This is a genomic window from Pseudomonas sp. SB113 (assembly GCF_040754745.1).
GTDB classification, from domain to species: Bacteria; Pseudomonadota; Gammaproteobacteria; order Pseudomonadales; family Pseudomonadaceae; genus Aquipseudomonas; species Aquipseudomonas grimontii.
In genome coordinates, this window is record NZ_JBFMHW010000005.1 from 284,653 (window position 1) to 337,109 (window position 52,457).

Consider the following 52,457-nt stretch of genomic DNA (forward strand, 5'->3'; position numbering starts at 1 on the left):
ACCTTGGGCGCCGGCTTCTTCGTAACCGGTGGTGCCGTTGATTTGGCCAGCGAAGAACAGACCGCCGATCACTTTGGTTTCCAGGCTGTACTTCAGGTCACGCGGATCGAAGTAGTCGTATTCGATGGCGTAGCCAGGACGCACGATGTGTGCGTTTTCCATGCCGCGAATCGATTGCACGATCTGGATCTGCACGTCGAACGGCAGGGAGGTGGAAATCCCATTCGGGTAAAGCTCGTGGGTGGTCAGGCCTTCGGGCTCGATGAAGACCTGGTGGCTTTCCTTGTCGGCAAAGCGGTGGATCTTGTCTTCGATCGACGGGCAGTAACGCGGGCCAATCCCTTCGATCACCCCGGAGTACATCGGCGAACGGTCGAGGTTCGCGGCAATGATTTCGTGAGTGCGGGCGTTGGTGTGTGTAATCCAGCAGCTCACCTGTTTGGGGTGTTGCTCCTTGGAACCCATGAACGACATCACCGGAATCGGCGTATCGCCGGCTTGTTCGGTCATCACTGAAAAATCCACAGAACGCCCGTCGATGCGCGGCGGGGTCCCGGTTTTCAGGCGACCGACGCGCAGCGGCAATTCACGCAGGCGTTTTGCCAAGGCAATCGACGGCGGATCACCGGCACGACCACCCGAATAGTTCTGCATACCGATGTGGATAAGTCCGCCGAGGAAAGTACCGGTGGTCAACACTACGGATTCTGCGAAGAAACGCAGGCCCATTTGCGTAACAACACCGCGAACGACGTCCTGTTCGACGATCAAGTCATCGGCAGCTTGTTGAAATATCCACAGGTTGGGTTGGTTTTCCAGGGTTTCGCGGACCGCAGCTTTGTACAGGATGCGGTCTGCCTGGGCCCGAGTGGCGCGCACGGCCGGGCCTTTGCGGCTGTTGAGCACGCGAAATTGAATACCACCCTTGTCGGTAGCCATGGCCATCACGCCACCCAGGGCATCGATTTCCTTGACCAGATGGCTTTTGCCGATCCCACCAATGGCGGGGTTGCAACTCATGGCACCGAGGGTTTCCACGTTATGCGTCAACAACAGGGTTTTTACACCCATGCGTGCTGACGCCAGTGCTGCCTCGGTACCGGCATGACCGCCGCCGATGACGATCACTTCAAAACGGGAAGGGAAATCCACCACGCACCTCGTGCCTGCTTATGTAGGTAATTAGGAATTGATTGGTTGAGCTGGTTTTAAAGCTTTGGCGGCAAGTATAGGGACTTCGCCCTTCCTAAAGAACCCTTTGCACAAAATTTAACCAGCTGTGGATGAATCACAGACAATAGAAATTAAAAGAGAGAAAGTTATTAAATCTTTGTTTTTATGTTTATTTCTACTGAGCATGATTTCTGTGGATAGATCTCTACAGGCCTTTATTTACAATGTGTACAGCGATTCAAAAGTCTGTGGTCATGTAGCCATGAGGCCCTTGGATAAGTGCTTTAAGCCTGTGGATTAAACAGGTGGTTATCCACAGATGGGTTTTTGCTCAGGTTCCAAGCCCTGTTATCAACTGGGCACAGGGGCGGTTATTCACAGGGCTTAATCCACAGAAAAGGGGCCGCCGGGGCAAATAGCGCCCACGGGAAAGCCGCCACTGTCTCGGTGGTTATTCAGAAAAGGGAATGTGGTGCCTTGAAACGGGCAGGGCAGACAGGCACGAATGGCCTGTCTGTAAATATCAGAGGTCTATTTACCGATACAGAAGCTGGAGAATATCCGTCCCAGCAGATCATCCGAGCTGAATGCACCGGTGATTTCTCCCAACAGCTGCTGCGCCTGACGCAAGTCCTCAGCCAACAGCTCACCAGCCCCCGCCAAGGTCAATTGAGCCCGACCGTGCTCCAACGCCGCACTGGCGTGACGCAGCGCCTCCAGGTGCCTGCGACGTGCACTGAAGCTGCTTTCCGACGTCTGCTCGTAACCCATGCAGGCCTTGAGGTGGTCGCGCAGCAACTCCAGCCCATCACCAGCCGATTTCGCACTCAGGCTGATGGTGACATGGCCATCCTCGCTGGTTTCCATGGCAATGGCTTCACCGGTCAGGTCAGCCTTATTCCGGATCAAGGTGACTTTCGAGGGGTCTGGCCGCTGTTCAAGGAATTCCGGCCACAGTGCAAATGGATCTACGGCTTCCGGCGCCGTGGCATCTACCACCAGCAACACGCGGTCCGCCTCACTGATAGCCTTGAGCGCCCGCTCGACGCCGATCTTTTCCACCTGGTCGTCGGTGTCGCGTAAACCCGCGGTGTCGACCACGTGCAACGGCATGCCATCAATGTGGATATGTTCGCGCAAAATATCCCGGGTAGTACCGGCAATCTCGGTGACGATGGCCGCTTCTCGACCCGCCAGGGCGTTGAGCAGGCTGGATTTGCCGGCATTGGGCCGCCCAGCGATCACCACCGTCATGCCGTCGCGCAGCAACGCGCCCTGCCCCGCTTCACGCAGGACTGTGGATAATTCATCGCGGACTTTATCCAGCATCGCCAATACATGGCCATCGGCAAGGAAGTCGATTTCCTCTTCAGGAAAATCAATCGCTGCCTCGACATAGATGCGCAGGCTGATCAACTGTTCGGTCAAGTTATGCACACGCAGGGAAAAAGCGCCTTGCAAAGAGCGCAATGCATTACGCGCAGCTTGTGCCGAACTCGCCTCGATCAAGTCGGCAATCGCTTCAGCCTGTGCCAGGTCGAGCTTGTCGTTAAGGAATGCCCGCTCACTGAATTCTCCAGGACGGGCCAGGCGGCAACCCAGTTGCAGGCAGCGCTGCAGCAACATATCCAGAACGATTGGGCCACCATGACCCTGCAATTCCAGCACGTCTTCACCCGTGAAGGAGTTTGGTCCAGGGAAATACAGGGCGAGGCCTTCGTCCAATACTTCTTCATCAGAGCCCAGGAATGGGCCGTAGTGGGCATAGCGCGGCTTCAACTCCCGCCCGCTGATGGCCTTCGCGGCAATGCCGGCGAGCGGCCCGGAAATACGAACGATACCGACACCGCCGCGACCCTGAGCGGTGGCGACAGCAGCGATGGTTTCACGAGGAGCGCTCATCAGCAGGTTCCAGAATAAAGTGACGGAAAGCAAAACGCCCCACTAGGGGGCGTCTTGAGTGGTTATCCACAGAGTAAATTACGCCTCGGCTTTTTTGGTAGCCGCTTCGATTTTACGTGTGATGTACCACTGTTGAGAGATCGACAACACGTTGTTGACCACCCAGTACAGAACCAGTCCAGCTGGGAACCACAGGAAGAAGAAGGTGAAGATGATTGGCATCATTTTCATCACTTTGGCCTGCATCGGATCCGGCGGTGTCGGGTTCAGGCGCTGCTGGATAAACATGGTCGCGCCCATGATGATCGGCAGGATAAAGAACGGGTCCTTGATCGACAGGTCAGTTATCCACAGCATGAACGGTGCCTGGCGCATTTCCACGCTTTCCAGGAGTACCCAGTAAAGCGACAGGAATACCGGCATCTGCACCAGAATCGGCAAGCATCCACCCAGCGGGTTGATCTTCTCTTTCTTGTACAGCTCCATCATGGCCTGCGACATTTTCTGCCGGTCATCGCCATGTTGTTCTTTCAGCGCGGCCAGTTTAGGGGCCACCGCACGCATGCGCGCCATCGACTTGTAGCTGGCGGCCGACAGTGGGAAGAAGATCCCCTTGATCAGCATCGTCAGGAAGATGATCGAGAAGCCCCAGTTGCCGACGATGCTGTGGATATGTTGCAGCAGCCAGAAGATCGGCTGGGCAATGAACCACAGGATGCCGTAATCCACAGTCAGTTCCAGACCTGGGGATAACTCTTTCAGCACGGCTTGGCTTTTCGGGCCGGCGTACAGGGTAGCGCTGGTTTCAGCCTTGGCACCTGGAGCGACGGTCAATGCCGGGCCGGTGTAGCCAATGATGTAGTTGCCTTTGCTGTCCTTGCGCGCCAGGACTGCATTGTTCTGGCCAGGCTGAGGAATCCATGCGGTCACAAAGTAGTGTTGCAGCCAGGCTACCCAACCACCGTTCACGTTGTAGGTGATTGGTGCCTTGGTTTTGTCTTCGGCCACTTTATCCATGTCTTTCATGGATACTTTTTTATACGGTTCCGAACTTGTCCACAGGGCCGCGCCCAGGTAAGTCGCGGTACCGGTCGCAGTGCTGGACGATGGATCGGAGCTGGCGTCACGCTTGAGCTGTGCAAACATTGCACCGGTCCAAGGCTGAGCACTCTGGTTGTCGATCAGATAGGTAACAACGATGTCGTACAGGCCGCGCTTGAGTGTGAAGCGCTTGATGTAGTTGACGCCGTCCTTGCTGAACTTCAAGTCCACGACCAGTTGGTCTTGGCCATCTGCCAGCTGATAGCTCTTCTTCTCCGCAGAGAAAATCGGACGACCGGTAGCGCTCGCATCAGGGCCGTTGGTGCCGATCAGGCCACTTTGTGCCTGGTAGACACGTTCACCACCGTTATCGAACAACTGGAATGGAATTTCCGGGTGATCCTGACGACGCGGATACAGCGGAAGTGTCAGTTTGGCAACATCGCCACCTTGCGGGTCGATAGCCAGGTCCAATACATCCGTCTTGATCTGGATGAGGTCGGTGCTTGCGGCAACTGCAACTTCGGCAGGTGCTTTTGTTTCGCCCGCTGCGCGTGGAATGTCATCACTGGCGGCAGTATTGGTGCCACTTACTGTATCGGGAAGTCCCGCTGGAACAGCATTGGCAGCAACATTCTGAGTCGGCAGGGCAGCTTGACCATAGTCCTGGTTCCATTTAAGGACCATGACGTAGGACACGATTGCCAGGGCGACGATCAGGATCGTGCGTTTAATATCCATGATTACTCGGCCATCGAAGAAGAACGGGAGGTAGGGATAGGTGGAACCGGGTCATAACCACCGGGATTCCACGGATGACAGCGACCTAAACGACGAAAGGTCAGCCAGCCACCGCGCAGAAGACCATGATTTTCTATGGCCTCTAACGCGTAGCAGGAACAACTGGGGTAGAAACGACAGTGGCTGGCCATCAGAGGACTAATGGCATAGCGATAAAACTGGATCGGAACGAGTGCCAGTTTACGCATCGGTGCTGTCTACCCCTACAGTTTCGGTGCTGACTGCTGGTGCTGGTTTGTTGGTACGCGCCAGACGTTTCCAGAGCTTGCTGAAATGCTGAATCAATTCGGGGTTTTCTACATCCCCCAAGCCTTTGCGCGCGACGATAACAATATCCCAACCAACCAGAGTGTCCTGGTGGAGGCGAAACGATTCGCGCATCAGACGCTTGAGGCGATTGCGCTCAACGGAGAGCTTTACGCTCTTCTTGCCGATCACCAACCCGAGACGGGGGTGATCAAGATCGTTGTTACGCGCAAGGAGCAGGAGATTTTTCCCCGGAACCTTGCCGGTGGGGGAGTCAAAGACTGCCTTGAAGTGCCGGGGGGTTAGCAGACGCTTTTCCCGACTGAAGTCCTGACTCACCACCAGTACCGGATTATCAAACTGCCAGACGCGCACGACCTTTGGCGCGGCGACGCGACAGGACAGCACGGCCGTTCTTGGTAGCCATGCGAGCACGGAAGCCGTGGGTACGGGCGCGTTTGATGGTGCTTGGTTGGAAAGTACGTTTCATGGCGTTGTTACCTGGTTCGTCCACAACGGGCCGGAATGGCCCCCGTTTTAAGAGACCGGCGATTCTAGAGAAAGCAAGCCTCTAGGTCAATTTCCAACCAGCTTTTCCTTCAATTAGATCTTTACGGGCCTCCAGACCTTTGCTTTCCGTTCTGCTTCCATGAGCAATGCCATAGATATAAAAATAAAGAAGGAAGTTATTTAAAGCTTTTCTGTAAAGCTTATAAAAGCTAGGCAGGCCATCCTCTGTGGATAACTGCATTAAGGCCATATTCCACGTGCTGTACAGAGGATGACAACACGGGGGAGAAACGGTGCTCTGCCTGTGCTGCGCTGTCGGATAAGCTGTGTGTGGAATGGCATGTTATACACAGGCCAGTTACCCACAGACTTTCGACCCCACTTGTACAACGAGCTCAGGCCCGCTTATCCACAGACCTTATGCACAGACCATCTGTCGCATTTTTTGCAGTTAAGGCATTGATTTTGGCTGGCCTGTGAGCAACCTACATGTGGATAAGTGGGCTGCTGGCCGCTACAATGGCGGCTGTTTTTGCCTCACCGGCTTTCAACTTAGGGGATATCCGTGTCAGTGGAACTTTGGCAGCAGTGCGTGGAGCTTTTGCGCGATGAGCTGCCTGCCCAGCAATTCAACACCTGGATCCGCCCGCTACAGGTCGAAGCCGAAGGCGACGAGTTGCGTGTCTATGCACCCAATCGTTTTGTTCTCGACTGGGTCAACGAGAAGTACCTGAGCCGCGTTCTCGAATTGCTCGATGAACACGGTAACGGCCTCGCGCCCGTGCTTTCCTTATTAATAGGCAGTAAACGCAGCTCGGCACCTCGGGCTGCACCGAATGCTCCGCTCGCTGCAAGTGCCTCGCAGGCTCAGGCCGCTGCGGCACCTGTTAATAACTCGCCAGCGCCGGTTGCCCAGACGCCTTCGAAATCCTCGTCGCAGAAAAGCGCGCCTGTAAATGAAGAGCCGTCCCGCGACAGCTTCGACCCGATGGCGGGTGCCAGTTCCCAGCAGGCTCCAGTCCGCGCCGAGCAGCGCACGGTTCAGGTTGAAGGTGCGCTCAAGCACACCAGCTACCTGAATCGCACGTTCACCTTTGAGAACTTCGTCGAAGGTAAATCCAACCAGCTGGCCCGCGCTGCCGCCTGGCAGGTCGCCGATAACCCCAAGCACGGTTACAACCCGCTCTTCCTTTATGGCGGCGTTGGCTTGGGTAAGACCCACTTGATGCACGCTGTGGGTAACCACCTATTAAAGAAGAACCCGAATGCCAAGGTTGTGTACCTGCACTCGGAGCGCTTCGTGGCTGACATGGTCAAGGCCCTTCAGCTCAATGCGATCAACGAGTTCAAGCGGTTCTACCGCTCCGTTGATGCATTGCTGATCGATGACATTCAATTCTTCGCGCGCAAGGAGCGTTCCCAGGAAGAGTTTTTCCACACCTTCAACGCCCTGCTCGAAGGCGGCCAGCAGGTCATCCTGACCAGTGACCGTTACCCGAAGGAAATCGAAGGCCTGGAAGAACGCCTGAAGTCGCGCTTTGGTTGGGGCCTTACCGTTGCGGTAGAGCCGCCGGAGCTGGAAACCCGCGTTGCGATCCTGATGAAAAAGGCCGATCAGGCGAAAGTCGATCTGCCCCATGATGCTGCGTTTTTCATCGCTCAACGCATTCGCTCCAACGTGCGCGAGTTGGAAGGTGCGCTCAAGCGTGTCATCGCTCACTCTCACTTCATGGGCCGCGATATCACCATCGAGCTGATTCGTGAATCCCTGAAAGACTTGCTGGCATTGCAGGACAAACTGGTGAGTGTGGATAACATCCAGCGCACCGTGGCCGAGTACTACAAGATCAAGATTTCCGACTTGCTGTCCAAGCGTCGTTCGCGCTCGGTGGCTCGTCCTCGCCAGGTCGCCATGGCACTCTCCAAGGAGTTGACCAACCATAGCCTGCCGGAAATCGGTGATGTGTTTGGCGGTCGCGACCACACCACGGTCTTGCACGCGTGCCGTAAGATCAACGAACTTAAGGAATCCGACGCGGATATTCGCGAGGACTACAAGAACCTGCTGCGTACACTGACTACTTGATGACACCAGCGCAGCTTATTAAGGCAAGGGACTAGACCATGCATTTCACCATTCAACGCGAAGCCCTGTTGAAACCCCTGCAACTGGTCGCAGGCGTCGTCGAGCGCCGACAGACCTTGCCGGTGCTCTCCAACGTATTGCTGGTGGTCGAAGGCCAGCAATTGTCCTTGACCGGTACCGACCTGGAAGTCGAGCTGGTCGGTCGCGTGCAACTGGAAGAGCCGGCTGAACCTGGCGAGATCACAGTGCCTGCGCGCAAGCTTATGGACATCTGCAAAAGCCTGCCTAACGACGCGCTGATCGACATTAAGGTTGATGAGCAGAAGTTGGTGGTCAAGGCGGGTCGCAGTCGTTTCACGCTGTCTACTTTGCCGGCCAATGATTTCCCGACTGTGGAAGAAGGCCCAGGCTCACTGACTTGCAGCCTTGAGCAAAGCAAACTGCGCCGTCTTATCGAGCGCACCAGCTTCGCCATGGCCCAGCAGGACGTGCGTTACTATCTCAATGGCATGTTGCTGGAAGTGTCGGAGGGCATCATCCGCGCCGTGGCCACCGACGGTCACCGTCTGGCGATGTGCTCGATGCGCGCCGATATCGGTCAACCTGACCGTCATCAGGTCATCGTGCCGCGTAAAGGTATTCTGGAATTGGCGCGCCTGCTCACCGAGCCAGATGGCAATGTCAGCATCGTGCTGGGTCAGCACCATATCCGCGCGACCACCGGCGAATTCACCTTCACCTCCAAGCTGGTTGACGGCAAGTTCCCGGATTACGAGCGTGTCCTGCCTAAAGGCGGCGACAAGTTGGTGATCGGTGATCGTCAGGCCCTGCGTGAAGCGTTCAGCCGTACTGCGATTCTGTCCAACGAGAAGTACCGTGGTATTCGTCTGCAACTGGCCAATGGTCAGTTGAAAATCCAGGCTAATAACCCGGAGCAGGAAGAAGCGGAAGAGGAAGTGGGCGTCGACTACAACGGCGGCACTTTGGAAATCGGCTTCAACGTGAGCTACTTGCTGGACGTGCTGGGTGTGATGACCACCGAACAAGTTCGCCTGATCTTGTCGGACTCCAACAGCAGCGCCCTGGTGCAGGAATCCGATAATGACGACTCGGCTTACGTTGTTATGCCGATGCGCCTGTAATCATGCTCAGCAGAAGCTAGATGTCCCTTAGTCGCGTCTCGGTCACCGCGGTGCGCAATCTGCACCCGGTGACCTTCTCTCCCTCCCCCCGCATCAATATCCTCCACGGCGCCAACGGCAGTGGCAAAACCAGCGTGCTGGAAGCCATCCACCTGCTAGGGCTTGCCCGTTCCTTTCGCAGTGCCCGCTTGTTGCCGGTGATTCAGTACGAACAACTGGCCTGCACAGTATTTGGCCAGGTCGAACTGGCAGAAGGTGGGCACAGCAGCCTGGGGATTTCTCGTGATCGCGGCGGTGAGTTCCAGATTCGCATCGACGGGCAAAATGCTCGCAGTGCTGCGCAACTGGCAGAGATCCTGCCATTGCAACTGATCAACCCTGACAGCTTCCGCTTGCTGGAAGGCGCGCCAAAAATCCGTAGGCAGTTCCTCGACTGGGGAGTGTTCCACGTGGAACCGCGATTCATGGCCACTTGGCAGCGCCTGCAGAAGGCCCTGCGGCAGCGGAACTCATGGCTGCGGCATGGTACACTTGACGCCGCTTCGCAAGCGGCCTGGGACCGGGAATTGTGCCTGGCCAGCGATGAAATAGATGAATACCGCCGCGCCTATATCAAAGCCCTGAAACCAGTCTTTGAGCAGACCTTGAGTGAGTTGTTGGATCTCGAGGGGCTGACGCTGAGTTACTACCGTGGTTGGGATAAAGAACGTGAGCTGAGTGCAGTGCTCGCGACGTCCCTGCAACGGGATCAGCAAATTGGCCACACCCAGGCCGGACCCCAACGGGCTGATTTGCGTCTTAGATTAGGCGCACACAATGCTGCGGATATCTTGTCCCGCGGCCAGCAGAAGTTGGTGGTGTGTGCACTGCGTATCGCCCAGGGGCATCTGGTTAGCCAAGCCCGACGTGGTCAGTGTATTTATCTGGTGGATGACTTGCCGTCCGAACTCGACGAGCAACACCGCCGTGCGTTATGCCGCTTGTTGGAAGACTTACGCTGCCAGGTGTTTATCACCTGTGTAGACCACGAATTATTGAGGGAAGGCTGGCAGATGGAAACGCCAGTCGCTTTGTTCCACGTGGAACAAGGCCGTATCACCCAGACCCACGACCATCGGGAGTGAAGGCATGAGCGAAGAAAACACGTACGACTCGACCAGCATTAAAGTGCTGAAAGGTTTGGATGCCGTACGCAAACGTCCCGGTATGTACATTGGCGACACTGATGACGGTAGCGGTCTGCACCACATGGTGTTCGAGGTGGTCGATAACTCCATCGACGAAGCTCTGGCCGGTCACTGCGACGACATCAGCATCATCATCCATCCGGACGAATCCATTACTGTGCGCGACAACGGTCGTGGCATCCCGGTAGATGTGCACAAAGAAGAAGGCGTTTCGGCGGCAGAGGTCATCATGACCGTGCTCCACGCCGGCGGTAAGTTCGACGATAACTCCTATAAAGTCTCCGGTGGTTTGCACGGTGTGGGTGTGTCGGTGGTGAACGCTCTGTCCGAAGAGTTGATCCTGACCGTTCGCCGCAGTGGCAAGATCTGGGAGCAGACCTACGTCCACGGTGTGCCACAGGAGCCGATGAAAATCGTTGGCGACAGTGAAAGCACCGGTACCCAGATCCATTTCAAGCCATCGGCTGATACCTTCAAGAACATCCACTTCAGCTGGGACATCCTGGCCAAGCGGATCCGTGAACTGTCCTTCCTCAACTCCGGTGTTGGCATCGTCCTCAAGGATGAGCGCAGCGGCAAGGAAGAACTGTTCAAATACGAAGGCGGCTTGCGTGCATTCGTTGAATACCTGAACACCAACAAGACTGCGGTCAACCAGGTATTCCACTTCAACATCCAGCGTGAAGACGGCATTGGCGTGGAAATCGCCCTGCAATGGAACGACAGCTTCAACGAGAACCTGTTGTGCTTCACCAACAACATTCCACAGCGTGACGGTGGTACTCACTTGGTGGGTTTCCGTTCCGCGCTGACGCGTAACCTGAACACCTACATCGAAGCCGAAGGCCTGGCGAAGAAGCATAAAGTCGCCACCACCGGCGATGATGCGCGTGAAGGTCTGACCGCGATTATTTCGGTGAAAGTGCCGGACCCAAAATTCAGCTCCCAGACCAAAGATAAGCTGGTGTCTTCCGAAGTGAAAACTGCGGTTGAACAGGAGATGGGTAAGTACTTCTCCGACTTCCTGCTGGAAAACCCGAACGAAGCCAAGTTGGTTGTCGGCAAGATGATCGACGCCGCGCGTGCCCGTGAAGCGGCGCGTAAGGCTCGTGAGATGACTCGCCGTAAAGGCGCGCTGGATATCGCCGGCTTACCAGGCAAACTGGCTGACTGCCAGGAGAAGGACCCTGCCCTCTCCGAACTGTACCTGGTGGAAGGTGACTCTGCTGGCGGTTCCGCCAAGCAGGGTCGTAACCGTCGCACCCAGGCCATCCTGCCGTTGAAGGGTAAGATCCTCAACGTCGAGAAGGCTCGCTTCGACAAGATGATTTCCTCCCAGGAAGTCGGCACCTTGATCACGGCGCTGGGCTGCGGTATTGGCCGTGACGAGTACAACATCGACAAGCTGCGCTATCACAACATCATCATCATGACCGATGCTGACGTCGACGGTTCGCACATCCGCACCCTGCTGCTGACCTTCTTCTTCCGTCAGTTGCCTGAGTTGATCGAGCGCGGCTACATCTACATCGCCCAGCCGCCGTTGTACAAAGTGAAGAAAGGCAAGCAAGAGCAATACATCAAAGACGACGACGCCATGGAAGAGTACATGACGCAGTCGGCCCTGGAAGATGCCAGCCTGCACTTGAATGATGAAGCACCGGGGATCTCCGGCGAGGCACTGGAGCGTCTGGTAAACGACTTCCGCATGGTGATGAAGACCCTCAAGCGCCTGTCGCGCCTGTACCCACAGGAGCTGACCGAGCACTTTATCTACCTGCCGTCCGTAAGCCTGGAGCAGTTGGGCGACCACGCACACATGCAGGAATGGCTGGCGCAGTACGAAGTACGCCTGCGTACTGTCGAAAAATCCGGCCTGGTGTACAAAGCCAGCCTGCGTGAAGACCGTGAGCGTAACGTCTGGCTGCCAGAGGTCGAACTGATCTCCCACGGCCTGTCGAACTACGTCACCTTCAACCGCGACTTCTTCGGCAGCAACGACTACAAGACCGTTGTGACCCTCGGCGCGCAACTGAGCACCCTGCTGGACGATGGTGCTTACATTCAACGTGGCGAGCGTAAGAAAGCGGTCAGGGAGTTCAAGGAAGCCCTGGACTGGTTGATGGCGGAAAGCACCAAGCGTCACACCATCCAGCGATACAAAGGTCTGGGCGAAATGAACCCGGATCAGCTGTGGGAAACCACCATGGACCCAGCGCAACGCCGTATGCTGCGCGTGACAATCGAAGACGCCATTGGCGCGGACCAGATCTTCAACACCCTGATGGGTGATGCGGTCGAACCTCGTCGTGACTTCATCGAGAGCAATGCCCTGGCTGTGTCGAACCTGGACTTCTGATCCAGACGCGACACCCCAAAAATAAAAAAGGCCAACGCTATGCGTTGGCCTTTTTTATTGCGCGGAAATCACCGTCTGCAAAATGCTCCACGTGGAACATCGTGGTTTTTATCCATGGGAAGCTGTAGCTGTAGCCACACTCTCCAATCGATACCCATACCCATAGATCGTCAACAACTGCCAACCCCTATCTGCGGTAAGCCCGAGCTTGTTGCGTAGCCGATAGATATGCGTATCCAGCGGCCGAGAGGACACCATTTCTTCATGGGTCCAGAATCGCTCATAAAGGTACTCGCGCGACAGCGGCCGAGCCAGGTTGGCGAACAAGCAGCTCGCCAGACGGTATTCGCGCTCGGTAAGGTTGATCGGTTTGCCTGCGCGTGTGACGGTCAACTCCGCGTCGTCGAAGGTCAGGTCATTGAAACTCTGCACTTCAGGGGTCGCCGATTTCTGCAGGCCATGCCGACGTAGAACGGCTGTCACTCTCGCCTTCAGTTCGTTAGGTCGAAAGGGTTTGCTGACGTAATCGTCGGCGCCACTGTTCAATGCGGTGACGATATCGCTTTCGGCGTCACGGCTGGTGAGCATGATGACAGCGGGTGGTGACTCCATGTGCTCACGGGTCCAGCGCAGCAAGGCAATACCGGTGATGTCGGGCAGTTGCCAGTCGAGTATCAGCAGGTCGAAGGTCTCCCGGCGCAATTGACGCAGCAGGTCTTCGCCGCGCTCGAAGCAATGCAGGGTCCAGGGTTGTTCGGCAGTGCTGGGGATTTGTCGCAGTGTCTGTTCTACCCGTCGCAATTCAGCGGGTTCGTCATCCAGTATTGCGACACGCATGGGTGGGTCCTTTCTTCTCGAAGAGTACGGCAGTCGTATTATTGAGGGCACGTACTGCACAGATGCCGGTCACTGAATCTGAATAATTGTGCTCAGGTTCGTTGACCCCTTGGATCTCTCGGTACGCTGGAATCAATAAGCGAATAGGCCATTGAACGTTCTCCATACCGATGTGGGAAAGATACCGGCTCCAGGCCTTAAGGAAAAGGATCAGCCGACGCGTGCGCTGTCGTAAACTTCTGTGTCCTGATAGTGGATAGCCTTTTGGACTCCCCGCCGTTATGAACATCAAGCAGGATTTTTTTCCACCGCGTCAAAAATGAGCTTCACTGGGCTCAGCGCGTCGTTCTATCACGTACGTGTGTCGGCTTACGACGTGCAACGTCTTGAGGGGGAATCCGGGGGCTATGCCATCTTCTACCGCACGCCAACAACACAGGCGCGTTGACCCGTGATGCTCTGGGGAAAGGCCGAAAAGCGTCAACCCACCCATGCCCAGCGCCTATTCCACGGTCTGGTACGTGAGTGGTTGTGGATTGGTTTGCTGTTATTGCCGATCACTGCCTATCTCTCGATGAGTCCAGGCCTGGCCTTGAACAACCCGCTATACGACAGCCTTCGCCGTCTGGCGCCACTGCCGGTGGACCCGCGCATCCTGCTGGTGACCATCGATGACCCTAGCCTGAAGAAACTCGGCCAGTGGCCCTGGCCGCGCAGTTTGCATGCCGACCTGATCGATCGTCTTAGCGCGGCGCAGCCGGCCGGTATCCTGTTTGATGTGATCTTCAGCGAGCCCGGTAACCCCATTAATGACAAACGCCTGGCCGACGCAGTGTGCAACGCCGGCAACGTATTGTTGCCCTTGGCCCGTGACGATGCCGCCAGCTACAGTCAGCCCGGGGCACAAATGCTGTCACTGCTCAAATGTGCCAAGGGCGTCGGGCATATCAATGTGGAGGCGGATAGCGATGGCGTGGTCCGCAGGCTGTATATGCGCGAGGGGCCAGCCGACGCCACGGCGCTTCAGTTAGCGTGGCTGGCCTTCGCAATGAGCGGGCAATCGGCCGAGATGCCTGGGGAGCCCCTGACATCGATCACCCAGGATTGGCACCGGGAGTATGCCGTCCGTATCCCGTTTATTGCTGCCGACACCCATTTCCCGAGCGTGTCTTATGTCAGCGTATTGCGCGGTGAGGTCCCTCCCGAGCGGTTGCGGGGCCGTCTGATTCTGGTGGGGGCGACAGCGTCGGGCATGGGCGATCGCTTTGTCACACCGCTCTCTCCTATGGCCGGCACCACCGCGGGTGTGGAGATCCAGGCCAATGTGCTCAATGGCTTGCTGCAAGGTCGAAGTATTGTGGACTTGCCCGCATGGCTGGCCGCACTGATTGCAACGTCCCTGGTGGCGATGCTGCTGGGCCTGCTGCTCTACTGTCCACGCTATGCGCTGTGGATGACCCTGGGGTGCATGTTCACGGCCTTGCTCGGTTCAGCGGGCTTGTTGCGCTTGGGCTATTGGTGGTCGCCTGCGGCCTGCTTGATCGGTTTGCTGTTGAGCTATCTGATCTGGAACTGGCGCCGTCTAAGTGTGATCCTGGCCTACTTCGGCTGGGAATTGGCGCGCCTGGATAACGAACCCAAAGTCTTGCCCGAACGCCGTCGTGCACCCGCCAACAAAGGTGACGTATTGCAGGGCCGCATCTTTGCCCTGGAGCAAGCGGTAAGTCGTACGCGGGACACCCGACGTTTTATGGCCGATGGGTTGGAATGCTTGCCGGTGGCGACACTGATCACAGACACCCAGGGCACTATCCTGTTGGCCAACCGGATTGCCCGGGAAGTGTTCGGCAATGACTTGATCAACCATAACCTTCTGGAGCAACTGGCTGACCTCGGTTATCCGCCGCTGCACAATGGCGTACGCCCCACCCTCTCAACGCTGGAACTCGTTGAGTTTCGTGATATTCACCAGCGTAGCCTGCGCATGGAACTTGCCCCGTTGCTGCCGGCCGAAGGGGATGTCGCGCTTGGCTGGCTGCTGAGCCTCACCGACCTGAGCCAGGAACGCGAGGCCCAGCAGCATCGGGAAACCATGTTGCGCTTCCTCTCCCACGACTTGCGTGCACCCCACTCGGCGATCCTCGCACTGTTGGATGTGCACAACAGTGAGTCGCCGATATTTGCCCAGATCGAGCAGCAAGTACGCCGTGCCTTGAGCCTGACCGAATCGTTTGTGCAACTGGCGAAAGCCGAGGCCGATGGCTACCAGTTCGAGCCTACGCTGTTCGCCATGTTGGTAATGGATGCCTTTGATCAGGTGGCAGTGATCGCCCAGCTCAAAGGTATTCACTTGGTCCACGATCTGGACGAGGCCGACGAAGGGATGGTGTCAGCCGATCAATCGCTGCTCACCCGCGCATTGTTCAACGTGTTGGAGAACGCGATCAAATACTCCCCGTCCGGTACCACTGTCCGGCTGCGACACAGCAGCGCGCAAGGCTGGTTGGAATGCCGCATCAGCGACCAGGGGCCGGGGATAGCCGCCGAGGATTTGCCTGAGCTGTTCAGCCAGTACAAGCGCTTTGACTCGGCCCAAGGCAGCGAAGGGTTGGGCTTGGGACTGAGCATGGTCAAGGCGGTCGTGGAGCGTCATGGGGGCCGTATCGAGTGTGAAAGCACCGTGGGCAAAGGCACTGCGTTCAGTCTGCAGCTGCCCTTGCTGGACGACGGCTAAAACGTACTTTTCTGCTGTGCATAAAAAACCGGTCTCAAGGACCGGTTTTTTAATGCGGAAAAAACTTATGCACGTTTTCCGCGATTTTATGATCTTTAGAAATATCTAAGTAAATCAACTTATTAGGATCAAAAAAAGCCAATTCGCCAACAAACCGTACACAGGTTATCCACAGATGCTCATACCACCGGCGTATCCACCACAACCGGCTCCGGCGGCAGGGAACCCATGGCCCGCTGCTGCGCTTCATTCCATGCCTGGGCACGGTCATTCAGCGCGGCAATGGCGCGTGGGCCTTCGCCTTCTGCGTACATTGGCTCGCCAATCACCACAGTGATGGTGCCCTCGCGTTTTGCCCAACCGGTCTTCGGCCAGAACTTGCCGGCGTTATGCGCAATCGGCAGCACCGGCAGGTTGGCATTGACCGCCAATGCCGTACCCCCTCGGGAGAACTTGCCCACGGTCCCAAAGGGGACCCGTGTGCCTTCCGGAAAGATCAGTACCCACACGCCATCCTTGAGCAGTTCATCGCCCTTCTTGGCGACATGCTTGAGCGCCGCCTTGGGGTTGTCACGGTCGATAGCGATCGGGCGCAACATGGCCATGGCCCAGCCGAAGAACGGCACGTACAGCAGTTCACGCTTGAGCACTTGGCTCAACGGCGAGAAGTAAGCCGAGAGGAAGAAGGTCTCCCAGGTGCTCTGGTGATTCGACAGAATCACGCAGGGCTGGTCCGGTACGTTTTCCGCGCCCTTGATCTCGAAACGAATGTTCAGGAACACCTTGGTCAGCCACAACGCGCAGCGGCACCAATAGACGTTGATAAAGCGATAGCGCGCCTTGAACGGGAGAAACGGCGCAATAAAAAAGCTCAGGGTGCACCAGAGAAACGAACTGGTGCCCAGCAGCAGGTAAAAGAAAAAGGTTCTGATGGCCTGCAAAATCGACATGGCGGCATTTACCGTTGCGGGACATGGCCCGCCTGTTAAAAGCGCACTCCCGAACAGTCCTTGGTCAGGAAGTCGAGGGCGGCTAGTTGTTGATAAGTTCTGCGGCAACCGCCGCCAGATCGTCAAAAATCAAGGTGCCTACCGGCAGGTTTTTCGCCTGGGTCTTTTCGCCTTTCCCGGTCTTTACCAAAACTGGCTGAGAGTCGACGGCTTTGGCCGCCTCCAGGTCACCGAGGCTGTCCCCGACGAACCATATCCCAGCCAAGGGCACCTTGTAATGTTCTGCAATGGTTTTCAACATGCCAGGCTTGGGTTTGCGGCAATCGCAGCCCTCATCCGGCCCGTGAGGGCAGTACACCACCAACCCCACCTCACCGCCCTGCTCCGCCACCAGCGTGCGCAAGCGCGCGTGCATGGCGTCCAGGGTAGCGATGTCGTAGTAGCCGCGGGCTATGCCGGACTGGTTGGTGGCGATGGCCACCGTCCAGCCGGCTTTGCTCAACTGCGTGATGGCCTCGATCGAACCGGGCAGTGGAATCCATTCCGCCACCGACTTGATGTAAGCGTCGGAGTCGTAGTTGATCACCCCGTCCCGATCGAGAATCAGCAGTTTCAACATGCTCAGCTCAGCGTCGAAATGTCAGCGATGTTGACGAACAAGCCACGCAGACGCGCCAGCATGGCGTAGCGGTTTTTCCGCACGCCGGCATCTTCGGCATTGATCATCACCGCTTCGAAGAACGCATCCACCGGCTCACGCAAGGTGGCCAGGCGTGCCAGGGCCTCGGCGTAATTGCGTTCGGCGATCAGCGGCTTCACCGCATTCTCTGCCTTGGCAATGGCCGAGTTCAGCGAGAACTCCTTGGCGTCGGCAAACAGGCCAGGGTCGACATCGGCGTTGCCCAGGCCTTCGGCCTTGCTCAGCAGGTTCGACACACGCTTGTTCACGGCGGCCAAGGCATCGGCTTCCGGCAGCTTGCGGAACGCCTGTACGGCTTGTACGCGTTGATCGAAGTCCAGCGCCGAACCCGGTTGCAGGGCACGTACCGACAGGTAGACGGAAACGTCCACGCCTTCATCTTCATAACGCGCACGTAGGCGGTCGAACACGAATTCCAGCACTTGCTCGGCCAGGCCGGCTTGCTTGACCTTGCCACCGAACTGGCCGACCGCGAACACCACGGCCTGGGTCAGGTCGAGGTCCAGCTTCTTGTCGATCAGGATACGCAGTACGCCCAGGGCCGCACGACGCAGGGCATACGGGTCTTTGCTACCGGTGGGCAGCATGCCGATACCGAAGATACCGACGAGGGTATCCAGCTTGTCGGCGATGGCCACGGCCGCACCGGTCAGGGTGGTCGGCAGCTCGGCACCGGCACCGCGCGGCATGTACTGCTCGTTCAGCGCCAGGGCGACATCGTTCGGCTCGCCATCGTTGAGGGCGTAGTAGTAACCGGCAACGCCTTGCATCTCCGGGAACTCGCCGACCATCTCGGTGGCCAGGTCGCACTTGGACAGCAAGCCTGCACGCGCAGCCCAGGCGGCATCACCGCCAATGCGTGGGGCAATGTAGGCCGCCAGCTTGGAAACGCGCACAGCCTTGTCGTAGACGCTGCCGAGTTTTTCCTGGAACACCACGTTTTGCAGGCGCAGGTTGAAGTCTTCGAGTTTCTGCTTCTTGTCTTGCTTGAAGAAGAACTCGGCGTCAGTCAGGCGCGGGCGAACGACTTTCTCGTTACCGGCGATGATCTGCTGGGGGTCCTTGCTTTCGATGTTGGCCACGGTGATAAAGCGCGGCAGCAACTTACCGTCCACGTCCAGCAGGCAGAAATACTTCTGGTTGTCCTGCATGGTGGTGATCAGCGCTTCCTGTGGCACCTCGAGGAAACGTTCTTCGAACGAGCACACCAGCGGAACCGGCCATTCAACCAGCGCGGTCACTTCGTCGAGCAGGCTTGGCGGCACGATGGCGGTGCCTTCCTGCAGGCGGGCGAGCTCTTCGGTGCGCTTGCTGATCAGCTCGCGACGCTCGTTGGCATCGGCCAGCACGTAAGCCGCGCGCAGATCGGCGGCATAGTTAGCCGGCGAAGTGATGCGCACCGCTTCTGGGTGGTGGAAGCGGTGACCACGGGAATCACGGCCAGCCTTCTGGGCGAGGATGGTGCAGTCGATGACCTGGTCACCGAGCAGCATCACCAGCCACTGGGTTGGGCGCACAAACTCTTCCTTGCGCGCGCCCCAGCGCATGCGCTTAGGGATCGGCAGGTCGTTCAGGGAGTCTTCGACGATGGTCGGCAACAGGCTGGCGGTCGGCTTGCCTTTGATGACCTGGCTGAACCGCAGTTTCGGGCCGCTCTGGTCGATCTCGCTCAGCTCCACGCCACATTTCTTGGCGAAGCCCAGCGCGGCTTGAGTCGGGTTGCCTTCGGCGTCGAAAGCCGCCTGGCGTGGCGGGCCGTCGAGGTTGATGCTGCGGTCCGGCTGCTGGGTTTCCAGCGCGGTCAGCAACACGGCCAGGCGGCGCGGCGCGGCGTAGACTTTTTTCGCTTCAAACTTCAGGCCGGCGCTCTGCAGGCCTTTTTCGATACCGGCCAGGAACGCATCGGCCAGGGTATTGAGTGCCTTGGGTGGCAGCTCTTCGGTGCCCAGTTCAACCAGGAAATCTTGAGCACTCATTGTGCAGCCTCCAGCTTAGCCAACACTTCATCACGCAGGTCCGGGGTGGCCATCGGGAAGCCCAGCTTGGCGCGAGCCAGCAGGTAGGCTTGGGCGACGGAACGTGCCAGGGTGCGTACACGCAGGATGTATTGCTGACGCGCGGTTACCGAGATGGCACGGCGGGCGTCCAGCAGGTTGAAGGTATGGGACGCCTTCAACACCATTTCATAGCTTGGCAACGGCAGCGGCTGGTCGAGTTCGATCAGGCGCTTGGCTTCGCTTTCATAGAAGTCGAACAGTTCGAACAGCTTCTCGACGTTGGCGTGTTCGAAGTTGTAGGTCGATTGCTCCACTTCGTTCTGGTGGAACACATCGCCATAGGTCACTTTGCCGAACGGGCCGTCAGCCCACACCAGGTCGTAGACCGAATCCACGCCCTGCAGGTACATGGCCAGGCGCTCAAGACCGTAGGTGATCTCGCCGGTCACTGGGTAGCATTCGATGCCACCGGCCTGCTGGAAGTAGGTGAACTGCGTGACTTCCATGCCATTGAGCCAGACTTCCCAGCCCAGGCCCCAGGCGCCGAGAGTTGGCGATTCCCAGTTGTCTTCGACGAAACGGATGTCGTGTACCAGAGGGTCCAGGCCCACGTGCTTGAGCGAGCCCAGGTACAGTTCCTGGAAGTTGTCCGGGTTCGGCTTCAGGACTACCTGGAACTGATAGTAGTGCTGCAGACGGTTCGGGTTTTCGCCGTAGCGGCCGTCAGTCGGTCGACGACTGGGCTGCACGTAAGCGGCGTTCCAGGTTTCCGGGCCGATGGCCCGCAGGAATGTAGCGGTGTGGAAAGTGCCGGCGCCTACTTCCATATCGTAGGGCTGAAGTACCACACAACCTTGCTCGGCCCAGTATTGCTGGAGGGCGAGGATCAAGTCTTGGAAGGTACGCACGGCTGGCGTAGGCTGGCTCACGAAATTCACCTGTTACTTGGGCTGCGATTTAAAGAGCGGGAGTATACCCGATTCGGCCGCGCCACCATCCCCTGGAGCCTTATGCCACGCTGCTTTTGGTGTTCTGAAGATCCGCTGTACATGGCTTATCACGATCAGGAGTGGGGAACGCCGCTGCGCGATGCGCAGGGTTTGTTCGAGTTGCTTTTACTGGAAGGGTTCCAGGCGGGCCTGTCCTGGATCACCGTTTTACGCAAACGCGAGCATTATCGAAAGGTCTTGTTTGGTTTTGATGCCCGGCGTCTGGCACAGCTGACCGACGCTGAGATCGAAGCACTGATGCTCGATCCAGGCATTGTGCGTAACCGCCTCAAGCTCAACGCGACCCGGCGCAACGCCGCGGCCTGGCTGGCGCTGGAGGACCCGGTGGGGTTGCTCTGGTCGTTTGTCGGCGGAGTGCCCAAGGTCAACCATTTCAAGGATCGCAGCGAAGTGCCGGCGATTACGCCGGAGGCTGAAGCCATGAGCAAAGCACTCAAGACAGCCGGCTTCACCTTTGTCGGCCCGACCATTTGTTACGCGTTCATGCAGGCCTCGGGCATGGTCATGGACCACACTCAGGACTGTGACCGTTACGCGGACTTGGCCAACGCCGGTTAGAATGGCGGCTTTGCGCACCACACACGATCAGGAGTGACCTGTGGAAAAGTTTAAAGGCGCCTTGCTGGTAGGTGCTCTTCGGTTGTTTGCCCTGCTGCCATGGCGCGCGGTGCAAGCCGTGGGTTCGGCCATCGGCTGGATCATGTGGAAAACCCCCAACCGCTCCCGTGACACGGTGCGGATCAACCTCTCAAAATGCTTCCCCGACATGGACCCCGCCGCGCGCGAGCGCCTGGTCGGCCAGAGCCTGAAGGACATCGGCAAGTCCCTGACCGAAAGCGCCTGCGCCTGGATCTGGCCGGCCCAGCGCTCCATCGACCTGGTGCGCGAAGTCGAAGGCCTTGAGGTGCTGCACGAAGCCCTGGCCTCGGGCAAAGGTGTGGTCGGCATCACCAGCCATCTGGGTAATTGGGAGGTGTTGAACCACTTCTATTGCAGCCAGTGCAAGCCGATCATTTTTTACCGCCCGCCCAAGCTCAAGGCAGTGGATGAATTGCTGCGCAAGCAGCGTGTGCAACTGGGCAACCGCGTGGCGGCGTCCACCAAGGAAGGCATCCTCAGTGTGATCAAGGAAGTACGCAAAGGCGGCCAGGTGGGCATTCCGGCGGACCCGGAGCCGGCCGAATCCGCCGGGATCTTCGTGCCGTTCTTCGCCACCCAGGCACTCACCAGCAAGTTCGTGCCAAACATGCTCGCCGGCCACAAGGCCGTGGGGGTGTTCCTGCACGCACTGCGGCTGCCGGACGGTTCGGGCTACAAAGTGATCCTGGAGGCGGCACCGGAAGACATGTACAGCACCGACACCGCCACCTCCTGCGCGGCAATGAGCAAGGTAGTGGAGCGCTATGTCGGCGCTTACCCGAGCCAGTACATGTGGAGCATGAAGCGCTTCAAGAAACGCCCGCCGGGTGAGGAGCGGTGGTATTGACCCACTGCTGACCCAAAAACAACGCAAAACCAAATGTGGGAGGGGGCTTGCTCCCGATAGCAGTGTGTCAGCCAATGCATATTTGACTGATCCACCGCTATCGGGAGCAAGCCCCCTCCCACATTTTCGATCTGCTTAGACCTGGCGGTCGAGTTTCTTCAGGAACACCGTCATCTCTTTCTCGGCCTGCTTGTCACCATGGGCCAAGGCCGCTTCGATGCCCTTCTCCCACGCCTGTCGCGCTGCGGCGTTATCACCCTGCCCCAATTGCGCCTTGCCCAACAACTTCCATGCCGCCGAATACTTCGGATCGAACTCGACGCATTTCTGCAAATGCTCCGCCGCCTTGGCGTTGTCCTTCAGGTCCAGGTAACCCTTGCCCAGCCCAAAGCGCAGCAGCGAGTTATCCACACCCTTGGCGAGCATTTTTTCCAGGGATTCGAGCATGTCGGTCACTCCGTTTGATCAGAAAAAGCTCAATCCCACGTGGAACAACTTCTCCACATCGCGGATATGTTTTTTATCCACCAGGAACAGGATCACGTGGTCACCCGTGGCGATCACCGTGTCGTCGTGGGCGATGATCACTTCCTCATCACGAATGATTGCGCCAATGGTGGTGCCCGGCGGCAGGCCTATATCGCGGATGGCCTTGCCGATCACTTTGCTCGACTTCGAATCACCGTGGGCAATTGCCTCGATGGCCTCCGCCGCACCCCGGCGCAGGGAGTGCACGCTGACTATGTCGCCACGGCGTACGTGGGCGAGCAAGGTACCGATGGTGGCCAGTTGCGGGCTGATAGCGATGTCGATATCGCCGCCCTGGATCAGGTCGACATAGGCCGGGTTGTTGATGATGGTCATCACCTTCTTCGCCCCCAGCCGCTTGGCCAGCAGCGACGACATGATGTTGGCCTCGTCATCGTTGGTCAGGGCCAGGAAGATGTCGGCGTCGGCGATGTTTTCTTCCATCAACAGGTCGCGGTCCGAGGCGCTGCCTTGCAGTACGACGGTGCTGTCCAGGGTGTCGGACAAATGCCGGCAGCGTGCCGGGCTCATCTCGATGATTTTCACCTGGTAGCGACTCTCGATCGCTTCGGCCAGGCGCTCGCCAATCTGCCCGCCGCCAGCGATGACGATGCGTTTGTAGTTCTCATCGAGCCGACGCATTTCACTCATGACTGCACGAATATTCGCTTTGGCAGCGATGAAGAATACTTCGTCGTCTGCCTCGATCACCGTATCGCCCTGGGGAAGGATCGGTCGGTCACGTCGGAAAATGGCGGCTACGCGGGTTTCCACATTCGGCATGTGTTCACGCAGTTGACGCAATTGCTGACCCACCAGCGGCCCACCGTAATAGGCCTTCACGGCGACCAATTGCGCCTTGCCGCCAGCGAAGTCGATCACTTGCAAGGCGCCCGGAATTTCAATCAGGCGCTTGATGTAGTGGGTCACCACTTGTTCCGGGCTGATCAGCACATCAACCGGAATAGCGTCGTTATCGAACAGACCGGCACGTGTCAGGTAGGCCGCTTCACGCACCCGGGCGATCTTGGTCGGGGTGTGGAACAGGGTGTGGGCGACCTGGCAGGCGACCATATTGGTCTCGTCACTGTTGGTGACCGCGACCAGCATGTCGGCATCGTCGGCACCCGCCTGACGCAGCACGGTAGGAAACGACGCACGACCTTGTACGGTGCGGATGTCCAGGCGGTCACCCAAGTTGCGCAGACGCTCGGCATCGGTGTCGACCACGGTGATGTCATTGGCTTCACTGGCCAAATGTTCGGCCAGTGTGCCGCCAACCTGCCCTGCTCCAAGGATGATGATTTTCATCCGGTCACTCCCTTAAACCCGTTCAGCCGCGCGCGGCGGCGATCTTGATCAGTTTGGCGTAGTAGAAACCATCATGCCCGCCTTCCTGCGCGATTAACTGGCGGCCATGGGGCTGCTTGATACCGGCTGCCGTGGCGAGGTCCAGTTCCCGGGCGCCGCTGGTGCGGGCAAGAAAGGCTTCGATCACCTCGGTGTTTTCGGTGGGCAAGGTGGAGCAGGTGGCGTAGAGCAGGATGCCGCCGACTTCCAGAGTCGGCCACATTGCATCGAGCAGTTCACCTTGCAGCACCGCCAGGGCCGCGATGTCGTCGGGTTGGCGAGTGAGCTTGATGTCCGGGTGGCGGCGGATCACACCGGTGGCCGAACACGGCGCGTCGAGCAGGATGCGTTGGAACGGTTTGCCGTCCCACCAAGTGGCGGTGTCGCGGCCGTCGGCGGCGATCAGTTCGGCGCTGAGGCCCAGGCGTGCGAGGTTTTCCCGCACACGCACCAAGCGCTTGGCTTCCAGATCGACAGCCACTACACCGGCGAGGTCCTTTTCGACTTCGAGGATGTGACATGTCTTACCGCCCGGAGCACAGCAGGCGTCCAGCACACGCTGGCCGGGAGCCAGGTCGAGCAGGTCGGCGGCCAGTTGCGCGGCTTCATCCTGCACACTGATCCAACCTTCGGCGAAGCCCGGCAGGCTGCGTACGTCGGCGGCCGCTTCCAGCACGATGCCGTCGGTGCTGTACACGCATGGCGTGGCGTCGATGCCTGCGTTCGTCAGCAATTGCAGGTACGCATCACGGCTGTGATGTCGACGGTTGACCCGCAGGATCATCGGCGGGTGCGCATTGTTGGCTGCGCAAATGGCTTCCCATTGCTCGGGCCAGAAGGCTTTCAGGGATTTTTGCAGCCAGCGCGGATGAGCGGTGCGCACCACCGGGTCATGTTCCAACTCGGCCAGCAGCGCTTCGCCTTCGCGCTGGGCGCGGCGTAGTACCGCGTTGAGCAGGGCCTTGGCCCAGGGCTTTTTCAGCTTGTCGGCGCAACCGACGGTCTCACCAATGGCGGCGTGGGCCGGTACGCGGGTGTAGAGCAACTGATAGAGCCCGACCAGCAGCAGCGCCTCGACATCCGCATCGGCCGCCTTGAACGGCTTTTGCAGCAGCTTGGCTGCCAGCGCCGACAACCGTGGTTGCCAGCGGGCGGTGCCGAAGGCCAGGTCCTGGGTGAAACCGCGATCGCGGTCTTCGACCTTGTCCAACTGCGTGGGCAGCGAACTGTTCAGCGAAGCCTTGCCGTTGAGTACGGCGGCGAGAGCCTTGGCGGCGGCCAGACGTGGGTTCATTGAGTTGCCACCCCGAGGATCGTGCCCTGGGAAAATTTCTCACGGCGACTGTTATACAAATCGCTGAAATTAAGCGCCTTGCCACCGGGCAATTGCAGACGGGTCAGGCACAGAGCCTGTTCGCCGCAAGCGACCAGCAGGCCGTCCTTGCTGGCGCCGATGATTTCACCGGGTGCGCCTTTGCCGTCGGCCAGGGTCGCGGCCAATACCTTCAAGGCTTCGCCATTGAGGGTGCTGTGGCAGATCGGCCATGGGTTGAACGCACGTACCAGACGTTCCAGCTCCACCGCCGGGCGGCTCCAGTCAATGCGGGCTTCATCCTTGTTCAGTTTGTGGGCGTAGGTGGCCAGGCTGTCGTCCTGCACCTCGCCTTCCAGGGTTCCGGCAGCGAGGCCGGCGATTGCCTGGATCACGGCGGGCGGGCCCATCTCGGCGAGACGGTCGTGCAGGCTGCCACCCGTGTCTGCGGCCGTGATCGGGGTGGTCACTTTGAGCAGCATCGGGCCGGTGTCCAAACCCGCCTCCATGCGCATCACGGTCACGCCGCTTTCGCTGTCGCCTGCCTCCACGGCACGCTGGATCGGCGCCGCACCGCGCCAGCGTGGCAGCAGTGAGGCGTGGCTGTTGATACACCCCAGGCGCGGAATATCCAGCACGACCTGGGGCAGGATCAAACCGTAGGCCACCACCACCAGCAAGTCCGGTTGCAGCGCCGCCAGTTCAGCCTGGGCCTCGGCGTTGCGCAGGGTCGGCGGTTGCAGCACGGGGATGTTGTGCTCAAGCGCCAACTGCTTGACCGGGCTCGGCATCAGTTTTTGCCCGCGACCGGCCGGGCGATCCGGCTGGGTGTACACCGCGACGATGTCATAAGGGCTGGCAAGCAGGGCCTTGAGGTGTTCGGCGGCAAATTCAGGAGTGCCGGCAAAAACAATGCGCAGTGGCTCGGTCATGGGAGTTCTCGGTTAAAAACAGTCACAAAAGAAAAAGGCTTGCCGCAGCAAGCCTTTGGAAGGAGGGCATCAAGCTTGCTGGCGATGCTTTTTTTCCAGCTTCTTCTTGATCCGGTCGCGTTTGAGCGTGGACAGGTAATCGACAAACAGCTTGCCGTTGAGGTGGTCGCATTCGTGCTGGATGCACACCGCCAACAGGCCTTCGGCGATCAGTTCGAACGGCTTGCCGTCGCGGTCCAGCGCCTTGATCTTCACACGTAGTGGGCGTTCGACGTTTTCGTAGAACTCCGGCACCGACAGGCAACCTTCCTGGTATTCGCCCATCTCGTCGGTCAGCGGTTCGAACTCGGGGTTGATGTACACCCGTGGTTCGCTGCGGTCTTCCGACAGGTCCATGACCACGACGCGCTGATGCACGTTGACCTGGGTGGCGGCGAGGCCAATACCCGGGGCTTCATACATTGTTTCAAACATGTCATCGACCAACTGACGAACCTTGTCGTCCACTACGGCCACCGGTTTGGCGATCGTGCGCAGGCGCGAGTCGGGGAATTCGAGGATGTTCAAAATAGCCATAAGCGTAATTGCTGCACATGTGAGGTAGAGGCAAATCGGCGGTGGGAATGGACCCATACGGCCGGTGTGAAACGCCCGAAAGCCGCGAAGGCTCTGGCATTTCACGCGAACGCACATAATAAAGGAGATTCACCCCATGAGGAAATCGCTACTCGTCTTGCTGCTATGGGCCCCGTTTGCCATGGCCCTGCTTCCCCAGCCCGGCCGGCACCTGGATCAACCGACGCAACAGGCCATCCAGCGCTTTTTACTGCATAACCGCATTCTCGATTCGCCCCTGGACCTGGACAACGCGCCGTACATTGTCGCCGCAGAGGCAGGGCGGGTGTTGGGTGCCCAAGGTGAGCGCGCATACGCCAGGGGCGTGTTGGACCCGGCCCAGCCAAGCTATGGGATCTTTCGCCGAGGCAAGGTCTACACCGACCCGCAAACCCAGGAGCTGTTGGGGATTAACGCCGACGACATCGGCACCGCACGGTTTGTGACAGCAGGCGACCTCAGCACCCTGGCCCTGCAGCGCGTTACCCAGGAGGTACGTCCCGGCGACCGTTTGCTCCGTGATCAACCGCCCGTTGCACTGGATCACCTGGAACGGGCGAAGCCCGCGCCTTTTATACAAGGACATATCATTGACGTCCCCAGGGGTGTTACCCAGATCGGCGTACTGGACGCCGTGACCCTGAATAAAGGTCGTCGCGATGGCCTGGTCGAAGGCCAGTTGCTGACCGTTATCAAAACCGGCGCCACCGTGCGCGATACCCTCGCCGGCAACCAGGTGAAGCTTCCCGATGAGCGTGCCGGCACCCTGCTGGTGTTTCGCACCTACGAAAAACTCAGCTACGGTCTGGTCCTGACTGCCTCGCGCCCACTGGCGGTAAAGGACCGTTTCGAGACTGTCCCTCAATCGCAATAAATAGCCTGCTAAATAAGTTACCAACAGAGTTATCCACAGCTTGTTCCGGTCAAGGATGATCAGATGTTTCCGATAAACAGCAATGAAATTTCCCCTTCAGAACTGGAAGCCCGCCTACGCTTGCACAGGCTGCCGGAAGTAGGCCCGAAGCGTTTTCGCTTGTTGATCGAAGCGTTCGGCAGTGCTTCAAAGGCCATCAGTGCCCCTGCCGGCGCGTGGCGCTCCTTGGGATTGTCACCGATCAGCGCCGATGCCCGCCGTAGCCATGAAATCCGCGACGGTGCCAGTGAGGCATTGGCTTGGTTGGAACGTCCGGCCCAGCATTTGCTGATGTGGGACCAACCTGAGTACCCGGCACTGCTCGCCCAGATAGATGACGCCCCGCCGCTTTTATTCGTCGCCGGTGACCCCGGGATCCTGGAAAAACCGCAACTGGCGATGGTCGGCAGCCGCCGTGCGTCCCGCCCGGGCATGGACACTGCGGCTGCATTTTCCCGCAGCCTGGCGAGCGCCGGTTTTGTCATCACCAGTGGCCTTGCGCTGGGTATTGACGGTGCGGCCCATCAAGCAGCGTTGGATGTTGGGGGGCATACAATCGGCGTGCTTGGCACGGGCCTGGAAAATCTTTATCCACAGCGTCATCGGCGGCTCGCAGCGGCGATGATTGCCCAAGGCAGCGCCGTGGTTTCCGAGTTCCCGCTGGACGCCGCGCCGCAGGCCGGTAACTTCCCGCGGCGCAACCGCATTATCAGCGGCCTGTCCCTGGGCGTGCTGGTGGTGGAAGCCAGCATGGCCAGCGGCTCGCTGATCACCGCCAAGCTCGCGGCCGAGCAAGGGCGCGAGGTGTATGCAATCCCGGGCTCCATCCATCATCCTGGGGCCAAGGGTTGTCACCAGTTGATCCGTGATGGCGCGATGCTGGTGGAGACCATTGAACACATCCTCGAAGGTTTGCGTGGCTGGCAGGCGTTGTCGCGCCCGGTGCCGACGCCCGTCATACATCCGTTGGTGGCGCTGTTGCACGCGGCCCCCCATACCAGCGAAGCCTTGGCGCTTGCCAGCGGGCGGTCGTTGGCCCAGGTGCTGGCGACCCTCACGGAGTTGGAGCTTGAAGGCCAGGTGATCTGCGAAAGCGGGCGCTGGCTTGCGCGCGGCCAGCTTTTGTAGCTGCCAGTTTTTTGGAACTAGGTTTTGTAAAGAAGATCGGTAAACTGCCCAGAGCTTTAGTCCGGAGAGTAAACAATGGTCAATAGGTGGCGTGTGCTGGAAGCCGCACGAGAAATTCGCGCAGGCGCGGTGATTGCCTATCCAACCGAAGCGGTCTGGGGCCTGGGCTGTGATCCTTGGAACGAAGAGGCGGTGGATCGGCTGCTGGCGATCAAGAACCGTTCGGTGGACAAGGGCCTGATCCTGGTGGCAGACAATATTCGCCAGTTCGACTTTCTGTTTGAAGACTTCCCGGATACCTGGATCGAACGCATGGCCAGCACCTGGCCTGGGCCGAATACGTGGCTGGTGCCGCATCAGGATTTGTTGCCGGAATGGGTCACCGGTGTGCACGACACGGTGGCGCTGCGGGTGAGCGATCATCCACTGGTGCGGGATTTGTGCGCGCTGGTGGGACCGTTGATTTCTACCTCAGCCAACCCTCAGGGCCGCCCGGCGGCACGCACGCGGATTCGTGTGGAGCAGTATTTCCGCGGGCAGGTGGATTTGGTTTTGGGTGGTGCCCTGGGTGGACGCAAGAACCCCAGCCTGATTCGCGATTTGGCAACGGGTGAGGTGGTGCGGCCTTCCTGAGACCGTGTCGCACCCATCGCGGGCAAGTCCCCTCCTACATTTGAACCGTGTCCGTCATGAAACAGGGTCAAATGTAAGAGGGGCTTGCCCCCGAAGAGGCCCTCAAGGCAACAGAATTGTCGACCCGGTGGTACGCCGCCCCGACAACTCCGTCTGTGCCTTCGCCGCGTCCGCCAGCGAATACCGCTGGTTGATATCAATGCGCACTTTGCCGCTCTTGATCATCGAAAACAGGTCATCCGCCATTACCTGCAAGTTCGCCGGATTGTTGGCGTAGGTCGCCAGGGTCGGCCGTGTCACGTACAGCGAGCCTTTGGCCGCGAGTATCCCCAGGTTCACCCCATCCACCGCGCCCGAAGCATTGCCAAAGCTCACCACCAGACCACGTGGCGCCACGCTGTCCAATGAGGTCAGCCACGTGTCCTTGCCGACGCCGTCGTACACCACGGACACCTTTTTGCCGTCGGTCAATTCCAGCACGCGTTGTGCGACGTTTTCCTTGCTGTAGTCGATGGTTTCCCACGCGCCGAGGGATTTGGCCAGGGCGGCTTTTTCTGGCGAGCTGACGGTACCGATCAGCTTCACACCCAATGCCTTGGCCCATTGGCAGGCCAGGGAGCCCACGCCGCCGGCGGCGGCGTGAAACAGGATGGTCTCGCCACCTTTCAACTCATAGGTCTGGCGCAGCAGGTATTGCACGGTCAGGCCCTTGAGCATGGCGCCGGCGGCTTGTTCGAAGCTGATGTCGTCCGGCAGGTGCACCAGGTTGGCGGCGGGCAGTACATGCAGTTCGCTGTATGCACCCAGTGGGCCACTGCCGTAGGCCACGCGGTCGCCAACTTTAAATTGCGTGACTTCGCTGCCCACCGCATCAACCACACCGGCGCCTTCTGCGCCCAGCCCCGATGGCAGGGCAGGCGGCGCGTAAAGGCCGCTGCGGAAATAGGTATCGATGAAGTTCAGGCCAATCGCCTCGTTACGCACTCGAACCTGCTGCGGGCCCGGCTCCGCCGGTGTGTAGTCCACATATTCAAGTACGTCGGGGCCGCCATGGGCGCTGAACTGGATACGTTTGGCCATCTGCACATCTCCTTGGGTCGATCTCGCGTAGCTCCCTATCGGACTCCTAAGCGTGATCTTCGTCAACTGTGGCGACATGGAGTGCAGTGGTATCCTGTGCGCCCATTTGCCGCCGACGCCCTGTGGCCTCGCGTAGCTTTGCCCGATTCAAGGTGATGTCATGACTACTCGCACCGAGGCTGTCAAAGCCTACCTGCTCGACCTGCAAGACCGCATTTGCAGCGCCCTGGAAACCTTCGAGACGGACACTCGCTTTATCGAAGACGCCTGGACCCGGCCTGCCGGCGGTGGCGGTCGTACCCGTGTGATCGAAAACGGCTCGGTCATCGAAAAGGGCGGCGTTAACTTTTCCCACGTGTTCGGCAGCGGCCTCCCACCGTCAGCCAGTGCGCATCGCCCCGAGCTGGCCGGTCGTGGGTTTGAAGCCCTGGGCGTGTCGCTGGTGATTCATCCGCACAACCCACATGTGCCGACGTCCCACGCCAACGTACGTTTTTTCATCGCCGAAAAAGAAGGCGAAGAGCCGGTGTGGTGGTTCGGTGGTGGCTTCGACCTCACGCCCTACTACGGCAACGCAGAAGACTGCATCCACTGGCACCGCGTGGCCGAGCAGGCCTGCGCGCCCTTCGGCCCGGACGTGTACTCGCGCTACAAGGCCTGGTGCGACACCTACTTCCACATCAAGCATCGCAACGAGCCCCGAGGTATCGGCGGCCTGTTCTTCGATGATTTGAACGAGTGGGACTTCGACACCTGCTTCGCGTTTATCCGCGCCATCGGCGATGCCTACATCGACGCCTACCTGCCGATTGTGCAGCGCCGCAAAGCCAGTGCTTACACCGAACAACAACGCCAGTTCCAGGAATTCCGTCGCGGCCGCTACGTTGAATTCAACCTGGTCTACGACCGTGGCACCCTGTTCGGCCTGCAATCGGGCGGGCGCACGGAGTCGATCCTGATGTCGCTGCCGCCCCAAGTGCGCTGGAGCTACGACTGGAAAGCCGAGGCCGGCAGCGAAGAAGCGCGCCTCACCGACTACTTCCTGCAAGACCGCGACTGGCTTGGCGTCGCCGCGCCCAAGGCGGCTGTCTGATGGATCGTTATGTGGTGTTCGGCAACCCCATCGGCCACAGCAAGTCGCCGCTGATTCACCGTATGTTCGCCGAGCAGACCGGCGAGCAACTGGACTACAGCACCTTGCTCGCGCCTCTGGAGGATTTCACCGGCTGTGCCCGTGAGTTTTTCCAACAGGGCCGAGGTGCCAACGTCACCGTGCCGTTCAAGGAAGACGCTTACCGCCTGGCCAACAGCCTCACCGAACGCGCCCAGCGTGCTGGGGCGGTGAACACCTTAAGCAAACTGGCTGACGGCACACTGCTCGGCGATAACACCGATGGTGCCGGCCTGGTACGCGACCTGACGGTAAACGCCGGCTTGAATCTGCAAGGCAAGCGCATCCTGTTGCTGGGCGCGGGTGGCGCGGTAAGGGGCGCGTTGGAGCCGTTGCTGGCTGAACGACCCGCCTCGTTGATCATCGCCAACCGCACCGTGGAAAAAGCCGAATTGCTCGCCGAGCTGTTCGACGACCTGGGCCCCGTGTCTGCCAGTGGTTTCGACTGGCTGCGTGAGCCGGTGGACGTGATCATCAATGCCACGTCCGCCAGCCTGTCAGGCGATTTACCGCCGATTGCCGGCAGCCTGATCGAGCCGGGCAAGACGTTTTGCTACGACATGATGTACGCCAAGGAACCGACTGCGTTCTGCCGTTGGGCCGCTGAACAAGGCGCTGCCGTGACGATGGACGGCCTGGGCATGCTGGTGGAGCAGGCGGCAGAGGCGTTCTTCCTGTGGCGCGGCGTGCGCCCGGATTCGGCGCCGGTGTTGGCTGAACTGCGCCGTCAGTTGGCCTGACACTAAACAAAATGTGGGAGGGGGCTTGCCCCCGATGGCGGCCTGGCAGCTATAAATATGCTGGCTGACACACCATTATCGGGGGCAAGCCCCCTGCCACATTTTGACCGTATTCAGTCTTCGAAATGAATGGGGCATTTGTCGGCCCCTTCCAGTTTTTTCAACTCTTCCACCACCTGCGGCCTGGCGCGGCGCAGTGTCAGGCTACGGCCCAGCCCCCTTAAGCGACGCGCCTCCTGGTGCAGCATCTCCACCCCGGAATAGTCGATAAAATTGATCTGCTGCGCCTCGATCACCACCCGCTCACCTTGCAAGCTTTGCAGGCGCACTTGCAGGTAGTGGCTGGCGCCAAAGAAGATCGACCCACCGACGCGCAGCACATCCTCTTCCCCATCACGCCATTGCTGTACCCGTGGCTGCGACGTGCGCTTGAGGTAGAAAAACAACGACGCCAACACGCCCGCATAAATCGCCGTTTGCAACTCCAGCAGCAAGGTGGCGATGCAGGTCAGGCTCATCACTACGAACTCTGCGCGGCTCACGCGGAACAACGCACGAATACCCCGGCGATCCACCAGGCCCCAGGAAATCAGCAAGATGCTGGCGGCCATGCTCGGGATCGGAATGTGCGCGATCAGTGCGGCGCCAAACAGCGCAAACAAGGCCACCCATACTGCGGAAAACACTCCTGCCAACGGTGAGCAGGCGCCCGCTTCATAGCTGAGGCCGGAGCGAGTAAACGAACCAGCTGACAAGTACCCGGAGAAAAATCCGCCAACGATATTGGATAAACCCTGTGCACGAACTTCCTGGTTGGCGTCGAGCAATTGTTGCGAGCGGGCTGATAGCGAGCGGGCAATCGACAGGCTGGTTACCAGCCCCAGCATGCCCACCGCAACAGCGCTGGGCAGCAGGCGCAGGATCATGTCCGGATCCAGCGGCAACGGGCTGAACGGCGGCAGTTTGCCGATAAACGAACTGACCAGGGCTACATGCCCGAACATCACCGGCCACAGCCACGCCGCCAGGCTACCCAAGGCGAGCGCGATCAGTAGCGTTGGCCAGCGAGGCACAAGGTATTTGAGCAACGCGCCCACCAGCAAAGTACCGAGCCCGAGGGTGAGGGAGGCGTGGTCCCACTCACCACTATGGTGGATCAGCGCCAGCAGACTATTGATCGCTGTGGCCTGGCTCGGTAAATCCAGGCCCAGCAGATTAGGCAACTGCCCCAGGGCAATCACCACGGCGGCGCCCAGGGTGAAACCCAGCACCACCGAATGTGAGACGAAGTTCACCAGCGCGCCAAAGCGCAGCATGCCCAGTAGCCACTGGAACACCCCGGCCAGGAATGTCAGCAATAGGATCAGGGTGATGTAGTCCTGAGACCCGGGCACGGCCAACGGACTGATGCTGGCGTACAGCACGATGGAAATCGCCGCCGTAGGGCCACAGATCAGGTGCCAGGATGAACCCCACAGGCACGCGATCAGCACCGGGAGGATCGCGGCGTACAGACCGTATTCCGGTGGGAGACCGGCGATCAGCGCGTAGGCAATCGACTGCGGCAAAGCAAGCACGGCGCCGCTGAGGCCGACCAGCGCGTCCCGGCCGACGCTGGCGCGCGTTTGGCGCGGGAGCCAACTGAGGAAGGGGAAGAGTGTATGGCGGTTGGGCCGGGGCATTTATAACTCGGCTGAAAAGGTTTGACTCAGGGTATCAGTACACACTGGTCCTTGTGGGAGGGGGCTTGCTCCCGATATAGGTGGACCCGTCTAAATCTCTCTGACTGGCACTCCGCTATCGGGAGCAAGCCCCCTCCCATATTGGAATAGCGCAAGGCCCTAGAGTTTGGCTTTTACTGCCGGCAACGCGTCCTTGCCATCCACGGTTTTCACACCGTCCAACCATTTATCCAGCACCGCCGGGTTCGCCTTGATCCACGCCTTCGCCGCCTCGGCATTGCTGACTTTTTTGTTGACCACCTCAGCCATGATGCTGTTCTCCATCTCCTGGGTAAAACTCAGGTTGGTCAGCAGTTTTCCTACGTTAGGGCAAGCCTGCGCATAACCCTTGCGGGTCAAGGTATACACGCTGCCGGTGTCACCAAAGTATTTCTCGCCGCCTTTGAGGTAGTGCATTTTCAACTGCACGTTCATTGGGTGCGGTGTCCAGCCGAGGAAGGTGACGAATTTCTGCTTCTTCACCGCCCGTGACACTTCCGCCAGCATCGCCTGTTCGCTGGACTCGATCAGCTTCCACTGGCCAAGGTCGAAGTCATTCTTCTTGATGATCTCCTGCAGCGAGATATTCGCCGGCGCGCCGGAGCCGATGCCGTAGATTTTCTTGTCGAACTTATCGGCGAATTTGTTCAAGTCGGCAAAGTCATGCACCCCCGCATCCCAGACATAATCCGGCACGGCGAGGGTGAACTCGGTGCCGTCGAGGTTCTTCGCCAGTTGCACCACATCGCCATTGGCGACGAACTTGTCGTAGAAGCCCTGCTGCGCCGGCATCCAGTTACCCAGGAACACATCCACCTGGCCGTCCTTGAGCCCGCCAAAAGTGATCGGCACCGCCAGGGTGTCGACCTTGGCCTTGTAGCCCATGCCGTTCAGCAGAAAACCGGTGATGGCATTGGTGGCGGCGATATCGCTCCAGCCTGGGTCAGCCATTTTCACCGTGTCACAGCGGGTGTCCGCATACGCATTGGCGCTACCCAGCACTAACAAGCCCACTACCGCAGTTAACTTTTGCATGGCCTTCCCTCAGTGTTATTGGTTTTGGCAGGGTTGTGGATAACGTGCCTTGCGCTCCAGGTCGTCGAGGTCGATATGGTTGCGCATGTATTGCTGACTGGCGTCTACCAGTGGCTGGTGATCCCAGCTCTTCAGCTTGCCTTCGGTCAGCGCCTCGAACACCAGGCGACGACGGCGTTGGCTGGCGAGCACCTGCTGGTGGATCGCCGGGATGTCCCATTTGGCCCGCGCTTCATTCAAAAACGCCTCGAACAGTGGCCGGTGTTCCGGTGACTGGCTGAGGTCTTCCCGCTCGTGCGGGTCGTTGTGCACATCGAACAGTAGACAAGGGTCGTCTTCGCTGTAGATGAATTTGCAGGCGCCACGGCGAATCATCATCAATGGGCTGATGGTGCCTTCGGCCATGTATTCACCAAAGACTTCGTCGTGCCCGCCCTGCCCCCGCAAGTGCGGGACCAGCGAGCGACCGTCCAGTGGCAGGCGCGGGTCCAGCTCGCCGCCGGCCAGTTCCACCAGGGTCGGCAGCAGGTCGGCGGTGGACACGGCCTTGGTCACGCGGGCCGGCGCAAATTGTCCCGGTGCGATGACCAGCAGCGGCACGCGGGCGGCCATTTCAAACCAGTGCATTTTGTACCAGAGGCCGCGTTCACCGAGCATGTCGCCGTGGTCGCCGGAGAAAACGATGATGGTGTCGTCGGCCAGGCCGGTGTCTTCCAGGGTTTGCAGCAGCTTGCCGACATTGCTGTCGATGTAGCTGCACGCGCCGAAGTAGGCGCGGCGGGCGTCGCGAATCTTATCCACCGGCAGCGGTTTGTCCCACAGGTCATAGACCTTGAGCAGGCGCTGGGAATGCGGGTCGAGGTCTTCCTGGTTCGGCGTTGCAGGCAAAGGGATGTCGTTGTCGTCGTACAGGTCCCAGAACGGCTTGGGAATGGTGTAAGGGTCGTGGGGATGGGTCATCGACACGGTCAGGCAGAACGGCTGGTCGCCGTCTTCGCGGATGTGGTCGAACAGATACTGCTGGGCCTTGAACACCACCTCTTCGTCGAAATCCAGCTGGTTGGTGCGCACGCACGGGCCGGCTTGCAGCACCGAGGACATGTTGTGGTACCAGGTGGGGCGTACGTCCGGCTCATCCCAGTTGACTGCCCAGCCGTAGTCGGCGGGGTAGATGTCGCTGGTCAGGCGTTCTTCATAGCCGTGCAGTTGGTCGGGGCCGCAGAAGTGCATCTTGCCCGACAGCGCGGTGCGATAACCGAGGCGCCGCAGGTAGTGGGCATAGGTCGGCACATCGGCGGGGAAATCTGCCGCGTTGTCGTAGGCGCCGATCTTGCTCGGCAGTTGGCCGCTGACCAGGGTGAAGCGTGAGGGTGCACACAGCGGGCTGTTGCAATAGGCGGCGTCGAACACCACGCCCTGTTCGGCGAGGCGGCTCAAATTCGGCAGCTTGATCGGGGAAGGTCCGTAGAACGGCAGCATCGGCGCGGCCATTTGATCGGCCATGATGAAAAGAATGTTCTTGCGCTTCATGGGTCTTCGGCATTCCATAGGCGGTGTTTATGCGAATGAGCATGCAGCCCATGGAAAATGGGGTAAAGCCCATCACCGGCAATGTCTAGGATAAGCACAGCTTATGTATGAAGCCCTTGGCGATGTATCCCTCGATTTGCTGCGTGCGTTTGAAGCCGCCGCCCGTCACCGCAGCTTTACCGCCGCTGCGATGGAGCTGGGCACCACTCAGCCGGCGATCAGCCAGCAGATCAAGCGTCTGGAAGAACAGTTGGCGATCCGCCTGTTTGATCGCATCTATCGCGGGATCGAGCTGACCGACGCCGGGGCCTTGCTGTTCGAGCATGTGCAGGGCGGTTTGCAAGCCATTAACCACGGCTTGAGCGTGATCACCCAGCAGGACCAGCATGAAGTGCTGCAAGTGGCCACCGACTTCGCGTTCGCCGCCTACTGGCTGATGCCGCGCTTGCATCGCTTCCACGCCGCCAACCCCCAGGTGGACGTGAGCCTGGTGACCAGCGAGCGCAACCACGCGACACTGCGCAGCGACATCGACGTGGCGGTGCTGTTTGGCGATGGCCGTTTCAAGCAGGGCGACAGCCTGTGGCTGTTCAACGAGGAAGTGTTCCCGGTGTGCAGCCCGCAGTGGCTCAAGGACCAGGCCAAGCCATTGACTGTGCAAACCTTGCACGACTGCCCGTTGCTGCACCTGCGCCAGGAACACAACAGCCAGTGGTTCGACTGGAGCGGCGTGTTTCGCGAGCTGGGTATCGCTGCCGCGCCCACCCCCGGCCAACTGCGCTTCGACAACTACACCCTGCTGATCCAGGCCGCGATTGCTGGCCAAGGTGTGGCGATCGGCTGGCGCCATCTGGTGGATAACCTGCTGCAACAGAACTGGTTGTGCCGGCCGATCAGCGACACCGTGATCTCGCGCTTCGGCTATTACGTGGTGCAGCCCCAGCGCAAACGCCGGGGCCAGCTGGTCGAGCGTTTTGTCGATTGGCTGGTGACCGAGCAGGCCAGCAGCGCGCAATCCCTGACCGGACTGGCCCTGCCGTCAATTGCGGTCTAGGATTTGCCGCACATTGGATCCGGAGTCCGTCATGCAGCGTATCAAGGGTTACCACGCCCATATTTACTTCGACGCCAGCACCCTCGAGCAGGCGCGTGCCTTGTGCGAAGACGGCGCGAAACTGTTTCCGTTGCGCATGGGCCGCGTGCATGAACGTCCTGTAGGCCCGCACCCGGACTGGAGCTGCCAGCTGGCATTCGACCCCGAATACATCGGGGTGGTGCTGCCGTGGCTGGCCTTGCATCGCAATGGGCTGGTGGTGTTCCTGCACCCCGAAACCGGTGACGACCTGAAAGATCACACCGACTATGCGATCTGGATGGGTGCGATGCGCGAACTGGACCTGTCTGCTTTTTAACCACCCTGTCTAATCCGCAATCCTCCACGGTCCTGAAACTTTGTAGGGATTTGCGCATTTCTCTCCCAATATATGGGACTGTTATTTATATATTGAGATATATCCGACCATAGGTTTATATTCGCCCATCTGCTTTTTTCAGCACCCACTCATTTCAGGTGAAGCGATGCAGGCGCAATTGATCGCGCTCGATTGGGGAACCAGCTCCCTTCGTGCTTACAAACTCGGCCCCGCAGGCGCAGTGCTGGAACAGCGTTCGCTGGCGTCGGGCATCATGCACTTGCCCTCTGAGCCCCGGGACATCGCCGGTGTGCGCTGCAGCGATGGCTTCGAGCTGGCGTTCGATGCGGCGTGCGGCGATTGGCTCGACGCCCAACCCGGTCTTCCGGTGATCGCCTGTGGCATGGTCGGCAGCGCCCAGGGCTGGAGCGAAGCGGCGTATCGCAGTACGCCGGTCGATGTCGCGAGCCTGGGCAAGGCGTTGCACACGGTGCGCAGCCTGCGCGGTGTCGATGTGCATATCGTGCCCGGCGTCATCGAGCAGGTCGGCTTGCCCAACGTGATGCGCGGTGAAGAAACCCAGGTGCTGGGTGTGCTGCAAAGCCTGTCGGCCAGCGGCGAATTGCTGATCGGCCTGCCCGGCAGCCATTCCAAATGGGTCGAGGTGGTGGAAGGTTGCATCACCCACTTCGATACCTTCATGACCGGTGAACTGTTCGCGGTGCTGAGCAAGCACAGCCTTCTGGGGCGTACGCAAAAGGTATCCGAGCTGTTCCAGGCCGAGGCCTTTGACCGCGGCGTTCAAGTGGCGCTGTCAAAAGATGGCCAGCGCGGCGTGCTCTCGACCTTGTTCAGTGCGCGCACCCTGGGCCTGACGGCCGAACTCACCCCTGAGCAGCAGCCTGATTACTTGTCCGGCCTGTTGATCGGCCATGAACTGGCTGGCTTGCCAGCCAGTGCACGGCACATCCCCATCATCCTGGTGGGCGCCGGCCCGCTTTGCGCGCGCTACCAACGCGCCCTCGCCCTCTGCGGTTTCGCCCACGTCAGCCTGGCGCAAGAAGCGACCGAGCGCGGCCTGTGGCAACTGGCAGTGGCCGCCGGGCTCACTCAACCTGCAACGGAGGCCTGACATGCTCAAGCAAGCACTCGCACAAAACGGTTTGATCGCCATTCTTCGCGGCATACGTCCGGACGAAGCCCAGGCGGTCGGCCAGGTGCTGTACGACGCCGGGTTTCGCGTGATCGAAGTCCCGCTCAATTCACCGGACCCTTACACCAGCATCCGCATCCTGCGCGACAGCCTGCCCGCCGATTGCCTGATCGGCGCCGGTACGGTATTGACGCCTGCGCAGGTCGAACAAGTGAAAGCCGCCGGTGGCCAAGTGGTCGTCATGCCCCACAGCGATGCCAAGGTCTTGCGCGCCGCGAAAGCCGCTGGCCTGTACCTGTCGCCGGGTGTGGCCACGCCCACCGAAGCGTTCGCCGCGCTGGACGAAGGTGCCGACGTGTTGAAGCTGTTCCCGGCCGAGCAAATGGGCCCTTCTGTGATCAAGGCATGGCTGGCGGTATTGCCGGCAGGCACGTTGCTGCTGCCGGTGGGCGGCATTACCCCGGACAACATGCAGGTGTTTATCGACGCCGGCGCCAAGGGGTTCGGGCTGGGTTCCGGGTTGTTCAAACCGGGTATGACAGTGGATCAGGTAGCGAGCCGCGCCCAGGCTTATGTCGCCGCCTGGAAAGCCCTGAGCTGAGATCAAGTTCCGCGCCCACAGGCGCTGCATCTATAAGAGAGATAACAGATGAAAATCACCAAACTGACGACCTTTATCGTCCCGCCGCGCTGGTGCTTCCTCAAGGTCGAAACCGACCAGGGCGTGACCGGTTGGGGTGAGCCCGTGGTCGAAGGCCGCGCTCACACCGTGGCCGCTGCGGTCGAGGAACTGTCCGACTACCTGATCGGCAAAGACCCACGCAATATCGAAGACATCTGGACCGTGCTCTACCGCGGCGGCTTCTACCGTGGCGGCGCCGTGCACATGAGCGCCCTCGCCGGCATCGACCAGGCGCTGTGGGACATCAAGGGCAAGGCCCTTGGCGTATCGGTCAGCGACCTGTTGGGTGGCCAGGTACGTGACAAGATCCGTGTGTACTCGTGGATCGGTGGCGACCGCCCGGCCGACACCGCCCGCGCCGCCAAAGAGGCCGTGGCCCGTGGTTTCACTGCGGTGAAAATGAACGGCACCGAAGAGTTGCAGTTCGTCGACAGTTTCGAAAAAGTCGACCTGGCCCTGGCCAACGTAGCGGCCGTGCGTGATGCGGTCGGCCCTAACGTCGGCATCGGTGTCGACTTCCATGGCCGTGTGCACAAGCCCATGGCCAAGGTCCTGATGAAAGAGCTGGACCCGTACAAACTGATGTTTATCGAAGAGCCGGTGCTCAGCGAAAACTACGAAGCCCTCAAGGAACTGGCGCCGCTGACCAGCACCCCGATTGCCCTGGGCGAGCGCCTGTTCTCGCGCTGGGACTTCAAGCGCGTGCTCAGCGAAGGCTACGTCGACATCATCCAGCCGGACGCTTCCCACGCGGGCGGTATCACCGAAACCCGCAAGATCGCCAACATGGCCGAAGCCTACGACGTGGCCCTGGCCCTGCACTGCCCGCTGGGCCCGATTGCGTTGGCGGCGTGCCTGCAACTGGATGCGGTTTGCTACAACGCGTTTATCCAGGAGCAAAGCCTGGGCATTCACTACAACGAGAGCAACGACCTGCTCGACTATGTGCGCGACCCGGGCGTGTTCGACTATGACCAAGGCTTTGTGAAGATCCCCAACGGGCCGGGCCTGGGCATTGAGATCAACGAGGAATACGTGATCGAACGCGCAGCTATCGGCCACCGCTGGCGCAACCCGATCTGGCGCCATGCCGACGGCAGCTTTGCCGAGTGGTGATTTCTGCCTGAAAGAACACGGTCAAAAATGTGGGAGGGGGTAAGCCCCCTCCCACATTTTGATCAGGTTTCTTCAGAAGGCCCACCTCAATAAACATAAGAAGAGGCAACCCCCATGCACCCTGAATCCCTCACCGGACAGGCATCTTTAGTCACGCCTACCCGAAAGCGCTTCTTCATCATGGTGCTGCTGTTTATCACCGTGGTGATCAACTACCTCGACCGCAGCAACCTGTCGATTGCCGCCCCGGCGCTGACCAGCGAGCTGGGCATCGACCCGGTACATGTCGGGCTGATTTTCTCGGCGTTCGGCTGGACCTATGCCGCCATGCAGATCCCCGGCGGCTGGCTGGTGGATCGGGTGCCACCGCGCATCCTCTACACCGTTGCCTTGCTGCTGTGGTCCATCGCCACCGTGATGCTCGGTTTCGCCGCCAGCTTTATCGCGTTGTTCGTGCTGCGCATGGCCGTTGGTGCCCTGGAAGCTCCGGCCTATCCGATCAACAGCCGCGTAGTCACCACGTGGTTCCCTGAGCGCGAGCGCGCCACTGCGATTGGCGTCTACACCTCCGGGCAGTTTGTCGGGCTGGCGTTCCTGACGCCGGTGCTGGCGTGGCTGCAACACCATTACGGCTGGCATATGGTGTTTGTCGTCACCGGTGGCGTCGGCATCCTGTGGGCGGCGATCTGGTACGCGGTGTACCGCGAGCCGAAGGATTTCAAAGGCGCCAACGCGGCCGAAATCGAGCTGATCCGTGAAGGCGGCGGACTGGTGGATATGCAGGCGAAAACGGTCAAGGCGCCGTTCAGTTGGGTCGACCTGGGCATTGTGCTGAGCAAGCGCAAACTCTGGGGCATCTACCTGGGGCAGTTCTGCCTGAACTCCACCCTGTGGTTCTTCCTGACCTGGTTCCCGACCTACCTGGTGAAATATCGCGGCATGGACTTCATCAAGTCCGGCTTGCTGGCCTCGTTGCCGTTCCTTGCGGCGTTTGTCGGCGTGCTGTGTTCCGGAATTTTTTCCGATTGGCTGATTCGCCGTGGCGCGTCGGTAGGTTTTGCGCGCAAGTTGCCGATCATTGGCGGGCTGCTGATCTCCACGGCGATCATCGGCGCCAACTATGTGGACTCGACCGCGTGGGTGATTGCGTTCCTGGCGGTGGCATTCTTTGGTAACGGCCTGGCGTCGATTACCTGGTCGCTGGTGTCGACCCTGGCGCCCGCGCGTTTGCTGGGTTTGACTGGCGGGGTGTTTAACTTCATCGGCAACCTGGCGGCGATTGCCACGCCGATTGTGATTGGTTTCCTCGCCAGCGGTGATTCGTTTGCGCCGGCGATTACCTATATCGCAGTGCTGGCGTTGCTTGGGGCGCTTTCCTACATATTGCTCGTAGGCAAGGTCGAACGCATCGAGCTGTAAAATCGGGCGACCTGATGGTCGCCCTTTATTTACGGCAATTACGGCACGGACATCTCGTTGCGAAACACGTTCAGCGGGTCCCAGCGCCGCTTGGTGCGCCGTAGACGGCTCTCGATGATGAGGTCGGGGAAGAAGATCCTGTACCAGTAGGGGTTTTTGGCATGGGTTGGATCGCCATCAACGTACGTCATGTCGAGGTCGGGGTAGTTGATATAGCAACCTTCGAACTCGGCGTTGATCGGTACGCCCTGATCATTGGCGAAGGCCTTGGCAAATAGTCCCTGGATCCAGCGCGCATGGGCCTGGTCCGAAACCTCGCTGGTATCGCGCCAGTAACATTGCGGTTGCCATTTCAAGTAAGAGGAACGCTGTGCAGCCGATGACTCACGGCGTACTGCCGGTGTCGGCTCATTAATGCGACCGCCAAACGATTGGATCTGTATCAGGCTCTGGGTCAGGTGTTTATCAGGATCCTCCAAGGTCAACGTATCCCAGATCGCCTGTAGTACCTGAGGGGTGAAAACACCCTTCTGATAGGCCGACTTATAGCGCCCCCGCTGGTTATCCCCCGAACCGTTCAAGGTTTGCTGGCACACCAGCCAATCCAGGCGCCGAGTGGCGGCTAATGCGGCGTTTAACGTGTTGATGGTGCGCCCGCTGGTGCTGCCTCGGGGCATATGCGCCACGTAAAACGGCACTATGCATTCGGTAGCGGGCAGGCCAATGGCGTCCAGCATCTGGGTAACGAAGTCGTCGAAGGGCGCCCGGTCGTTCAGTTCGCCATCCTTATCCACATAGTGAATACCCAGCGTTACATTGCCAGTGTGCTGGTGACGCATCTCCAGCTTGGTTGCCAGGCCCCACGTGTCAGGGTTGCTTTGATTGCGGACAAACCAGGCCTGGTAGGCTGTCAGCAAGTTATCGAGCCTGGATTTATCGGTCAGCAGCGCCCAATCCCATTCCAGCACCAGCCAGAGCACTTCCTTCGGCGCATCCGGCAATGATTTGAAGTAGTAGCTGGTGATGATACCGAACTGCCCTCCGCCCGCACCGCAGCAAGCTGCGAACAGGTTGAGCTCATCGGGATCGCTGCTGTCACGCGAGACATGCACCGGTTCCAGGCCGTTGCCCTGCGCATTCGGCACCAGCATATCGACACCGTCCAACCAGTCGCAGACCAGGCCGTATTTGCGCGACAGCAACCCGTAGCCTCCGCCACAGATATGCCCGCCCAGGCCCACCGAATAACACGAGCCGCCGGGCAGGGTCTTGCCGGCCAGTTTATACAGCGCGACATAGGCATCCCAATTCTGGCCGCCCGCTTCCAGGCGAAAAGTGTAGCGATAGGGTAAGCCTGCCACCCGTTGGGGTTCTATTTGCCCATTGGCGTCATAGGCCACTTGGTTCATTTGTCCGACATCCAGAATCGACAACACTTCGCCTTGGGTATCGGGCATTTTGTTGGCGACAAAGCCCTCATAACAGTGGCCACCGCTGCGCACGGTGATCCGGCCGTTGGGGGTGGCCAGTGCCTGCGCGGCGGCATCGATGATGTCTTGGGGGCTGTGGCAGATGTAGATGAAGTCGGCGCCATTGGGCGACGACTCGCCTTGCACATTGCCCAACGGCCAGCGCAGGTTGAAACCTTTTTGCAACGTTGAGTGACGGCGCTCTGCCGGGGTGATGAGATCAAATGCCATGATGTACTCCTAAGAGCCAAGGATGACTTCTGATGCAACTAACTTAACGACCGGAGGGCAAGAACTGCAGGGGCTTGCAGAGGTGGTTAGACGACAATAGGCACGAAGTGTGTTGGGGGGACGGAATGTCCCCCTCTCAAGCCTAGCGGAAAAATCGAAATATTGAGGGCTCACTACAACGCGATCCACACTCCGGCCGGGATGGAACATATTGACTGCCGGTATACGGTGGAGCTTGGATAATCACTCACTATAATTCTGTGAGTGGTGGCACGCCAGATTCACGCAGTTTTACATGGGTTGTTCCGTTTTCGCGAATGACGGATTCGACAATAAAGGGCGTCCCTCTCTTGAAGACATTATCGGCGCCATCATGCGTCTTTACCTCGTACGGTTTTCCGACGATAGTAAATACCGTATTGAGGGGTTGATTACCTTCGACCGCGCTGTTGTTACTCAATGATGCGGTGATAAAGCCGGCGGGCTTGTAGTGTTTTTTAGTGTGCTCAAGCTTTACAAGATTTGTGATCTCTGTCTCGGGCAAAGAAGTCGTATGCGTATATATATTTGCCTTGTCCGATTGAGTATTCAGTGCGGCATTCATATAAGTAATGATGCCTTCGCGGGAATGAGCCCATATTTTTGCCATACTCGGATCTTCAGTGTTTTGCAATGTGGGCTGTTTGTTGGAACGCTCGGGCGTGGCTTTTTTGTTTACATAATCCATAGCCGGCCCGTCGTTAAAGATTTTTAGAGCGCCCTCCCTCAAATGTCTGGCTGCCTCTTGTTTTGCACTGTTCTTGTCAAGCTTTTTCTGGTTTCTGCCCTGTTTTTCCTCATAAATAGCTTTCTCTTTTTGGCGTACATCGAGTACTTCTAATTGCTTAATGGCATCTACGGCAAGTTTCAAGTCTAAAACTGTAATTCGTGATGACGTGTCAATCATCCGTTCGGCAATGTTTTCGTCAAGCGGCATTAATTTATGCTGTGCTTCTTTAAAACCGCCGTTGCAAGATTTGTGTTTTAACGTCAACTGGGTATTGAACAACCCGTCAAACTTTTCAGCCCAGTACACTCGCACACCTTTGTGCGCGGAGAGGGTAAATTTGCCATCTTTTATCCTGGGATAGCCCTCCGTCCTGGATTCGGTGCTCCAAGGCGATGTGTACTTGGTGAAGTGTGCCAGCTTTCTCTCGCTACTTGCAGCAGCACTGGAGAGCTCCGATGCCAAAACAGGATATCTAGCCAGATGCTCCATTTTTTTCGTTCGAAGCTCAGTGCTGTTTTCTGTCAGCTTAATTTGGTCCTTGAGTCGCTCTTTTTTATTTTGGAGTTTTTCAGAATCGTCTTTTGGGTGCAGCACACTGTGCGCAATGTGCTGTCTAATGGCGCTAAACATAGGTTGACCTATTTTTCAGGTTAATTAATCTCTGGTTAATTACGGCATTCCCACTCTTTCGCACGCTCCTTGACGGACAACTTACCCACCTCGACCGGGGCGCTGGATGAGGCTGGCGAATCTAAATAATTGTTCATTACCTTTTGATGCTTTTGTAAATCCAGACGTGGTGAGGGGGTCGGTGTTTCAGTCGGTGTAGCGTTTGAGAAAATCGTACGAGGGAGTGGAGTAGGCTTTGCGAGCTTCGCAGCGAATGATCCCAGCGTGACGGGGTAGCTGTTTATTTTCGTGTTCAGCCGTTGCAAAAGGTTGTAAAGCGCGATTTCTTCGCCCGGTTTTACGAGCCCCATATCGGCGGGGTTGATAGGGGCCTTTGAAAACCCGGCATCCCGCATATGAAGGCTGTCGCGCCAGCTTTTATTGGGGCTGAACTTCCACCCTGCGTCCTCGGAGAAGCGTAAGTAGCCGTTTTTATGCGGGGACTCTTTAAGGTATGTCGACAGGTTGTCGAGATTTTTCAATTCATCGTAAACATGTGAGCTGAATTTTTTTTCAGGGGGGACTGGCGTAGGCATGGTTGACGCTAGAGAAACGTCGGCCTGGGAACGGGTGGGGGGAAGAGAATTTACCGGCATGATCAAAGTATCCTTTCTGGCGTTTATAGAACCAAAATTCGCCGAAGGATTATCAGTGAAGGATGAAAGTATTGGTGAAGCCTGCGTCGTGTTTTGCCGTAAGACAAGACGCCAGAAAATGCAGTCCATTAGTTGATGACGCGATGGGAAAAACTTAAGGAAAGAGGGCTCAACGTTGCTGTTGAACCCTTTTTATATAAGCGGCCTAACTGACGCGTGCGTTACGTACGCCTTCCGACAACGCCGAGCACAGGTTCAATACCCCGTCGATGGCTTGTTGGTCATTGCTGGCATTGGCGATGTGATCGATCAGCGCCGAACCTACCACTACACCGTCCGCCAGGCGCGCGATGGCTGCCGCTTGTTCAGGCGTACGGATACCAAAACCGATGCTGATCGGCAGGTCGGTATGCCGGCGCAGGCGGGTCACGGCTTCTTCGACGTGTTCCAGGGTCGCGGCGCCGGCACCGGTCACACCGGCCACGGATACGTAGTACACAAAGCCGGAACTGCCGTTAAGCACGGTCGGTAGGCGCACGTCATCGGTGGTTGGTGTGGTCAGGCGGATAAAGTCGATACCTGCAGCCTGGGCCGGGTCGCACAGCTCGCCATTATGCTCGGGCGGCATGTCGACCACGATCAGGCCGTCGACGCCGGCTTCTTTGGCGTCAGCGATGAACTTAGGCACGCCGTATTTGTGGATCGGGTTGAAGTAGCCCATCAACACCAGCGGCGTGTCGTTGTTGTCCTTGCGGAACTCACGCACCATCTGCAGGGTTTTCAGCAGGTTCTGCTTGGCTTCCAGCGCACGGATGTTGGCCAGTTGGATGGCCGGGCCGTCGGCCATTGGGTCGGTGAAGGGCATGCCTAGTTCGATCACATCGGCGCCAGCAGCAGGCAAGCCTTTGAGGATCGCCAGGGAGGTCTCATAGCCAGGGTCGCCGGCAGTGACGAAGGTCACCAGGGCGGCGCGGTTCTGTTCTTTGAGTTGCGCAAAGCGGGTTTGCAGGCGGCTCATTTAGTGTTTCTCCTGCTGAGACTGTTCCATGTGGTGCATCACGGTCTGCATGTCTTTGTCGCCACGGCCGGACAGGTTGACCACCATCAGGTGATCCTTCGGCAGGGTCGGTGCGCGCTTGAACACTTCGGCCAGGGCGTGGGCGCTTTCCAGGGCAGGAATGATCCCTTCCAGGCGGCAGCATTTGTGGAAGGCATCCAGGGCTTCGTGGTCCGTTACCGAGGTGTACTGGACGCGGCCGATATCGTGCAACCAGGCGTGTTCCGGGCCGATGCCGGGGTAGTCGAGGCCGGCGGAAATCGAGTGGGCGTCGATGATCTGGCCGTCGTCATCCTGCAGCAGGAAGGTGCGGTTACCGTGCAGCACGCCCGGTACGCCGCCGTTGAGGCTGGCGGCGTGCTTGCCGGTTTCGATGCCGTGGCCGGCGGCTTCAACGCCGATGATCTCGACGCTGGTGTCATCCAGGAACGGGTGGAACAGGCCCATGGCGTTGGAACCGCCGCCGATGCACGCCACCAGGCTGTCCGGCAGGCGGCCTTCCTGGGCTTGCAGCTGAGTGCGGGTTTCCTTGCCGATCACGGCCTGGAAGTCGCGCACCATCGCCGGGTACGGGTGCGGGCCGGCCACGGTGCCGATCAGGTAGAAGGTGTCGTCGACATTGGTCACCCAGTCACGCAGGGCTTCGTTCATCGCGTCCTTGAGGGTGCCGGTGCCGGCGACCACCGGGATCACTTCAGCGCCCAGCAGCTTCATGCGGAACACGTTGGCCTGCTGGCGCTCGATGTCGGTGGTGCCCATGTAGATCACGCATTGCAGGCCGAAACGCGCGGCCACGGTAGCGGTAGCCACGCCGTGCATGCCGGCGCCGGTCTCGGCGATGATGCGTTTTTTGCCCATGCGCCGCGCCAGCAGGATCTGGCCGATGCAGTTGTTGATCTTGTGCGCGCCGGTGTGGTTCAGCTCTTCGCGCTTGAGATAGATCTTGGCGCCGCCGCAGAACTCGGTCAGGCGCTCGGCGAAATACAGCGGGCTTGGGCGGCCGACGTAGTCGCGCTGGAAGTAGGCCAATTCTTCATTGAACGCCGGATCGATCTTGGCCGCTTCGTATTCGCGGGCCAGGTCGAGGATCAACGGCATCAGGGTTTCGGCGACGTAGCGGCCGCCGAACGCGCCAAACAGGCCGTTGGCGTCAGGGCCGTTGCGCAGATCGGTCTGGGACTGAGTCATGGGACGCTCCAGGTAGGAAATTTGTGTGAGAAGCAATGACGGCCACTCTACCCCTCACATCCGGTGCTGAAAACCGATAAGATCGCTGCAACCTGTCAGGAAAACTCACATATGAGCCGAGACCTTCCGCCCCTCAATGCCTTGCGCGCGTTTGAAGCCACCGCTCGCTTTAACAGCGTCAGCCAGGCTGCCGAGCAATTACACGTGACCCACGGCGCGGTCAGCCGCCAGTTGAAGGTATTGGAAGAGCATTTGGGTGTCAGCTTGTTCACCAAGGATGGGCGCGGCCTTAAACTCACAGATGCAGGTGTGCGGTTGCGAGATGCCAGCGCCGAGGCGTTCGAGCGCTTGCGGGACGTGTGCGCCGAACTCGCCCAGGCCAGCGCTGATGCGCCGTTCGTGCTCGGCTGCTCAGGCAGTTTGCTGGCGCGCTGGTTGATCCCGCGCCTGGGTCGCTTGAATGCCGACCTGCCGGACCTGCGCCTGCACCTGTCGGCAGGCGACGGCGACCTCGACCCCCGACGTCCCGGCCTAGATGCCCTACTGGTCTTCGCCGAACCGCCGTGGCCGGCGGATATGCAGGTGTATGAGTTGGCGAGCGAGCGTATCGGCCCGGTGATGAGCCCGCGTTTTTCCGGTTACGAGCGCCTGCGCCAGGCGCCGCCGCAAGCCTTGTGTGGCGAAGTCCTGTTGCACACCACTTCACGCCCGCAAGCCTGGCCCAGTTGGGCGCAACAGCACGGCATCGAGCCCGGCGCGTTGAAACACGGCCAGGGTTTTGAGCATTTGTATTATTTGCTGGAGGCGGCAGTGGCGGGGTTGGGCGTGGCGATTGCGCCGCAGCCGCTGGTGGCAGAGGATCTGCGCGCGGGTCGCCTGGTGGCGCCGTGGGGTTTCAGTGAAACCCCGGCGCACCTGGCGTTGTGGCTACCCAAGCGCGCCGCAGACGGGCGCGCGGGTCAGTTGGCGCAGTGGCTCAAGGCTGAGCTGGTGCGCGAGCCGGCTTAATCACCACGTTTGCACAGCAGATAAGCCGCCAGCAGGCCCAATGCGCCAACGGCGACGCCGGCGGTAGTCCATGGGTGCTCTTGTGCGTAGTCACGGGTGGCGACGCCGGTTTCGCGGATTTTGACTTTGCTTTCTTCGTAGGCATCGCTGATCAGATGACGGGAGTGCTTGAGGGCATTCTCGGCATTGCTTTTCAGGGCCTTCAGCGTTTTGCGCGACTCATCGGACGCATCGTCCTTGAGGCTCTCAAGGGACTTGAGCAGACTCGAAATCTCGGCTTCCATGCTTTCCAGCGACGCTTTGCGTAAAGAAGTGTTGGCCATTTGGACTCTCCTGAAGTGATTGAGTGGCGTGTGTAGATACCGACTGCGGCCGTTTCAGAAAGTGCAGTAAATCTGAACTTTCAGGTAGGAACGGTCGCCAGAAGCAGTATGAACAATGACTGCTAGGCTTTATTGACGACCCTCAGGAGAAACACCATGTCTGATCATCACACCTACAAGAAAGTCGAATTGGTGGGTTCATCCACCACCAGCATCGAAGAGGCGATCAACAACGCCCTGGCCGAAGCCAGCAAGAGCATCAAGCATCTGGAATGGTTCGAGGTGACCGAAACCCGTGGCCACATCAAGGACGGCAAGGCCGCGCACTTCCAGGTAACTCTCAAGGTGGGGTTCCGAATTGCCAGTAGTTGATCCGGTGGGTTGAACTTGCTGGCTGGCCGATTGCCATAACCTGCGCTACAAACAATGGGTGCCGATGCGATAAGCCTCGGCACGCTTTTTTCGATCAGCGCAAGGAAAGTAACGGATGAAGAAGCTCCTGTTAGCGGTAGGTTTGTTGAGCATTGCGGGCACAGCCCTGGCGGCGGGCAAGCCTTGTGAAGAGCTGAAAAGCGAAATTGCAGCGAAAATCGACGCCAAGGGCGCTTCGGGTTATTCGCTGGAAGTGGTGGATAAAGGCGCCTCGACTGACGCTAAAGTGGTCGGTACCTGCGAAGGCGGCACCAAGGAAATTGTCTACAAGCGCGGTTAATCCCGTGTGGCAGACATAAAAAACCGACGCAGGTGCGTCGGTTTTTTTTCGCCTGCGGGTTTAGCCCTTCATCAACTGCGCCAGCAGTTCGTAGGAATGAATCCGGTCGGCGTGCTCGTACAGGTCGCAGGTGAAGATCAATTCGTCGGCGCCGGTCTGTTCGATCAACACTTCCAGCTTGGCACGGATCTTCGCCGGGCTACCCACCATCGCCAGGCCGAGGAAGCTGCCGACCGCGTCTTTTTCATGAGGCAGCCACAGGCCGTCCATGGTTTTCACCGGAGGGCGCTGCACCAGGCTCTGCCCGCGCATCAAGGCGAGGATGCGTTGGTACACCGAGGTGGCCAGGAAGTCGGCGTGCTCATCGGTGTCTGCCGCCACCAGCGGGATGCCGAGCATCACGTAAGGCTTGTCCAGCACGGCCGAAGGCTTGAAGTGATTGCGGTACACGCGAATCGCCTCGTGCATCAAACGCGGTGCGAAATGGGAGGCGAAGGCGTAGGGCAAACCACGCTCTCCCGCCAGTTGCGCGCTGAACAGGCTGGAACCGAGCAGCCACACCGGTACATTGGTGCCGGTGCCGGGCACCGCGATCACCCGCTGGTCCGGGGTGCGTGGGCCGAGGTAGGCCATCAGTTCGGCCACGTCTTCCGGGAAATCGTCGGCGCTGCCTGAACGTTCACGGCGCAGGGCGCGGGCGGTCATCTGGTCGGAGCCGGGCGCGCGGCCCAGGCCCAGGTCGATACGGCCGGGGTAGAGGCTTTCCAGGGTGCCGAACTGCTCGGCGATCACCAGGGGGGCGTGGTTGGGCAGCATCACGCCGCCGGAGCCGACACGAATCGTCGAGGTGCCGCCGGCCAAGTAACCCAGCAATACCGAGGTGGCCGAACTGGCGATGCCATCCATATTGTGGTGCTCGGCCACCCAGAAACGGTGGTAGCCAAATTTTTCCACATGCTGGGCCAAGTCCAGGGAATTGCGCAGCGACTGCGCCGGGCTGCCGTTGGCGCGCACGGGCACGAGGTCGAGGGTCGAGAACTTTACGGCGGACAGCGATTTCATAAGCCTGCTTCTCCAATGGGGGCGCAGGCTTCTTAGACGAACCAAAACCTGCCGCTTCATGTGCATGTCCTATGCAATGAGGGCATATACCCGAGATTCAATAGCGATGGTTAAATTTCCTACTTAATTGCTAGGTTTCTCCGACAAGATGAACTTTGCCGGGGCGTCTATCCTCAGAACCCTTACTGACGCAAAACCACCGTTCGAGGAGACCGCTATGAGTATCGTTAAAAAAGCATCCGCGCATTGGGAAGGTGACCTGAAGACTGGCCTGGGTTCCATCTCCACGGAAACCGGCGTGCTGCGCGAAGCGCCTTACGGCTTCAAGGCCCGCTTCGAAGGCGGCAAGGGTACCAACCCTGAAGAACTGATCGGCGCGGCCCATGCCGGCTGTTTCTCCATGGCCTTTTCCATGATTCTCGGCGACGCCGGGCTCAAGGCTGACAGCATCGATACCCAGGCCGAAGTGACCCTGGACCAGGTCGATGGTGGCTTCGCGATCACCGCTGTGCACTTGGTGCTCAAGGCCAAGATCCCAGGCGCGAGCCAGGCGCAGTTCGATGAATTGAGCAAGAAGGCCAAGGAAGGATGCCCGGTGTCCAAGGTGCTGAATGCGAAGATCAGCCTGGATGCCACGCTGGTCAGCTGACACTGCAGGTCCACTGTGGGAGGGGGCTTGCTCCCGATAGCGGTCTATCAGTAACCGAGATGTTGACTGATGCACCGCTATCGGGAGCAAGCC

At 59.1% G+C, this 52,457-nt stretch carries 50 protein-coding genes (1 of these 50 running past the window's edge); 23 read left to right on the forward strand and 27 right to left on the reverse strand.

Annotated elements, in window-relative coordinates:
• From mnmG to rpmH, 6 genes are all read right to left on the reverse strand, one after another.
• A protein-coding gene (gene mnmG / locus AB1462_RS09420; RefSeq protein ID WP_090401324.1) for a tRNA uridine-5-carboxymethylaminomethyl(34) synthesis enzyme MnmG crosses the window boundary here: on the reverse strand, positions 1-1,152 show its 5' portion. Its footprint begins 741 nt before the window's first position; 1,152 of the gene's 1,893 nt are visible here — the first part of the coding sequence; the start codon lies at positions 1,150-1,152; the stop codon falls past the left edge of the window.
• Positions 1,153-1,704: 552 nt separating this feature from the next.
• Positions 1,705-3,075, reverse strand: coding sequence for a tRNA uridine-5-carboxymethylaminomethyl(34) synthesis GTPase MnmE (mnmE, locus tag AB1462_RS09425; protein WP_367246624.1), 1,371 nt, complete (start codon positions 3,073-3,075; stop codon positions 1,705-1,707).
• A gap of 78 nt (positions 3,076-3,153) precedes the next feature.
• Positions 3,154-4,857 (reverse strand): membrane protein insertase YidC, encoded by a 1,704-nt coding sequence (yidC, locus tag AB1462_RS09430; RefSeq protein ID WP_090401322.1) that lies wholly within the window; start codon positions 4,855-4,857, stop codon positions 3,154-3,156.
• Between the two features lie 2 nt (positions 4,858-4,859).
• A complete protein-coding gene (gene yidD / locus AB1462_RS09435; RefSeq protein ID WP_010207715.1) occupies positions 4,860-5,105 on the reverse strand; it encodes a membrane protein insertion efficiency factor YidD in 246 nt (81 codons plus the stop codon).
• Positions 5,098-5,502: a ribonuclease P protein component gene (gene rnpA, locus AB1462_RS09440; RefSeq protein ID WP_367246641.1), complete on the reverse strand. Its 405-nt coding sequence runs from the start codon at positions 5,500-5,502 to the stop codon at positions 5,098-5,100. The genes yidD and rnpA overlap by 8 nt, the downstream gene beginning before the upstream one ends.
• Positions 5,503-5,518: 16 nt before the next feature.
• Positions 5,519-5,653: a 50S ribosomal protein L34 gene (rpmH, locus tag AB1462_RS09445; protein WP_003213577.1), complete on the reverse strand. Its 135-nt coding sequence runs from the start codon at positions 5,651-5,653 to the stop codon at positions 5,519-5,521.
• A 585-nt stretch (positions 5,654-6,238) separates the two neighbouring features.
• Here rpmH and dnaA point away from each other — a divergent pair.
• From dnaA to gyrB, 4 genes are read left to right on the forward strand one after another with little or no spacing between them, the layout of a single operon-like run.
• Positions 6,239-7,759 (forward strand): chromosomal replication initiator protein DnaA, encoded by a 1,521-nt coding sequence (gene dnaA, locus AB1462_RS09450; RefSeq protein ID WP_090401321.1) that lies wholly within the window; start codon positions 6,239-6,241, stop codon positions 7,757-7,759.
• A 38-nt stretch (positions 7,760-7,797) separates the two neighbouring features.
• On the forward strand, positions 7,798-8,901 hold the full coding sequence (dnaN, locus tag AB1462_RS09455) for a DNA polymerase III subunit beta (RefSeq protein ID WP_065926810.1): 1,104 nt from the start codon (positions 7,798-7,800) through the stop codon (positions 8,899-8,901).
• Between the two features lie 20 nt (positions 8,902-8,921).
• Complete coding sequence (gene recF, locus AB1462_RS09460) at positions 8,922-10,025, forward strand: DNA replication/repair protein RecF (RefSeq protein WP_367246625.1); 1,104 nt, start codon at positions 8,922-8,924, stop codon at positions 10,023-10,025.
• A 4-nt stretch (positions 10,026-10,029) separates the two neighbouring features.
• Positions 10,030-12,447, forward strand: coding sequence for a DNA topoisomerase (ATP-hydrolyzing) subunit B (gene gyrB / locus AB1462_RS09465; RefSeq protein WP_090401320.1), 2,418 nt, complete (start codon positions 10,030-10,032; stop codon positions 12,445-12,447).
• Between the two features lie 108 nt (positions 12,448-12,555).
• Here gyrB and AB1462_RS09470 read toward each other — a convergent pair whose 3' ends face one another.
• A complete protein-coding gene (locus tag AB1462_RS09470; RefSeq protein WP_315338896.1) occupies positions 12,556-13,284 on the reverse strand; it encodes a response regulator transcription factor in 729 nt (242 codons plus the stop codon).
• Positions 13,285-13,735: 451 nt separating this feature from the next.
• Between AB1462_RS09470 and AB1462_RS09475 the strand changes: the two genes are divergently transcribed.
• Positions 13,736-16,018, forward strand: coding sequence for a CHASE2 and HATPase_c domain-containing protein (locus AB1462_RS09475; RefSeq protein ID WP_259191517.1), 2,283 nt, complete (start codon positions 13,736-13,738; stop codon positions 16,016-16,018).
• Positions 16,019-16,197: 179 nt separating this feature from the next.
• Here the strand turns inward: AB1462_RS09475 and AB1462_RS09480 are convergent, their stop codons facing one another.
• From AB1462_RS09480 to glyQ, 4 genes are all read right to left on the reverse strand, one after another.
• Positions 16,198-16,968, reverse strand: a complete 771-nt coding sequence (locus tag AB1462_RS09480; protein ID WP_090401317.1) for a 1-acyl-sn-glycerol-3-phosphate acyltransferase — start codon at positions 16,966-16,968, stop codon at positions 16,198-16,200.
• Between the two features lie 82 nt (positions 16,969-17,050).
• A complete protein-coding gene (gene gmhB / locus AB1462_RS09485) occupies positions 17,051-17,587 on the reverse strand; it encodes a D-glycero-beta-D-manno-heptose 1,7-bisphosphate 7-phosphatase (protein ID WP_315338891.1) in 537 nt (178 codons plus the stop codon).
• A gap of 2 nt (positions 17,588-17,589) precedes the next feature.
• Positions 17,590-19,644, reverse strand: coding sequence for a glycine--tRNA ligase subunit beta (glyS, locus tag AB1462_RS09490; RefSeq protein ID WP_259191515.1), 2,055 nt, complete (start codon positions 19,642-19,644; stop codon positions 17,590-17,592).
• Positions 19,641-20,594 carry a glycine--tRNA ligase subunit alpha gene (gene glyQ / locus AB1462_RS09495; protein ID WP_003213601.1) on the reverse strand — a complete coding sequence of 318 codons (954 nt, stop codon included), beginning with the start codon at positions 20,592-20,594 and terminating at the stop codon, positions 19,641-19,643. The genes glyS and glyQ overlap by 4 nt, the downstream gene beginning before the upstream one ends.
• 81 nt (positions 20,595-20,675) lie before the next feature.
• Between glyQ and AB1462_RS09500 the strand changes: the two genes are divergently transcribed.
• Together AB1462_RS09500 and AB1462_RS09505 are read left to right on the forward strand one after the other, a co-directional pair.
• The gene (locus AB1462_RS09500) at positions 20,676-21,233 is read left to right on the forward strand and encodes a DNA-3-methyladenine glycosylase I (protein ID WP_367246626.1); all 558 of its coding nucleotides are present in this window, start codon (positions 20,676-20,678) and stop codon (positions 21,231-21,233) included.
• A gap of 40 nt (positions 21,234-21,273) precedes the next feature.
• Positions 21,274-22,161 carry a lysophospholipid acyltransferase gene (locus AB1462_RS09505; protein ID WP_090401314.1) on the forward strand — a complete coding sequence of 296 codons (888 nt, stop codon included), beginning with the start codon at positions 21,274-21,276 and terminating at the stop codon, positions 22,159-22,161.
• A 135-nt stretch (positions 22,162-22,296) separates the two neighbouring features.
• On the opposite strand, the gene AB1462_RS09510 is transcribed toward AB1462_RS09505, so the two are convergent.
• From AB1462_RS09510 to def, 5 genes are all read right to left on the reverse strand, one after another.
• Positions 22,297-22,608 carry a tetratricopeptide repeat protein gene (locus AB1462_RS09510; RefSeq protein WP_090401313.1) on the reverse strand — a complete coding sequence of 104 codons (312 nt, stop codon included), beginning with the start codon at positions 22,606-22,608 and terminating at the stop codon, positions 22,297-22,299.
• A gap of 18 nt (positions 22,609-22,626) precedes the next feature.
• Entirely contained in the window at positions 22,627-24,000 is a 1,374-nt protein-coding gene (gene trkA / locus AB1462_RS09515; protein ID WP_090401312.1) for a Trk system potassium transporter TrkA, read from the reverse strand.
• 22 nt (positions 24,001-24,022) lie between these two features.
• Entirely contained in the window at positions 24,023-25,333 is a 1,311-nt protein-coding gene (rsmB, locus tag AB1462_RS09520; protein WP_367246627.1) for a 16S rRNA (cytosine(967)-C(5))-methyltransferase RsmB, read from the reverse strand.
• A complete protein-coding gene (gene fmt, locus AB1462_RS09525; protein ID WP_259191513.1) occupies positions 25,330-26,283 on the reverse strand; it encodes a methionyl-tRNA formyltransferase in 954 nt (317 codons plus the stop codon). Before fmt ends, rsmB begins: the two co-directional genes overlap by 4 nt.
• A 69-nt stretch (positions 26,284-26,352) precedes the next feature.
• Positions 26,353-26,859, reverse strand: a complete 507-nt coding sequence (gene def / locus AB1462_RS09530; RefSeq protein ID WP_053127413.1) for a peptide deformylase — start codon at positions 26,857-26,859, stop codon at positions 26,353-26,355.
• 136 nt (positions 26,860-26,995) lie between these two features.
• Here def and AB1462_RS09535 point away from each other — a divergent pair, with 136 nt between their 5' ends.
• The 3 genes from AB1462_RS09535 to AB1462_RS09545 all read left to right on the forward strand — a co-directional run bounded on the left by AB1462_RS09535 (position 26,996) and on the right by AB1462_RS09545 (position 29,572).
• Positions 26,996-27,772, forward strand: coding sequence for a peptidoglycan-binding protein (locus tag AB1462_RS09535; protein ID WP_367246628.1), 777 nt, complete (start codon positions 26,996-26,998; stop codon positions 27,770-27,772).
• A 63-nt stretch (positions 27,773-27,835) separates the two neighbouring features.
• Positions 27,836-28,939, forward strand: a complete 1,104-nt coding sequence (gene dprA / locus AB1462_RS09540; RefSeq protein ID WP_090401308.1) for a DNA-processing protein DprA — start codon at positions 27,836-27,838, stop codon at positions 28,937-28,939.
• A gap of 75 nt (positions 28,940-29,014) precedes the next feature.
• Positions 29,015-29,572 carry an L-threonylcarbamoyladenylate synthase gene (locus tag AB1462_RS09545; protein WP_027608149.1) on the forward strand — a complete coding sequence of 186 codons (558 nt, stop codon included), beginning with the start codon at positions 29,015-29,017 and terminating at the stop codon, positions 29,570-29,572.
• A gap of 102 nt (positions 29,573-29,674) precedes the next feature.
• Here AB1462_RS09545 and AB1462_RS09550 read toward each other — a convergent pair whose 3' ends face one another.
• Positions 29,675-30,652, reverse strand: a complete 978-nt coding sequence (locus tag AB1462_RS09550; protein WP_090401307.1) for a quinone oxidoreductase — start codon at positions 30,650-30,652, stop codon at positions 29,675-29,677.
• Between the two features lie 160 nt (positions 30,653-30,812).
• On the opposite strand from AB1462_RS09550, the gene hemF reads away from it, so the two are divergent.
• Complete coding sequence (gene hemF / locus AB1462_RS09555; protein ID WP_090401306.1) at positions 30,813-31,745, forward strand: oxygen-dependent coproporphyrinogen oxidase; 933 nt, start codon at positions 30,813-30,815, stop codon at positions 31,743-31,745.
• A complete protein-coding gene (aroE, locus tag AB1462_RS09560) occupies positions 31,745-32,563 on the forward strand; it encodes a shikimate dehydrogenase (protein WP_367246629.1) in 819 nt (272 codons plus the stop codon). Before hemF ends, aroE begins: the two co-directional genes overlap by 1 nt.
• A gap of 113 nt (positions 32,564-32,676) precedes the next feature.
• On the opposite strand, the gene AB1462_RS09565 is transcribed toward aroE, so the two are convergent.
• The 3 genes from AB1462_RS09565 to betC form a co-directional block, all read right to left on the reverse strand.
• A complete protein-coding gene (locus AB1462_RS09565; RefSeq protein ID WP_367246630.1) occupies positions 32,677-34,245 on the reverse strand; it encodes a SulP family inorganic anion transporter in 1,569 nt (522 codons plus the stop codon).
• A 159-nt stretch (positions 34,246-34,404) separates the two neighbouring features.
• Positions 34,405-35,319, reverse strand: coding sequence for a choline ABC transporter substrate-binding protein (gene choX, locus AB1462_RS09570; RefSeq protein WP_367246631.1), 915 nt, complete (start codon positions 35,317-35,319; stop codon positions 34,405-34,407).
• A gap of 15 nt (positions 35,320-35,334) precedes the next feature.
• Complete coding sequence (gene betC, locus AB1462_RS09575; protein WP_315338883.1) at positions 35,335-36,849, reverse strand: choline-sulfatase; 1,515 nt, start codon at positions 36,847-36,849, stop codon at positions 35,335-35,337.
• 103 nt (positions 36,850-36,952) lie between these two features.
• Here betC and AB1462_RS09580 point away from each other — a divergent pair, with 103 nt between their 5' ends.
• The 6 genes from AB1462_RS09580 (at position 36,953) to AB1462_RS09605 (ending at position 42,631) form a co-directional block, all read left to right on the forward strand.
• A complete protein-coding gene (locus AB1462_RS09580) occupies positions 36,953-37,903 on the forward strand; it encodes a LysR family transcriptional regulator (RefSeq protein ID WP_259191507.1) in 951 nt (316 codons plus the stop codon).
• A gap of 31 nt (positions 37,904-37,934) precedes the next feature.
• Positions 37,935-38,261: a DOPA 4,5-dioxygenase family protein gene (locus AB1462_RS09585; protein WP_090401302.1), complete on the forward strand. Its 327-nt coding sequence runs from the start codon at positions 37,935-37,937 to the stop codon at positions 38,259-38,261.
• A 166-nt stretch (positions 38,262-38,427) separates the two neighbouring features.
• Positions 38,428-39,393, forward strand: a complete 966-nt coding sequence (locus AB1462_RS09590) for a 2-dehydro-3-deoxygalactonokinase (protein ID WP_367246632.1) — start codon at positions 38,428-38,430, stop codon at positions 39,391-39,393.
• Position 39,394: 1 nt separating this feature from the next.
• Entirely contained in the window at positions 39,395-40,015 is a 621-nt protein-coding gene (locus AB1462_RS09595) for a 2-dehydro-3-deoxy-6-phosphogalactonate aldolase (protein WP_367246633.1), read from the forward strand.
• A gap of 48 nt (positions 40,016-40,063) precedes the next feature.
• Entirely contained in the window at positions 40,064-41,212 is a 1,149-nt protein-coding gene (dgoD, locus tag AB1462_RS09600) for a galactonate dehydratase (protein ID WP_003170741.1), read from the forward strand.
• Between the two features lie 114 nt (positions 41,213-41,326).
• Positions 41,327-42,631: an MFS transporter gene (locus AB1462_RS09605; RefSeq protein ID WP_090401299.1), complete on the forward strand. Its 1,305-nt coding sequence runs from the start codon at positions 41,327-41,329 to the stop codon at positions 42,629-42,631.
• Positions 42,632-42,669: 38 nt separating this feature from the next.
• Here the strand turns inward: AB1462_RS09605 and AB1462_RS09610 are convergent, their stop codons facing one another.
• The 3 genes from AB1462_RS09610 to AB1462_RS09620 all read right to left on the reverse strand — a co-directional run bounded on the left by AB1462_RS09610 (position 42,670) and on the right by AB1462_RS09620 (position 46,305).
• Entirely contained in the window at positions 42,670-44,331 is a 1,662-nt protein-coding gene (locus AB1462_RS09610; RefSeq protein ID WP_259191503.1) for an FAD-binding protein, read from the reverse strand.
• A gap of 250 nt (positions 44,332-44,581) precedes the next feature.
• The gene (locus tag AB1462_RS09615) at positions 44,582-45,730 is read right to left on the reverse strand and encodes a hypothetical protein (protein WP_367246634.1); all 1,149 of its coding nucleotides are present in this window, start codon (positions 45,728-45,730) and stop codon (positions 44,582-44,584) included.
• A gap of 35 nt (positions 45,731-45,765) precedes the next feature.
• Positions 45,766-46,305 carry a hypothetical protein gene (locus AB1462_RS09620; RefSeq protein WP_367246635.1) on the reverse strand — a complete coding sequence of 180 codons (540 nt, stop codon included), beginning with the start codon at positions 46,303-46,305 and terminating at the stop codon, positions 45,766-45,768.
• Between AB1462_RS09620 and AB1462_RS09625 the strand changes: the two genes are divergently transcribed.
• Positions 46,304-46,501: a hypothetical protein gene (locus tag AB1462_RS09625; protein WP_143513842.1), complete on the forward strand. Its 198-nt coding sequence runs from the start codon at positions 46,304-46,306 to the stop codon at positions 46,499-46,501. The genes AB1462_RS09620 and AB1462_RS09625 overlap by 2 nt on opposite strands.
• Positions 46,502-46,570: 69 nt before the next feature.
• Here the strand turns inward: AB1462_RS09625 and trpA are convergent, their stop codons facing one another.
• Together trpA and trpB are read right to left on the reverse strand one after the other, a co-directional pair.
• Positions 46,571-47,383 carry a tryptophan synthase subunit alpha gene (gene trpA / locus AB1462_RS09630; RefSeq protein WP_367246636.1) on the reverse strand — a complete coding sequence of 271 codons (813 nt, stop codon included), beginning with the start codon at positions 47,381-47,383 and terminating at the stop codon, positions 46,571-46,573.
• A complete protein-coding gene (trpB, locus tag AB1462_RS09635) occupies positions 47,384-48,610 on the reverse strand; it encodes a tryptophan synthase subunit beta (RefSeq protein ID WP_053127374.1) in 1,227 nt (408 codons plus the stop codon).
• Between the two features lie 111 nt (positions 48,611-48,721).
• Between trpB and AB1462_RS09640 the strand changes: the two genes are divergently transcribed.
• On the forward strand, positions 48,722-49,618 hold the full coding sequence (locus tag AB1462_RS09640) for a LysR family transcriptional regulator (RefSeq protein WP_367246637.1): 897 nt from the start codon (positions 48,722-48,724) through the stop codon (positions 49,616-49,618).
• On the opposite strand, the gene AB1462_RS09645 is transcribed toward AB1462_RS09640, so the two are convergent.
• A complete protein-coding gene (locus AB1462_RS09645) occupies positions 49,615-49,941 on the reverse strand; it encodes a YqjD family protein (protein ID WP_003170746.1) in 327 nt (108 codons plus the stop codon). The genes AB1462_RS09640 and AB1462_RS09645 overlap by 4 nt on opposite strands.
• Positions 49,942-50,097: 156 nt before the next feature.
• Here AB1462_RS09645 and AB1462_RS09650 point away from each other — a divergent pair, with 156 nt between their 5' ends.
• Both AB1462_RS09650 and AB1462_RS09655 read left to right on the forward strand, forming a co-directional pair.
• Positions 50,098-50,313 (forward strand): dodecin, encoded by a 216-nt coding sequence (locus tag AB1462_RS09650; RefSeq protein WP_017848986.1) that lies wholly within the window; start codon positions 50,098-50,100, stop codon positions 50,311-50,313.
• Positions 50,314-50,428: 115 nt separating this feature from the next.
• The gene (locus AB1462_RS09655; RefSeq protein WP_090401294.1) at positions 50,429-50,653 is read left to right on the forward strand and encodes a DUF1161 domain-containing protein; all 225 of its coding nucleotides are present in this window, start codon (positions 50,429-50,431) and stop codon (positions 50,651-50,653) included.
• Between the two features lie 60 nt (positions 50,654-50,713).
• Here the strand turns inward: AB1462_RS09655 and AB1462_RS09660 are convergent, their stop codons facing one another.
• A complete protein-coding gene (locus tag AB1462_RS09660; protein WP_090401293.1) occupies positions 50,714-51,715 on the reverse strand; it encodes an LLM class flavin-dependent oxidoreductase in 1,002 nt (333 codons plus the stop codon).
• Between the two features lie 217 nt (positions 51,716-51,932).
• On the opposite strand from AB1462_RS09660, the gene AB1462_RS09665 reads away from it, so the two are divergent.
• A complete protein-coding gene (locus AB1462_RS09665) occupies positions 51,933-52,364 on the forward strand; it encodes an OsmC family protein (protein ID WP_027608131.1) in 432 nt (143 codons plus the stop codon).
• The last annotated feature ends 93 nt before the right edge of the window (positions 52,365-52,457 follow it).

What these genes read in the sequence shown, in the direction of transcription:
- mnmE (WP_367246624.1), bottom strand. Translation starts at nt 3,075, where the DNA reads ATGAGCGCTCCTCGTGAAACCATCGCTGCTGTCGCCACCGCTCAGGGT.
- yidC (WP_090401322.1), bottom strand. Translation starts at nt 4,857, where the DNA reads ATGGATATTAAACGCACGATCCTGATCGTCGCCCTGGCAATCGTGTCC.
- yidD (WP_010207715.1), bottom strand. Translation starts at nt 5,105, where the DNA reads ATGCGTAAACTGGCACTCGTTCCGATCCAGTTTTATCGCTATGCCATT.
- rpmH (WP_003213577.1), bottom strand. Translation starts at nt 5,653, where the DNA reads ATGAAACGTACTTTCCAACCAAGCACCATCAAACGCGCCCGTACCCAC.
- dnaN (WP_065926810.1), top strand. Translation starts at nt 7,798, where the DNA reads ATGCATTTCACCATTCAACGCGAAGCCCTGTTGAAACCCCTGCAACTG.
- recF (WP_367246625.1), top strand. Translation starts at nt 8,922, where the DNA reads ATGTCCCTTAGTCGCGTCTCGGTCACCGCGGTGCGCAATCTGCACCCG.
- gyrB (WP_090401320.1), top strand. Translation starts at nt 10,030, where the DNA reads ATGAGCGAAGAAAACACGTACGACTCGACCAGCATTAAAGTGCTGAAA.
- AB1462_RS09470 (WP_315338896.1), bottom strand. Translation starts at nt 13,284, where the DNA reads ATGCGTGTCGCAATACTGGATGACGAACCCGCTGAATTGCGACGGGTA.
- AB1462_RS09480 (WP_090401317.1), bottom strand. Translation starts at nt 16,968, where the DNA reads ATGTCGATTTTGCAGGCCATCAGAACCTTTTTCTTTTACCTGCTGCTG.
- gmhB (WP_315338891.1), bottom strand. Translation starts at nt 17,587, where the DNA reads ATGTTGAAACTGCTGATTCTCGATCGGGACGGGGTGATCAACTACGAC.
- glyS (WP_259191515.1), bottom strand. Translation starts at nt 19,644, where the DNA reads ATGAGTGCTCAAGATTTCCTGGTTGAACTGGGCACCGAAGAGCTGCCA.
- AB1462_RS09500 (WP_367246626.1), top strand. Translation starts at nt 20,676, where the DNA reads ATGCCACGCTGCTTTTGGTGTTCTGAAGATCCGCTGTACATGGCTTAT.
- AB1462_RS09510 (WP_090401313.1), bottom strand. Translation starts at nt 22,608, where the DNA reads ATGCTCGAATCCCTGGAAAAAATGCTCGCCAAGGGTGTGGATAACTCG.
- trkA (WP_090401312.1), bottom strand. Translation starts at nt 24,000, where the DNA reads ATGAAAATCATCATCCTTGGAGCAGGGCAGGTTGGCGGCACACTGGCC.
- rsmB (WP_367246627.1), bottom strand. Translation starts at nt 25,333, where the DNA reads ATGAACCCACGTCTGGCCGCCGCCAAGGCTCTCGCCGCCGTACTCAAC.
- fmt (WP_259191513.1), bottom strand. Translation starts at nt 26,283, where the DNA reads ATGACCGAGCCACTGCGCATTGTTTTTGCCGGCACTCCTGAATTTGCC.
- def (WP_053127413.1), bottom strand. Translation starts at nt 26,859, where the DNA reads ATGGCTATTTTGAACATCCTCGAATTCCCCGACTCGCGCCTGCGCACG.
- AB1462_RS09535 (WP_367246628.1), top strand. Translation starts at nt 26,996, where the DNA reads ATGAGGAAATCGCTACTCGTCTTGCTGCTATGGGCCCCGTTTGCCATG.
- dprA (WP_090401308.1), top strand. Translation starts at nt 27,836, where the DNA reads ATGTTTCCGATAAACAGCAATGAAATTTCCCCTTCAGAACTGGAAGCC.
- AB1462_RS09545 (WP_027608149.1), top strand. Translation starts at nt 29,015, where the DNA reads ATGGTCAATAGGTGGCGTGTGCTGGAAGCCGCACGAGAAATTCGCGCA.
- AB1462_RS09550 (WP_090401307.1), bottom strand. Translation starts at nt 30,652, where the DNA reads ATGGCCAAACGTATCCAGTTCAGCGCCCATGGCGGCCCCGACGTACTT.
- hemF (WP_090401306.1), top strand. Translation starts at nt 30,813, where the DNA reads ATGACTACTCGCACCGAGGCTGTCAAAGCCTACCTGCTCGACCTGCAA.
- aroE (WP_367246629.1), top strand. Translation starts at nt 31,745, where the DNA reads ATGGATCGTTATGTGGTGTTCGGCAACCCCATCGGCCACAGCAAGTCG.
- AB1462_RS09565 (WP_367246630.1), bottom strand. Translation starts at nt 34,245, where the DNA reads ATGCCCCGGCCCAACCGCCATACACTCTTCCCCTTCCTCAGTTGGCTC.
- choX (WP_367246631.1), bottom strand. Translation starts at nt 35,319, where the DNA reads ATGCAAAAGTTAACTGCGGTAGTGGGCTTGTTAGTGCTGGGTAGCGCC.
- betC (WP_315338883.1), bottom strand. Translation starts at nt 36,849, where the DNA reads ATGAAGCGCAAGAACATTCTTTTCATCATGGCCGATCAAATGGCCGCG.
- AB1462_RS09580 (WP_259191507.1), top strand. Translation starts at nt 36,953, where the DNA reads ATGTATGAAGCCCTTGGCGATGTATCCCTCGATTTGCTGCGTGCGTTT.
- AB1462_RS09585 (WP_090401302.1), top strand. Translation starts at nt 37,935, where the DNA reads ATGCAGCGTATCAAGGGTTACCACGCCCATATTTACTTCGACGCCAGC.
- AB1462_RS09590 (WP_367246632.1), top strand. Translation starts at nt 38,428, where the DNA reads ATGCAGGCGCAATTGATCGCGCTCGATTGGGGAACCAGCTCCCTTCGT.
- AB1462_RS09595 (WP_367246633.1), top strand. Translation starts at nt 39,395, where the DNA reads ATGCTCAAGCAAGCACTCGCACAAAACGGTTTGATCGCCATTCTTCGC.
- dgoD (WP_003170741.1), top strand. Translation starts at nt 40,064, where the DNA reads ATGAAAATCACCAAACTGACGACCTTTATCGTCCCGCCGCGCTGGTGC.
- AB1462_RS09605 (WP_090401299.1), top strand. Translation starts at nt 41,327, where the DNA reads ATGCACCCTGAATCCCTCACCGGACAGGCATCTTTAGTCACGCCTACC.
- AB1462_RS09610 (WP_259191503.1), bottom strand. Translation starts at nt 44,331, where the DNA reads ATGGCATTTGATCTCATCACCCCGGCAGAGCGCCGTCACTCAACGTTG.
- AB1462_RS09615 (WP_367246634.1), bottom strand. Translation starts at nt 45,730, where the DNA reads ATGTTTAGCGCCATTAGACAGCACATTGCGCACAGTGTGCTGCACCCA.
- AB1462_RS09625 (WP_143513842.1), top strand. Translation starts at nt 46,304, where the DNA reads ATGGTTGACGCTAGAGAAACGTCGGCCTGGGAACGGGTGGGGGGAAGA.
- AB1462_RS09620 (WP_367246635.1), bottom strand. Translation starts at nt 46,305, where the DNA reads ATGCCTACGCCAGTCCCCCCTGAAAAAAAATTCAGCTCACATGTTTAC.
- trpA (WP_367246636.1), bottom strand. Translation starts at nt 47,383, where the DNA reads ATGAGCCGCCTGCAAACCCGCTTTGCGCAACTCAAAGAACAGAACCGC.
- trpB (WP_053127374.1), bottom strand. Translation starts at nt 48,610, where the DNA reads ATGACTCAGTCCCAGACCGATCTGCGCAACGGCCCTGACGCCAACGGC.
- AB1462_RS09640 (WP_367246637.1), top strand. Translation starts at nt 48,722, where the DNA reads ATGAGCCGAGACCTTCCGCCCCTCAATGCCTTGCGCGCGTTTGAAGCC.
- AB1462_RS09645 (WP_003170746.1), bottom strand. Translation starts at nt 49,941, where the DNA reads ATGGCCAACACTTCTTTACGCAAAGCGTCGCTGGAAAGCATGGAAGCC.
- AB1462_RS09650 (WP_017848986.1), top strand. Translation starts at nt 50,098, where the DNA reads ATGTCTGATCATCACACCTACAAGAAAGTCGAATTGGTGGGTTCATCC.
- AB1462_RS09655 (WP_090401294.1), top strand. Translation starts at nt 50,429, where the DNA reads ATGAAGAAGCTCCTGTTAGCGGTAGGTTTGTTGAGCATTGCGGGCACA.
- AB1462_RS09660 (WP_090401293.1), bottom strand. Translation starts at nt 51,715, where the DNA reads ATGAAATCGCTGTCCGCCGTAAAGTTCTCGACCCTCGACCTCGTGCCC.
- AB1462_RS09665 (WP_027608131.1), top strand. Translation starts at nt 51,933, where the DNA reads ATGAGTATCGTTAAAAAAGCATCCGCGCATTGGGAAGGTGACCTGAAG.